General features: G+C 41.9%; 68 protein-coding genes and 1 pseudogene (1 of these 69 only partly in view). 60 read left to right on the top strand and 9 right to left on the bottom strand.

Going from position 1 to position 56,604, the window contains the following annotated elements; translation table 11 throughout:
* From LJE11_RS07945 to LJE11_RS07920, 6 genes are all read left to right on the top strand, one after another.
* Positions 1–1,277: the 3' portion of a bifunctional folylpolyglutamate synthase/dihydrofolate synthase gene (locus LJE11_RS07945; RefSeq protein WP_008707224.1), read on the top strand. It extends 22 nt beyond the left edge of the window; 1,277 of the gene's 1,299 nt are visible here — the last part of the coding sequence; its start codon lies off the left edge, out of view; it ends in the stop codon at positions 1,275–1,277.
* Entirely contained in the window at positions 1,274–1,426 is a 153-nt protein-coding gene (locus LJE11_RS07940) for a hypothetical protein (RefSeq protein ID WP_008707227.1), read from the top strand. The genes LJE11_RS07945 and LJE11_RS07940 overlap by 4 nt, the downstream gene beginning before the upstream one ends.
* A gap of 10 nt (positions 1,427–1,436) precedes the next feature.
* Positions 1,437–2,774 carry a tetratricopeptide repeat protein gene (locus tag LJE11_RS07935; protein WP_173698621.1) on the top strand — a complete coding sequence of 446 codons (1,338 nt, stop codon included), beginning with the start codon at positions 1,437–1,439 and terminating at the stop codon, positions 2,772–2,774.
* 208 nt (positions 2,775–2,982) lie between these two features.
* Positions 2,983–3,297 (top strand): STAS domain-containing protein, encoded by a 315-nt coding sequence (locus LJE11_RS07930; protein WP_020994122.1) that lies wholly within the window; start codon positions 2,983–2,985, stop codon positions 3,295–3,297.
* Positions 3,298–3,319: 22 nt separating this feature from the next.
* Entirely contained in the window at positions 3,320–3,745 is a 426-nt protein-coding gene (gene spoIIAB / locus LJE11_RS07925) for an anti-sigma F factor (RefSeq protein WP_055060207.1), read from the top strand.
* 2 nt (positions 3,746–3,747) lie between these two features.
* Positions 3,748–4,461 (top strand): SigF/SigG family RNA polymerase sporulation sigma factor, encoded by a 714-nt coding sequence (locus tag LJE11_RS07920; RefSeq protein WP_008707232.1) that lies wholly within the window; start codon positions 3,748–3,750, stop codon positions 4,459–4,461.
* 171 nt (positions 4,462–4,632) lie between these two features.
* On the opposite strand, the gene LJE11_RS07915 is transcribed toward LJE11_RS07920, so the two are convergent.
* From LJE11_RS07915 to LJE11_RS07890, 6 genes are all read right to left on the bottom strand, one after another.
* Positions 4,633–5,130, bottom strand: coding sequence for a QueT transporter family protein (locus LJE11_RS07915; RefSeq protein ID WP_008707233.1), 498 nt, complete (start codon positions 5,128–5,130; stop codon positions 4,633–4,635).
* Between the two features lie 68 nt (positions 5,131–5,198).
* Positions 5,199–5,813 carry a stage V sporulation protein AA gene (locus tag LJE11_RS07910; protein ID WP_055052571.1) on the bottom strand — a complete coding sequence of 205 codons (615 nt, stop codon included), beginning with the start codon at positions 5,811–5,813 and terminating at the stop codon, positions 5,199–5,201.
* Between the two features lie 6 nt (positions 5,814–5,819).
* Positions 5,820–6,176, bottom strand: a complete 357-nt coding sequence (locus LJE11_RS07905; protein ID WP_008707235.1) for a SpoVA/SpoVAEb family sporulation membrane protein — start codon at positions 6,174–6,176, stop codon at positions 5,820–5,822.
* A 30-nt stretch (positions 6,177–6,206) separates the two neighbouring features.
* Positions 6,207–7,289 (bottom strand): stage V sporulation protein AD, encoded by a 1,083-nt coding sequence (locus LJE11_RS07900; RefSeq protein ID WP_020994117.1) that lies wholly within the window; start codon positions 7,287–7,289, stop codon positions 6,207–6,209.
* 69 nt (positions 7,290–7,358) lie between these two features.
* Positions 7,359–7,823 carry a SpoVA/SpoVAEb family sporulation membrane protein gene (locus LJE11_RS07895; protein WP_022381085.1) on the bottom strand — a complete coding sequence of 155 codons (465 nt, stop codon included), beginning with the start codon at positions 7,821–7,823 and terminating at the stop codon, positions 7,359–7,361.
* Positions 7,824–7,925: 102 nt separating this feature from the next.
* The gene (locus tag LJE11_RS07890) at positions 7,926–8,345 is read right to left on the bottom strand and encodes a stage V sporulation protein AB (protein WP_008707239.1); all 420 of its coding nucleotides are present in this window, start codon (positions 8,343–8,345) and stop codon (positions 7,926–7,928) included.
* Between the two features lie 649 nt (positions 8,346–8,994).
* Between LJE11_RS07890 and murB the strand changes: the two genes are divergently transcribed.
* The 41 genes from murB (at position 8,995) to LJE11_RS07685 (ending at position 36,899) form a co-directional block, all read left to right on the top strand.
* The gene (murB, locus tag LJE11_RS07885) at positions 8,995–9,915 is read left to right on the top strand and encodes a UDP-N-acetylmuramate dehydrogenase (RefSeq protein WP_055052568.1); all 921 of its coding nucleotides are present in this window, start codon (positions 8,995–8,997) and stop codon (positions 9,913–9,915) included.
* Positions 9,916–10,007: 92 nt separating this feature from the next.
* The gene (gene rapZ / locus LJE11_RS07880) at positions 10,008–10,895 is read left to right on the top strand and encodes an RNase adapter RapZ (RefSeq protein WP_008707241.1); all 888 of its coding nucleotides are present in this window, start codon (positions 10,008–10,010) and stop codon (positions 10,893–10,895) included.
* Between the two features lie 10 nt (positions 10,896–10,905).
* Positions 10,906–11,865, top strand: a complete 960-nt coding sequence (gene whiA, locus LJE11_RS07875) for a DNA-binding protein WhiA (RefSeq protein ID WP_025579631.1) — start codon at positions 10,906–10,908, stop codon at positions 11,863–11,865.
* The gene (locus LJE11_RS07870) at positions 11,862–12,116 is read left to right on the top strand and encodes an HPr family phosphocarrier protein (protein ID WP_008707243.1); all 255 of its coding nucleotides are present in this window, start codon (positions 11,862–11,864) and stop codon (positions 12,114–12,116) included. The genes whiA and LJE11_RS07870 overlap by 4 nt, the downstream gene beginning before the upstream one ends.
* A 207-nt stretch (positions 12,117–12,323) precedes the next feature.
* Entirely contained in the window at positions 12,324–13,469 is a 1,146-nt protein-coding gene (locus LJE11_RS07865) for a hypothetical protein (protein ID WP_008707244.1), read from the top strand.
* A 651-nt stretch (positions 13,470–14,120) separates the two neighbouring features.
* Positions 14,121–14,438: a 30S ribosomal protein S10 gene (rpsJ, locus tag LJE11_RS07860; protein WP_008707245.1), complete on the top strand. Its 318-nt coding sequence runs from the start codon at positions 14,121–14,123 to the stop codon at positions 14,436–14,438.
* Positions 14,439–14,534: 96 nt separating this feature from the next.
* Positions 14,535–15,167 carry a 50S ribosomal protein L3 gene (rplC, locus tag LJE11_RS07855; protein ID WP_008707247.1) on the top strand — a complete coding sequence of 211 codons (633 nt, stop codon included), beginning with the start codon at positions 14,535–14,537 and terminating at the stop codon, positions 15,165–15,167.
* Positions 15,168–15,188: 21 nt separating this feature from the next.
* Positions 15,189–15,809, top strand: a complete 621-nt coding sequence (rplD, locus tag LJE11_RS07850) for a 50S ribosomal protein L4 (protein ID WP_008707249.1) — start codon at positions 15,189–15,191, stop codon at positions 15,807–15,809.
* Positions 15,809–16,108 carry a 50S ribosomal protein L23 gene (gene rplW, locus LJE11_RS07845; RefSeq protein ID WP_008707251.1) on the top strand — a complete coding sequence of 100 codons (300 nt, stop codon included), beginning with the start codon at positions 15,809–15,811 and terminating at the stop codon, positions 16,106–16,108. The genes rplD and rplW overlap by 1 nt, the downstream gene beginning before the upstream one ends.
* A 194-nt stretch (positions 16,109–16,302) precedes the next feature.
* Entirely contained in the window at positions 16,303–17,148 is an 846-nt protein-coding gene (gene rplB, locus LJE11_RS07840) for a 50S ribosomal protein L2 (protein ID WP_008707253.1), read from the top strand.
* A gap of 15 nt (positions 17,149–17,163) precedes the next feature.
* Complete coding sequence (gene rpsS / locus LJE11_RS07835; RefSeq protein ID WP_008707255.1) at positions 17,164–17,445, top strand: 30S ribosomal protein S19; 282 nt, start codon at positions 17,164–17,166, stop codon at positions 17,443–17,445.
* Between the two features lie 88 nt (positions 17,446–17,533).
* Positions 17,534–17,923 carry a 50S ribosomal protein L22 gene (gene rplV, locus LJE11_RS07830; protein WP_008707257.1) on the top strand — a complete coding sequence of 130 codons (390 nt, stop codon included), beginning with the start codon at positions 17,534–17,536 and terminating at the stop codon, positions 17,921–17,923.
* A gap of 11 nt (positions 17,924–17,934) precedes the next feature.
* Entirely contained in the window at positions 17,935–18,591 is a 657-nt protein-coding gene (gene rpsC / locus LJE11_RS07825; protein ID WP_008707259.1) for a 30S ribosomal protein S3, read from the top strand.
* On the top strand, positions 18,591–19,028 hold the full coding sequence (gene rplP / locus LJE11_RS07820) for a 50S ribosomal protein L16 (protein ID WP_008707261.1): 438 nt from the start codon (positions 18,591–18,593) through the stop codon (positions 19,026–19,028). The genes rpsC and rplP overlap by 1 nt, the downstream gene beginning before the upstream one ends.
* Entirely contained in the window at positions 19,018–19,227 is a 210-nt protein-coding gene (gene rpmC / locus LJE11_RS07815; RefSeq protein WP_020994114.1) for a 50S ribosomal protein L29, read from the top strand. Before rplP ends, rpmC begins: the two co-directional genes overlap by 11 nt.
* 15 nt (positions 19,228–19,242) lie before the next feature.
* Complete coding sequence (gene rpsQ, locus LJE11_RS07810) at positions 19,243–19,497, top strand: 30S ribosomal protein S17 (RefSeq protein WP_008707264.1); 255 nt, start codon at positions 19,243–19,245, stop codon at positions 19,495–19,497.
* Positions 19,498–19,510: 13 nt separating this feature from the next.
* A complete protein-coding gene (rplN, locus tag LJE11_RS07805; RefSeq protein ID WP_161276173.1) occupies positions 19,511–19,879 on the top strand; it encodes a 50S ribosomal protein L14 in 369 nt (122 codons plus the stop codon).
* Positions 19,880–19,890: 11 nt separating this feature from the next.
* Positions 19,891–20,202, top strand: a complete 312-nt coding sequence (rplX, locus tag LJE11_RS07800) for a 50S ribosomal protein L24 (RefSeq protein WP_008707266.1) — start codon at positions 19,891–19,893, stop codon at positions 20,200–20,202.
* A 21-nt stretch (positions 20,203–20,223) separates the two neighbouring features.
* Complete coding sequence (gene rplE / locus LJE11_RS07795) at positions 20,224–20,763, top strand: 50S ribosomal protein L5 (RefSeq protein ID WP_008707267.1); 540 nt, start codon at positions 20,224–20,226, stop codon at positions 20,761–20,763.
* A 15-nt stretch (positions 20,764–20,778) separates the two neighbouring features.
* Positions 20,779–20,964 carry a type Z 30S ribosomal protein S14 gene (locus LJE11_RS07790; RefSeq protein WP_008707268.1) on the top strand — a complete coding sequence of 62 codons (186 nt, stop codon included), beginning with the start codon at positions 20,779–20,781 and terminating at the stop codon, positions 20,962–20,964.
* A gap of 143 nt (positions 20,965–21,107) precedes the next feature.
* Positions 21,108–21,509 carry a 30S ribosomal protein S8 gene (gene rpsH, locus LJE11_RS07785; RefSeq protein WP_008707269.1) on the top strand — a complete coding sequence of 134 codons (402 nt, stop codon included), beginning with the start codon at positions 21,108–21,110 and terminating at the stop codon, positions 21,507–21,509.
* Positions 21,510–21,597: 88 nt separating this feature from the next.
* Positions 21,598–22,137 (top strand): 50S ribosomal protein L6, encoded by a 540-nt coding sequence (gene rplF / locus LJE11_RS07780; RefSeq protein ID WP_025579624.1) that lies wholly within the window; start codon positions 21,598–21,600, stop codon positions 22,135–22,137.
* Positions 22,138–22,154: 17 nt separating this feature from the next.
* Positions 22,155–22,523, top strand: coding sequence for a 50S ribosomal protein L18 (rplR, locus tag LJE11_RS07775; protein ID WP_008707271.1), 369 nt, complete (start codon positions 22,155–22,157; stop codon positions 22,521–22,523).
* 18 nt (positions 22,524–22,541) lie between these two features.
* Positions 22,542–23,051 (top strand): 30S ribosomal protein S5, encoded by a 510-nt coding sequence (rpsE, locus tag LJE11_RS07770; protein WP_008707272.1) that lies wholly within the window; start codon positions 22,542–22,544, stop codon positions 23,049–23,051.
* 15 nt (positions 23,052–23,066) lie between these two features.
* Entirely contained in the window at positions 23,067–23,249 is a 183-nt protein-coding gene (rpmD, locus tag LJE11_RS07765) for a 50S ribosomal protein L30 (RefSeq protein ID WP_008707273.1), read from the top strand.
* A 143-nt stretch (positions 23,250–23,392) separates the two neighbouring features.
* The gene (gene rplO / locus LJE11_RS07760) at positions 23,393–23,833 is read left to right on the top strand and encodes a 50S ribosomal protein L15 (protein WP_008707274.1); all 441 of its coding nucleotides are present in this window, start codon (positions 23,393–23,395) and stop codon (positions 23,831–23,833) included.
* Positions 23,833–25,149: a preprotein translocase subunit SecY gene (gene secY / locus LJE11_RS07755; protein WP_008707275.1), complete on the top strand. Its 1,317-nt coding sequence runs from the start codon at positions 23,833–23,835 to the stop codon at positions 25,147–25,149. The genes rplO and secY overlap by 1 nt, the downstream gene beginning before the upstream one ends.
* Positions 25,150–25,218: 69 nt before the next feature.
* Positions 25,219–25,863: an adenylate kinase gene (locus LJE11_RS07750; RefSeq protein ID WP_008707277.1), complete on the top strand. Its 645-nt coding sequence runs from the start codon at positions 25,219–25,221 to the stop codon at positions 25,861–25,863.
* Between the two features lie 32 nt (positions 25,864–25,895).
* Positions 25,896–26,651 (top strand): type I methionyl aminopeptidase, encoded by a 756-nt coding sequence (map, locus tag LJE11_RS07745; RefSeq protein WP_008707279.1) that lies wholly within the window; start codon positions 25,896–25,898, stop codon positions 26,649–26,651.
* 25 nt (positions 26,652–26,676) lie between these two features.
* A complete protein-coding gene (infA, locus tag LJE11_RS07740; RefSeq protein ID WP_005428560.1) occupies positions 26,677–26,895 on the top strand; it encodes a translation initiation factor IF-1 in 219 nt (72 codons plus the stop codon).
* Between the two features lie 475 nt (positions 26,896–27,370).
* Entirely contained in the window at positions 27,371–27,484 is a 114-nt protein-coding gene (gene rpmJ / locus LJE11_RS07735; RefSeq protein ID WP_003497809.1) for a 50S ribosomal protein L36, read from the top strand.
* Positions 27,485–27,805: 321 nt separating this feature from the next.
* Positions 27,806–28,174 (top strand): 30S ribosomal protein S13, encoded by a 369-nt coding sequence (gene rpsM, locus LJE11_RS07730; RefSeq protein WP_008707282.1) that lies wholly within the window; start codon positions 27,806–27,808, stop codon positions 28,172–28,174.
* Between the two features lie 162 nt (positions 28,175–28,336).
* The gene (rpsK, locus tag LJE11_RS07725; protein WP_008707283.1) at positions 28,337–28,732 is read left to right on the top strand and encodes a 30S ribosomal protein S11; all 396 of its coding nucleotides are present in this window, start codon (positions 28,337–28,339) and stop codon (positions 28,730–28,732) included.
* Positions 28,733–28,763: 31 nt separating this feature from the next.
* The gene (rpsD, locus tag LJE11_RS07720; protein WP_008707284.1) at positions 28,764–29,357 is read left to right on the top strand and encodes a 30S ribosomal protein S4; all 594 of its coding nucleotides are present in this window, start codon (positions 28,764–28,766) and stop codon (positions 29,355–29,357) included.
* A gap of 146 nt (positions 29,358–29,503) precedes the next feature.
* Positions 29,504–30,463 carry a DNA-directed RNA polymerase subunit alpha gene (locus LJE11_RS07715; RefSeq protein WP_008707285.1) on the top strand — a complete coding sequence of 320 codons (960 nt, stop codon included), beginning with the start codon at positions 29,504–29,506 and terminating at the stop codon, positions 30,461–30,463.
* Positions 30,464–30,601: 138 nt separating this feature from the next.
* Complete coding sequence (locus LJE11_RS07710; RefSeq protein WP_008707287.1) at positions 30,602–31,138, top strand: bL17 family ribosomal protein; 537 nt, start codon at positions 30,602–30,604, stop codon at positions 31,136–31,138.
* 284 nt (positions 31,139–31,422) lie between these two features.
* Entirely contained in the window at positions 31,423–32,310 is an 888-nt protein-coding gene (locus tag LJE11_RS07705; protein ID WP_008707290.1) for a phosphatidylinositol-specific phospholipase C/glycerophosphodiester phosphodiesterase family protein, read from the top strand.
* 330 nt (positions 32,311–32,640) lie between these two features.
* Complete coding sequence (locus tag LJE11_RS07700; protein WP_227295791.1) at positions 32,641–33,975, top strand: MurT ligase domain-containing protein; 1,335 nt, start codon at positions 32,641–32,643, stop codon at positions 33,973–33,975.
* A complete protein-coding gene (locus tag LJE11_RS07695; protein ID WP_008707293.1) occupies positions 33,975–34,697 on the top strand; it encodes a type 1 glutamine amidotransferase in 723 nt (240 codons plus the stop codon). The genes LJE11_RS07700 and LJE11_RS07695 overlap by 1 nt, the downstream gene beginning before the upstream one ends.
* Positions 34,698–34,699: 2 nt before the next feature.
* Entirely contained in the window at positions 34,700–35,341 is a 642-nt protein-coding gene (locus LJE11_RS07690; protein ID WP_118520913.1) for a hypothetical protein, read from the top strand.
* 25 nt (positions 35,342–35,366) lie between these two features.
* The gene (locus LJE11_RS07685) at positions 35,367–36,899 is read left to right on the top strand and encodes a substrate-binding domain-containing protein (RefSeq protein ID WP_227295789.1); all 1,533 of its coding nucleotides are present in this window, start codon (positions 35,367–35,369) and stop codon (positions 36,897–36,899) included.
* Positions 36,900–36,946: 47 nt separating this feature from the next.
* Here the strand turns inward: LJE11_RS07685 and LJE11_RS07680 are convergent, their stop codons facing one another.
* Positions 36,947–37,519: a xanthine phosphoribosyltransferase gene (locus tag LJE11_RS07680; RefSeq protein WP_022380651.1), complete on the bottom strand. Its 573-nt coding sequence runs from the start codon at positions 37,517–37,519 to the stop codon at positions 36,947–36,949.
* Positions 37,520–37,871: 352 nt separating this feature from the next.
* Between LJE11_RS07680 and LJE11_RS07675 the strand changes: the two genes are divergently transcribed.
* The 3 genes from LJE11_RS07675 to LJE11_RS07665 all read left to right on the top strand — a co-directional run bounded on the left by LJE11_RS07675 (position 37,872) and on the right by LJE11_RS07665 (position 39,635).
* Positions 37,872–38,099 (top strand): hypothetical protein, encoded by a 228-nt coding sequence (locus LJE11_RS07675; RefSeq protein WP_019162473.1) that lies wholly within the window; start codon positions 37,872–37,874, stop codon positions 38,097–38,099.
* 130 nt (positions 38,100–38,229) lie between these two features.
* Positions 38,230–38,577: a metal-sensing transcriptional repressor gene (locus tag LJE11_RS07670; protein WP_008707305.1), complete on the top strand. Its 348-nt coding sequence runs from the start codon at positions 38,230–38,232 to the stop codon at positions 38,575–38,577.
* Positions 38,578–38,804: 227 nt separating this feature from the next.
* A complete protein-coding gene (locus LJE11_RS07665; RefSeq protein WP_008707307.1) occupies positions 38,805–39,635 on the top strand; it encodes an Mrp/NBP35 family ATP-binding protein in 831 nt (276 codons plus the stop codon).
* 76 nt (positions 39,636–39,711) lie between these two features.
* On the opposite strand, the gene LJE11_RS07660 is transcribed toward LJE11_RS07665, so the two are convergent.
* Positions 39,712–40,590, bottom strand: a complete 879-nt coding sequence (locus tag LJE11_RS07660) for a LysR family transcriptional regulator (protein WP_008707308.1) — start codon at positions 40,588–40,590, stop codon at positions 39,712–39,714.
* Between the two features lie 258 nt (positions 40,591–40,848).
* On the opposite strand from LJE11_RS07660, the gene LJE11_RS07655 reads away from it, so the two are divergent.
* The gene (locus tag LJE11_RS07655) at positions 40,849–44,613 is read left to right on the top strand and encodes a phosphoribosylformylglycinamidine synthase (protein ID WP_008707311.1); all 3,765 of its coding nucleotides are present in this window, start codon (positions 40,849–40,851) and stop codon (positions 44,611–44,613) included.
* Between the two features lie 566 nt (positions 44,614–45,179).
* Here LJE11_RS07655 and LJE11_RS07650 read toward each other — a convergent pair.
* Positions 45,180–45,887: a hypothetical protein gene (locus tag LJE11_RS07650; protein WP_227295787.1), complete on the bottom strand. Its 708-nt coding sequence runs from the start codon at positions 45,885–45,887 to the stop codon at positions 45,180–45,182.
* A gap of 466 nt (positions 45,888–46,353) precedes the next feature.
* Here LJE11_RS07650 and LJE11_RS07645 point away from each other — a divergent pair, with 466 nt between their 5' ends.
* From LJE11_RS07645 to LJE11_RS07610, 9 genes and pseudogenes are all read left to right on the top strand, one after another.
* Positions 46,354–46,530 (top strand): hypothetical protein, encoded by a 177-nt coding sequence (locus LJE11_RS07645; protein WP_008707318.1) that lies wholly within the window; start codon positions 46,354–46,356, stop codon positions 46,528–46,530.
* Positions 46,524–46,796 carry a hypothetical protein gene (locus tag LJE11_RS07640; protein ID WP_020994112.1) on the top strand — a complete coding sequence of 91 codons (273 nt, stop codon included), beginning with the start codon at positions 46,524–46,526 and terminating at the stop codon, positions 46,794–46,796. The genes LJE11_RS07645 and LJE11_RS07640 overlap by 7 nt, the downstream gene beginning before the upstream one ends.
* Before the next feature lie 18 nt (positions 46,797–46,814).
* Positions 46,815–47,024 (top strand): annotated as a pseudogene (locus tag LJE11_RS20780) (transglutaminase domain-containing protein); the annotation flags it as partial.
* Between the two features lie 531 nt (positions 47,025–47,555).
* Positions 47,556–48,611 carry a methionine ABC transporter ATP-binding protein gene (locus LJE11_RS07635; protein WP_055058984.1) on the top strand — a complete coding sequence of 352 codons (1,056 nt, stop codon included), beginning with the start codon at positions 47,556–47,558 and terminating at the stop codon, positions 48,609–48,611.
* Positions 48,598–49,257 carry a methionine ABC transporter permease gene (locus LJE11_RS07630; RefSeq protein WP_008707324.1) on the top strand — a complete coding sequence of 220 codons (660 nt, stop codon included), beginning with the start codon at positions 48,598–48,600 and terminating at the stop codon, positions 49,255–49,257. The genes LJE11_RS07635 and LJE11_RS07630 overlap by 14 nt, the downstream gene beginning before the upstream one ends.
* Positions 49,258–49,328: 71 nt before the next feature.
* Entirely contained in the window at positions 49,329–50,273 is a 945-nt protein-coding gene (locus tag LJE11_RS07625; protein WP_025580557.1) for a MetQ/NlpA family ABC transporter substrate-binding protein, read from the top strand.
* 232 nt (positions 50,274–50,505) lie between these two features.
* The gene (locus LJE11_RS07620; RefSeq protein WP_025580555.1) at positions 50,506–52,431 is read left to right on the top strand and encodes a protein kinase domain-containing protein; all 1,926 of its coding nucleotides are present in this window, start codon (positions 50,506–50,508) and stop codon (positions 52,429–52,431) included.
* 175 nt (positions 52,432–52,606) lie between these two features.
* A complete protein-coding gene (locus tag LJE11_RS07615) occupies positions 52,607–53,014 on the top strand; it encodes a hypothetical protein (RefSeq protein WP_025580554.1) in 408 nt (135 codons plus the stop codon).
* Between the two features lie 178 nt (positions 53,015–53,192).
* Positions 53,193–56,168, top strand: coding sequence for a leucine-rich repeat domain-containing protein (locus tag LJE11_RS07610; protein WP_227295786.1), 2,976 nt, complete (start codon positions 53,193–53,195; stop codon positions 56,166–56,168).
* Positions 56,169–56,604: the final 436 nt, after the last annotated feature.

Raw genomic sequence — 56,604 nt, 5'->3', positions numbered from 1 at the left:
CTTATATTGATGAAACTCCGAAATTTACAAAGAAGAACAGTCTGGATCACACAAAGGAATGTCTGAGAAGACTTGGTAATCCTCAGGATAAGTTTAAGGTGATCCATGTGGCAGGAACTAATGGAAAGGGAAGTACATGTGCGTTTCTGACCTCTGTTCTGAGAGAGGCGGGATATTCCTGCGGATTATTTACTTCTCCTCATCTGGTGGAGATCAATGAACGCTTCCAGATCAATGAGGTGAATATTGATAATGATACTTTCCTGAAGGCCTTTGAGAAAGTAAAGGTACTTGCGGATGAACTGGTTGCAGAAGGAAGCTATCATCCGACTTATTTTGAGATGCTTTTTCTGATGGGGATGGTGATCTTTGCAGAGGCAGGTGTTGATTATGTGACTCTGGAAACAGGACTGGGCGGAAGAATGGATGCGACTACTGCTGTGGAGAATCCTGTTGCCTGTGTGATCACATCGATCAGTCTGGATCATATGCAGTATCTGGGAGATACAGTTGCCAAAATCGCAGGAGAAAAGGCCGGGATCATTGTGCCGGGGGTACCGGTAATCTATGACGGAAACGACCCGGATGCAGCAGAAGTGATCCGTGCCAGAGCAGAAGAACTGGGAAGCCCTGCTTATGAAGTGAAGAGATCAGATACAGAAGTGCTCAGAAATACTTCGGCGGGAATTGATTTTGCATTTCGGAATGAGTATTATAAGGATATGGTTTTCTCCATTCCGTTTATTGCAAAGTATCAGGTGATGAACAGTGCACTTGCATTAAAGACGATTGAGGTTCTGCAGAATGTGATTTCTGTATCTATGGATCAGATCCATGTGGGAATTGCCGGAACGCGCTGGCAGGGAAGAATGGAAACAGTGCTTCCGGGTGTGATCGTGGACGGTGCTCACAATGAGGACGGGGTAGAGAAATTTGTAGAGACAGCAGAACATTTTCAGAAAGAATGTCCGCTGACTTTGCTTTTTTCAGCAGTAGATGACAAAGATTATACAGATATGATACATACGATCTGCAGCAGGATCACGTTCCGTCAAGTGGTAGTAACCTCTGTTGGCGGATATCGCCAGGTTCCTGCTGAGAGATTTGCAAAGCTTTTTACAGAAGCAGGTGCTTCTTCTGTGGAAGTAGTGGAGGATGTTGAGAAAGCCTTTGGTAGAGCACTGGAAGTAAAGGGGGATGACGGAATGCTCTTCTGCGTGGGTTCCCTGTATCTTGTCGGTGAGATTAAAGATGTGATCAGGAGAAATAAGAAATGATAGATTATGAAGAGGAACTGAAGAAATTTGAACCCTGTCTGGATGTGGCAGATGCGGAGGGCGCGATTTATGAGAGAGAACTGACGGATATCCTGGATATTCTTCAGGAAGTTCTCCGCGAAGCCAAGAGTGGCAGACGGGTAAAATAAGGAGATACACATGAATTGTATGAATTGTGGCGCATTTCTGGTGGACAAAGATCTGGATTACTGCCCGAAATGTGGATGTAATGTGCTGATCCAGAAAAAGGTAGATTACCTTTCCAGACAGTATTACAACCGGGGGCTTGAGAAAGCCAGTGTCCGCGATCTTTCAGGGGCGATTGACTGTCTGAAGCAGAGTCTTATTTATAATAAGCATAACATTCAGGCGAGAAATCTTCTTGGACTGGTATATTTTGAGACAGGGGAGGTGGTTGCCGCACTCAGTGAATGGGTGATCAGTAAGAATCTTCAGCCATCCAGAAATCTGGCATCAGAATATATTAACAAGCTGCAGGCGAACTCCAATAAGCTTGAGGCGATCAATGAAACGATCAGAAAGTATAATGATGCCTTAAATCTGTGCAGGGAAGGTCATGAGGATATGGCTGCGATCAGGCTGAAGAAGATTCTCATACAGAATCCAAAACTGATCAAAGGTTACCATCTTCTGGCACTTGTGCAGATGAAAGAGGGGGAATATAACAAGGCAAGAAAGACGTTAAGGAAAGCCGCGCGGATTGATAAAACAAATACAACAACCCTTCGTTTTTTGAGAGAGATTGACGAACAGACAGGAGTATCTACACGTCTGGAACGTCAGAATAAAAGAAACAGGAAAGCTGTGGACAGCAGTGAGAATGATATGGCAATCCAGATTCCTCAGTATAAAGAAAAAGGAAGGATTCCGCTGTTTTTTACACTGGTTGCCGGATTTTGTGCAGGATTGCTGGCGTTTTATCTTCTGGCTGTTCCTGCCATACGTCAGGGAATCTACAGGGAAGCGAATCAGCAGATTGTGAAATACAGTGATGCAGTGTCCAGCCAGGGAGCTGAGCTGACCAAGGCACAGAGCCAGGCTCAGGAATCAGGGGACACAGTTGAGGCTGCTTCCAAACAGATAGAGGAAGAGAAGAAAAAGAACAGCAGTTATGAAGCTCTGATCGAAGCATATGCAGCATTACAGCAGCAGAATGCAGATGAGGCTGCATTGAAGATACAGAATGTTTATGCGGATCTGCTGCCTGCGGATCTGAAGGGAATTTACAATACGATCTGTAACACTACAGGGACAACCGGGATTGAAGGAACTACAGATGCGACAGCAGCAGACGGCACGGACAGTGGTGACAGCGCAGATGGAGATGCTTCTTCGGATTCATCGGACGATGGAAGTTATGACGATGGTTCCTATGACAGTGGGGAATATGATGATGGTTCTTACGATAATTCTGATGGTGATTCGGCAGATGATGGAAGTTACGACACCGGTGATTATGACGATTCCGGATACTGATACCGGGTTTTCATTTTGATGTGGCAGAAGACATGAAGTATTATAAGAAGATGTAAAGATACAAAAGAGATGCATGGAAGTCATGTGTCTCTTTTTTTACCGAATCAAGTAGGAGGCTGCGAAAAGCAATAAACAGTTATTTGATGTAGAGCTACACTGCAAAGTGGATTGCGAACATTCGCCTGACAAAAAAGTGAGGAGGGATATGATGGAGAACAGATTTGAAATACAGGGAAATTCCCTGATCATTCATTTACCGAAAGAGGTAGATCATATGGTGACAGACGAGATACGCAGAGATTCAGATGATATTATACGGAAAAAATATATACGAACGATCACATTTGATTTTTCAGGAACAGCGTTTATGGACAGTTCAGGGATAGGGCTGATCATGGGGAGATACCGGATGATGGGGATGCGCGGTGACTGTATACAGGCTACAGGAGTAAATTCCTATATTGAAAAGCTGCTGCATCTGTCAGGGGTATATAAATTTGTCGAAATCTGTGGGGAAGTCTAAAGAGAGGGGGAAGAAAACTATTATGGAAAATACCAATGAAATGAAAATTATTTTTGACAGCAGACCTGAGAATGAGGGGCTGGCAAGAGTTGCGGCGGCAGCTTTCTGCACACAGCTGAATCCTACTCTGGAGGAAGTGGCAGATCTGAAAACTGCTGTGTCAGAGGCTGTGACGAACTGTATTATTCATGCTTATGAAGGCCAGGTGAAGAAGATAGAGATTTTCTGCAGAAGGGAAGGGCAGAAATTATGGGTTGATGTGATCGATAAGGGAGTGGGGATCAGAGACGTTGCAAAAGCTATGGAGCCTCTTTTTACAACAAAGCCGGAGAAAGATCGTTCCGGGATGGGATTTACATTTATGGAAGCGTTTATGGATGAGGTAACAGTAGAATCACAGGTGGGATATGGAACAGTTGTCCATATGAAAAAGACGATCGGGAGGTAGGAATGGACCATACTCTTGCTCTGATCATGAAGTCACAACAGGGGGATAAAGAAGCAAGAGATACTGTATTTAAAGAAAACGCAGGACTTGTGTACAGCATGGCGAAAAGATTTGCCGGGCGCAGTGTGGAAATGGAAGATATCGTGCAGATAGGAAGCATTGGGCTGTTGAAAGCCATAGATCGTTTTGATATTTCGTACGATGTGAAGTTTTCAACTTATGCTGTTCCCATGATCATAGGTGAAATCAGACGCTATCTGAGGGATGACGGGATGCTTAAGGTGAGCAGAAACCTGAAAGAGAACTGTGCCAGAATTTATTCTGCGAGAGAAGCACTGGAAAAAGAACTGGGACGTGAACCGATACTGGAGGAAGTTGCGAAAGCGACAGAACTTTCAGTAGATGAAGTGGTGATGTCGATGGAATCAGGAGCTGAAGTGGAATCTTTGCACAAAATTATCTATCAGGGAGATGGAAATGATATTTCGCTTATGGACAGGCTCCAGGAAAAAGAAAATGGACAGGATGCAGCACTGAACAGGATTTTTCTGGATGAAATCCTGAAAAAACTGGATGCAAGAGAACGTCAGCTGATCGGTATGAGATATTTTAAGGATATGACGCAGACGGAGATTGCGGCAGAGATGGGAATTTCCCAGGTCCAAGTGTCCAGGATGGAAAAGCGGATTCTGAAGGAACTTAAAAAGCAGGTATAAGCAGATGGGAGTAATTAACTCACCGCTTGTAGAAGGTGGAGTATTCTCTGAAGAGGTAAATAAAAAAGAGGTTACTGTGAACGGAGTGAACAGTAACAAAAAGAGTGTGCGGATTACTATAATATTGCACACTCTTTTTGCTATAATATCTTTATTGTTATATATCGTAAGTTATACAGTTCTCTGTGATCTGAAGATCACATTTTTGTATTTCAGAAGGGCTGTCTGAAGAATCAGTCCTACTACACCACAGGAAACTACTTCTCCGATACCTACGGTAAGCATCATAAGCGGAATCGGAAGATTTACTCCGTATCCGAAGTGAAGTACGAATGGCACGATGACTGCATTGGAAACAATCGGCGGGATCGGCGCAAGAAAACGGTTGCAGCTGCGGAGTCTGTAAGTAAATACTGCTCCGATCAGTGTTGCGATGCTTCCGAAAATAATGTCTACAGGAATGGCACCGCCAAAGAGATTGGCAATGATACATCCCACAAATAACCCCGGAATCGCAGCCGGTGTAAAGAATGGCAGGATGGTCAGTGCTTCCGAAAAGCGAATCTGAATTTCGCCATAGCTGAGTGGTGCGAATAAAAGAGTCAGAACCACATAAATAGCTCCGATCACTGCTGCTTCTGTCAGAAACTGAGTACCTTTGTTTTTCATATTTGATTATCTCCTTTAGTATTTGTTTTACGAGTGGAAGGTTTCGAACACTCGGCTATCGAAGTATATCACTTTTCGGAAGTACGGTCAATGTCTTTGATAAGAGTTTTATTAACATTTTCCTCGTACAGACGCATCTGTATCTGCATAGGTGTTGGATCATCTGTTATTTTCATATGACCGAAATGATTGAAGAAGAAAAGTACCCCAAGTCCGATTCCTATGGAATAAGTGATTTCAAGAACAGTAAAATGACCGGAAGTCTGTCCTGTGACCTGGGTATAGATCTGCGAGAAGAGACCACCGACATCTACATCGTTATTAAATGTCATGATAGAGAAACCTGCACCGAAAAAGGCGGCAAGACCGACGAAAATAATCTTGCACCACTGCCAGACAAGCCCGGAACCGGGTTTGTTTTTAAAAGTGATGATAAAGTCGGCTTCTCCAATATTATTGATTTCAAGGTCCGGTTCTTTTTTTTTGATTTCGGAGATCAGATCCATGACAGACATTACATAACGTCCTGGTTTATTCGGGTCAAGATTTATAACCGGCATCACCCGGAGCCGATTCAGGATTTTACTGTTGCTGCAGGAAAGTTTTGCAATGTCCTGAAGATAAATGTGTGGATGGTTTATCTGGATATTCTGATCTAACTGTAAATAGAGAGTATCACTCATGGTATGTTATCCTTTCATTTTGGGCTTGAAAATCAGGCTTGCAAGATAAGAGAAGATCAAAGCTGCGGAGACTCCCACCGCGCAGGCGGTAAAGCCTCCCATAAAGAGTCCGATCAGTCCGTTTTTGTCAATGGATTCTTTCATTCCTTTCCACAGGATATTGCCAAAACCAAGCAGGGGAACAGAAGCGCCTGCTCCGGCAAATTCTGCAAATGGCTGATAGATTCCGACAGCGCTTAAAACAGAGCCTGTACATACCAGAAGTACCATGATCCGTCCGGGCATAAGCTTTGTCCTGTCCAGAAGAATCTGTACCAGGGCACAGATCAGTCCGCCTGTCCAGAATGCATTAAAATAGTCCATGTATTTTTCCTCCTGAAAAAATTTCTGTATCTACATCATATCCGGAACCCTGTACTGTTCTATTACAACAGCGTGTGCGATACCGGGAATTGGATCCCCCTCGTTGAAGCTTACCTTTGACAGAAGGGCACCTGTGGGAACAAAGAGAATCCTTTTCCATTTTTTCTGTATAATACCCGGAAGAATATAGCCTGCCAGAACAGAGGCGGCACATCCACATCCACTGCCGCCGGAATGTGTATCCTGAGTCTGAGGATCATAGATCAGCATACCGCAGTCCTGATGGACAGATGAGATATCAAATCCTTTTTCTGTGAGAAGGTCGAACAGGATTGTCTGTCCTACCATGCCCAGGTCACCGGTGAAGATGGCATCATAATCGGATGGTTTTCGGTGAAAATCCTGAAGATTTCGGGCTATGGTGTCGCAGGCAGCAGGAGCCATGCAAGCTCCCATATTGAGGGAATCCCTGAACCCAAAGTCAATCAGTCTTCCGGTGGTGATTCCTGTTATAACTGCACAGATATTGCGGTTACGGAGTGTGTTTAGTGTTTTGTTGTCCGGGCGTGGTGGCGGTTCATATCCAAGTATACAGGCTCCGGCACCGGTGACTGTCCAGGTAGCAGATAAGGGCCTTTGATTTCCATATCCCAGGGGAAAACGAAATTCTTTTTCTGCGCTGGCAAAGTGGCTGGAAGTTGCGCAGAGGATATATTTTCCGTACCCGCCGTCGATACACATTGAACCAAGGGAAAGAGATTCTCCCATAGTGGAGCATGCTCCGAAAAGACCGTAAAAAGGAATTTTCAGATCAGCGGTTCCGAAAGAAGAGGCTGATGTCTGAGCCAGCAGGTCGCCTGCAAAAAGAAGCTGTATATCAGAACAGGTGAGGCCGTTTTTTTTGATTGCCAGCAGAGCGGCCTGTTTTTGCAGAGTGCTTTCTGCAGCTTCCCAGGTATCTGTTCCAAACATGGGATCTTCACATATGGTATCAAAGTATGCGCCCAATGGCCCTTCCCCTTCTTTCCGGCTGACAACAGAAGCACAGCTCTGAACAAAGACAGGATTCTGAAATGAAATGCTGGATGTACCGCAGGTCATTTGTCTGTTCATAGAAAACCTCCTTGTATAATTGTATGATTCTTATGCAAAAACACCTCTCAGGATATGGATGCTGAATAGTTACGGGATCATTGTAAAAAGATAATAAATCACACCGAGAATCCATGAACTCAGGATTCCATAAAGAATTACGGGTCCTGCAATCGTAAATATTTTGCATCCGATGCCGAATACCTGTCCTTCTGCTTTATATTCGATCGCAGAGGAAGCTACGGAATTGGCAAAACCGGTGATCGGGACAAGGCTTCCGGCACCGCCGAATCTGCCGATTTTGGAATAAAGATTACATCCTGTGAGGATCACACTGAAAAGGATCAGGATAAGGGAACACCAGGAGCCGGCGGTATCTTTGTCCAGCCCAAGGTTATCTGCGTAATTTAAGATGACCTGTCCAACAACACAGATGACTCCGCCTGTGAAAAAGGCTTTGCACATATTCAGTGGCAGGCTGTGGACAGGAGTGACTGCTTTTACGTATTCTTCATATTGTTTCTGCTTTTTCTGACTGAGATTATTGTCTGACATAATATAAAACCTTTCTGATTGAAAATCCGGAATTTTGGCACACTGAGTAAAGAGTAATCGATTGCTGCTTTTTTGGCACTGATGTTAAAGATTAGCTGGAAATTATGGCAGCCATCCGTTATAATAGTAAATCAGTGCCCCGACAGTTTTGCCGGCGGCTATGCACAGGATTGTAAAAGAAAGACCTCTCTGGAATCTGCTTCTTCTGGCAAAGATAGGGAAAATATCTGCCATCTCTGCCAGGGCCATGATCCATCCACCAAGGAAAATCCCTGAAAAGAGCCCGTACAGAATCAGAAACGGGGTGCCGAACCGGATATTCCAGTGAAAAAGAAAGAACAGGTTTCCAAGTTCTGTTCCCCAGAATGTGATGTCTTCGTACAGCAATATATGATCTGCTGTGTGGGTAATTCCTGCATATCTGGGAATAATAGAAAGGCCGATCATAAGACCGGTTAGTCCTCCGGCAATAATAAAACCGGAACATAGTCCTGTAAATCCGAGAAAAATCTGCTCTAACATAAGTGCCTCCGATCCTGCCGACAACAAAAGAAGTTTTCGGGTAACTGTCCGGCAGTCTGTTATTGTGAAGCACCGGACAGATATATCTGTGATATGTATTATGGCAGAAATATAAAAATATATACACTGTCATTCATTTGTTACTGAGAACAGAGTGAACAGTAACCCTGGTAATATATCCGGCAGCAAAAGAGTGTATGAATAACTGTACTTTTGGAGAGAGAGATAGTATAATGTTACTGTTCACACACCGCTATCCCGCGAGGTATTTTTGCATGAATGTGCCAAAATTCTGAGACATACAAGCCAAAATTCTATTGCCGCAGGCAATCTGGAATGAATTTTGGCTAAGTTACTGAGAACGGAGTGAACAGTAACAGTATAATGACTGTATTATCTGACACTCTAGTACATCGTTTTCGAAATAACTATACCACTCACTTGTCTGCGAATCCGATTGCACAGGTCTAAAAGCCTCAGCGTAGCCCGCTACGCCTGCGTTTTTATACCAGCACACTCGAATCCGCATCCTACGCGATTGGTATAGTTATTTACGAAACGATGTACTAGGAACTGATCGGAAAATTCGACAGAATGAAAACGTCAAAAGAAACATAACAAATCATAATAAATATAGAAAGATTGAGGAATGAAATCTGTGAATCAGAATATAATAGAGAAATTTAATGATCTGCTGGGAGAAGAGAAAGTGAAAGTGGATGAACCCATGAAACGTCATACCACATTTCGGATTGGCGGTCCGGCAGATTACTTTTTGCTTCCGTCTTCTGAGGAAGAACTGAGCGGGATTCTGAAGATATGCAAAAATGAAGAACTGCCATATTTCATTCTTGGAAATGGAAGTAATCTTCTGGTAAGCGATGAAGGATACAGGGGTGTCATTATTCAGCTTTACAGAAATTATGGTGATATTACAGTAAAAGGAAATGAAATCCATGCAACAGCAGGAGCTCTGCTGTCACAGATCGCGGCGGCAGCCAAAAATGCGTCGCTGACAGGATTTGAGTTCGCCGGAGGAATTCCCGGCACATTAGGCGGTGCAGTTGTCATGAATGCAGGTGCCTATGGCGGTGAAATGAAAGATGTGCTGAAAGAAGTCACTGTTATGACAGCTGCAGGAGAAATTCTCGTACTTCCGGCAGAGAAGCTGGAAATGGGATATCGCACAAGTCTTGTGAAAACAAAAGGATATCTGGTGTTGAGCGCAGTGATCGTTCTTGAACAGGGGAATCAGGAAGCCATAAAAGCAAGAATGAAAGAACTGACAGAACAGAGAGTAAGCAAACAGCCTCTTGAATTTCCAAGTGCGGGAAGCACATTCAAACGTCCTGAAGGGTATTTTGCCGGAAAGCTGATCATGGATGCAGGGCTGAGAGGATACCAGACAGGCGGTGCACAGGTTTCCGAGAAGCACTGTGGGTTTGTGATCAATAAAGATAATGCAACTGCAGCAGATGTGTGCAGACTGCTCAGAGATGTACAGGATAAAGTAAAAGAACAGTTTGGCGTAACTCTTGAACCGGAAGTGAAATTTCTTGGGAAATTTTGATCTGACTGAATCGAAAAAGTACTGTGAACAGAGTGCAAAGACCAAAGACCAATGAGCAACAGATGAGATTAAGAAGTGACGGGAGATAGAAAATGCGTTTTGTAATAGTTACAGGAGTATCGGGAGCAGGAAAAACATCTGCATTGAAAATGTTGGAGGATGCGAAGTATTTTTGTGTAGACAATCTGCCGATCCCTTTACTGGAGAAATTTGCATCACTGATGCCTGAGATACATGGAGAAGATGTGCAGAATGTTGCACTGGGGATCGATGCAAGAAGCGGGCGTTCTCTGGATGAGCTGGAGATTGTACTGGACAGAATGAAAAAGGCAGGGTATGATTTTGAAATCCTGTTTCTGGATGCGCAGGACAGTGTTCTGGTCAAACGTTATAAAGAAACCCGCAGAAGTCATCCTCTTGCAATGGGGGGAAGAGTAGATGATGGAATCCGGATGGAAAGAGAGAAGATGCGTTTTCTGAAAGAGCGTGCGGATTATATCATTGATACCAGCAATCTTCTGACAAGAGAACTGAAACAGGAGATCGACAGGATATTTGTAGATAATCAGGATTTCTGCAATATGATGATTTCTGTACTGTCATTTGGATTTAAATATGGAATACCGGCAGATGCGGATCTCGTGTTTGACGTGCGTTTCCTGCCGAATCCATACTATGTGGACGAACTCAGACCGCTGACAGGGCTGGATGACAGGGTTTTTAATTATGTAATGGATTGTGATATAGCCAGGACATTTGCGGATAAACTGGAAGATATGATCAATTTCCTTATTCCGAATTATGTGAAAGAGGGAAAGACAAATCTGGTGATCGCAATTGGATGTACAGGCGGCAAGCATCGTTCCGTCACGCTGGCAAGAGAACTTTATTCCAGATTGTCTGGAAATACAAAATACGGATTCAGGCTGGAACACAGAGATGCACAGAAAGACCGACTGGTCAGAAAACAGGAAGGATGATAAAGGAGAGATGTCTTTTTCAGGGATGGTGAAGGAAGAACTTTCCAGACAGATTGGATTGGCCAGACATTGCAAAATGGCAGAACTGGCTGCGATTTTATGTTCCTGTGGGAAAATGGAATGTTTTTCAGGGGACAGTAAACTGAAAATCCAGACGGAAAATGAAGCAGTTGCAAGAAAGTGCTTTACATTATTGCAAAAAACATTTAATATAGAAACAAAGATATTTGTACGTGAGAACAGTCACTTGAAACGGGTGAAGGTATATACAATAGAAATAACTGATCCCGAAGAAATCCAGGTAATTTTTCAGGCACTGCGGCTTGTCACGAACAGTATCGACCAGGGTACGCTTGTATTGTCGGATATGCTGGTGGTACAGCAGAATTGCTGCAAACGGGCGTTTATCAGGGGAGCTTTTTTAGCATCCGGTTCAATCAGTGATCCTGAGAAGGGGTATCATTTTGAGATTGTATGTTCTGATGCAAAAAGAGCAGAGCAGCTACAGACGATCATCCGCAGTTTTTCGGTAGATGCCAAAATCGTACAGCGTAAGAAATCACATGTGGTCTATGTGAAAGAAGGTGCGCAGATTGTTGACATGCTTGCTGTTATGGAAGCTAATGTGGCATTGATGGACCTGGAGAACATCCGTATACTGAAGGAAATGAGAAATTCAGTAAACAGAAAAGTAAACTGTGAAACTGCGAATATTAATAAAACCGTAAATGCAGCCGTCAAGCAGATGGAGGATATTAAGCTGGTCCGGCAGAAAATAGGATTTGAGCAGCTTAATGAAGGACTTGCACAGGTTGCTGAACTTCGGATGCAGTATCCGGAAGCTACACTAAAAGAATTAGGAATGATGTTAAGCCCGCAGGTGGGCAAATCGGGAGTCAATCACAGACTGAGAAAGCTGAGTGCAATGGCTGACGAACTGCGGGAGAAACAAGGAGGAGAATTATTATGATCAAAAAACCAATCACCATCAATTTATCCACAGGTCTGGAAGCGCGTCCGGTGGCACAGCTGGTACAGGTGGCTAGTCAGTTCAACAGTGAGATTTATGTAGAGATTGGAAAGAAGCGCGTGAATGCAAAGAGCATTATGGGTATGATGACGCTTGGGCTTGATGCAGGGGAAGAAATTACTTTATCTGCAAATGGTGAGGATGAGGAAGCTGCTATGGCAGGTATTGAGCAGTACTTAAGTAATCAGTGATCAAATAGTATTCAGGATAGAACACATCCGGAAGGGAAGACCGCTTTTCGGATGTGTTTTGTCGTGTATACGACAGCAATGTTACTGTGAACAAAGTGAACAGTAACACAGCAATCAATTTCATTGCCATAACAATAACATTAGATTGACCATAAAGATAAAACAGGGTATAATGAGCGAAAAGAGTAGAAATGAGGAGCGTAACAAATGTCAAAATTTCTGAAATTTATTGTACATTTTATAGTGATATGCACCATTGTCTGTGTTGTCGGGCTGGCAGTTCCGCCGTTTTTGGGAATTACGACAGAGATTATGGATGATTCCGGCAAAGAAACGAATCTGCCCATGGGATCGGTTACTTATGCAATTCCGGTAAAGATCAAAGAGGCAGCGGTTGGTGATTCTATTCTGTATCAGACTGATTCTAAAGCATACCGTTATATGATTACGGAAATGGATAAAAAGAATCATATTTTTAAGGTGATAGATTCCAGTGACAAAGATGCAGAACCTGTTGCCGTTGAGGTGAAGGATTACATACCGAAGGTTGTGATCACAGTAGGATATGCAGGATATCTCCTTCTTGCAACAGAAAGCATTGAGGGACTTATTATTCTCGGACTTGCCGTCCTTTTCCTGGTAATTCTGTATATAGTTGCGGAACTTCTGAAAAAAGAACCGCAGGATGATTATGATGAAACAGATACAGAACCCGGATATGTTAAGAGCAAGAAGGAACTTAAGAGAGAAGAGAAGGCAAGAGAGAAGCGTTATAAAGAAGAGGAACGCCAGATTAAGAAAGAGGAAAGGGCACGCAGGAAAGGAAAGGCTCCGGAACGAAAGAAAATTAAAACAGGCGGTTTTGTGGATGAAATCTATGAAGATGAATTGGAACCTGTGAAGCCTGCGCAGCCGGAAACAATTCAGACTGCGACAAGCGAAGCCCATGAACTTCTCAGAAAAGAGATTGCAGCAGCTACGGCGGATGTACCGGTAAAGCAGGAAGAATCTGTACAGACGAAACCGGATGCAGGTGATATACATATGGAGCCTGTTTCCGGAAAGACAGAAGTAATCGTGCCTCAGGTAAAAGAGCAGCTGAAACAGATGATGAATGCTTCGGATAGAAAACCGGTAGAAGCAGAGGAAACAGAAGGAAACGCACAGGAAGAAATCAGGCGTATGGTAATTCCGACATGGTCGGCAGCACAGATTGCCGAGACAGCCAGAAGTCAGGGCGATGCGCCGGATATTGTGAGAGACGATGTTACAAAGGTTACATTATTTGATTATTCCGATATCATTGCGGATGAGAAGCCGGTCTATCCGCAGAAACAGACTGCTGAAGAATAAAATAAGAGATTGAAAAAATATGACGATGAAAAGAACGTGTTTCTTCCTATATATAATATAGAAGGAACACGTTCTTTTTACTGCAGACAATCCGATCTCCATCATATCGTGAAGTCCTGCGTCAGCAGACCTGCAGATATCGGCCTTGCCGTTCACTATTCCGTAATGTTTCTATATAATAAAGCCACTAGTACAGCAAAAATTAAGTTTCTGCTATATTGACGCAGGATGATTTCTTCAGCTGCAAGGCGGAGGAATGAGGCGTAGCGGTGGCTACGGCGCTTGACGACAAGTTGATTCTTTTTTGTTTCGACATACAAGCCCAAATTCAATAAAAAAATTGTACGGAATCAAGTACAAAAAAATATCAAAAAAAGTGAAAAAAACACTTGCATTTTTCTGAGAGGTCGTGTATACTCTCAATTGTTGTGACATTGATAGCAATGAAGCGCGAGGTTGCTGCCGCAGAGATGGCAGGTTTTCCGTGGAGCGAATGTCAAGTTTGAAAACTGACGACAAGTCACTGTACAAGTTCAGAAGACCATCCAGGGATGGCGTGTGTGGTAAAAAATCGAAAGACACACACGGAGATGTGTACAGTCGCCGCTTGTCGTACTGCTTGAAAAGTACGAATAGGAGGAGACTTTTTTTATGGCAAATCAGGTAATGAGAATCACATTAAAGGCTTATGATCATCAGTTAGTAGATGCATCAGCAGCAAAAATCATCGAGACTGTTAAAAAGAACGGAGCAATGGTAAGCGGACCGGTTCCACTTCCAACTAAGAAAGAGGTTGTTACAATCTTAAGAGCCGTTCATAAATACAAAGATTCCAGAGAACAGTTCGAACAGAGAACTCATAAGAGACTGATCGATATCCTTACACCAACACAGAAGACAGTAGATGCTCTGTCAAGACTGGAAATGCCAGCAGGTGTTAACATCGATATCAAGATGAAGACTAAATAATTAGTCATCAACCCCAATTTGATAATGCTATAAGCATTAAGCTATTTACTATATGATTGCCGGTAATCGGTAATCCGCTATAAGGAGGAAGAAAGAATGAAGAAAGCTATTTTAGCTACTAAAGTCGGAATGACTCAGATCTTCAATGAAGACGGCCAGTTGATTCCGGTAACAGTTTTACAGGCTGGTCCTTGTGTCGTAACTCAGGTTAAGACAGAAGAGAACGATGGATACGAAGCAGTTCAGGTTGGATTCGGAGACATCAGAGAAAGCCTTGTTAACAAACCGGAAAAAGGACACTTTGACAAAGCTGGCGTTGCAGTAAAGAGATTCGTTAAAGAGTTCAGATTTGATAACGCTGCTGAATATACAGTAGGACAGGAAATTAAAGCTGATATCTTTGCAGACGGCGATCACATTGATGCAACAGCTGTTTCCAAAGGTAAAGGTTTCCAGGGTGCGATCAAGAGACATGGTCAGTCAAGAGGACCTATGGCTCACGGTTCCAAATATCACCGTCATGCAGGTTCCAATGGTGCTTGTTCTGATCCGAGCAAGGTATTCAAAGGAAAACACATGCCAGGTCATATGGGAAATGTTCAGGTTACTGTACAGAACCTTGAGATTGTACGCGTAGATACAGAAAATAACTTACTGTTAGTTAAAGGTGCTGTTCCAGGACCTAAGAAATCTTTGGTTACTATCAAAGAGACAGTAAAGTCCTTATAATAAGAAAGGAGGAGCACACAAATGGCAAACGTAACTGTTTATAATATGGAAGGCAACGAAGTTGGAACAATGGAACTGAATGATGCAGTATTCGGCGTAGAAGTCAATGAGCATCTTGTTCACCTTGCTGTTGTTCGTCAGCTTGCAAATAATCGCCAGGGTACTCAGAAAGCTAAAACACGTTCTGAAGTAAGCGGCGGCGGAAGAAAACCGTGGAGACAGAAAGGAACAGGTCATGCTAGACAGGGTTCCATCCGTGCACCACAGTGGACTGGCGGCGGTGTTGTATTCGCTCCGGTACCAAGAGATTATGAAGTAAAAATGAACAAGAAAGAAAGAAGAGCTGCTTTAAAATCTGCTCTGACTTCCAAAGTTCAGGACAATAAATTAGTAGTTGTTGATGCTCTTACATTAGCAGATGTTAAGACAAAGGAAATGCAGAAAGTTCTTACAAACCTGAAAGCTGAGAAAGCTCTGGTTATCACAGCAACAGATGACAAGAACGTAATCCTTTCCGCAAGAAACATCACTGATGTTCAGACTGCAACTCCAAGTACTATCAACGTATACGATGTTATGAACCACAACACCGTAATCGTAACCAAAGATGCTGTAGCATCCATCGAGGAGGTATATGCATAATGGCTGATATCAAGTACTATGACGTAATCAAGAAACCAGTGATTACAGAAAAATCTATGAATGCAATGGCTGAAAAGAAATACACTTTCTTAGTTCATCCGGAAGCAAACAAATCTCAGATCAAAGAAGCTGTAGAGAAAATGTTCGAAGGAACAAAAGTAAAGAGCGTTAACACCATGAATATGGATGGAAAGAAAAAACGCCGTGGTATGACAGTTGGAACAACTGCTAAAACCAAAAAAGCTATCGTAGCTCTGACAGAAGACAGCAAAGATATCGAAATCTTCGAAGGACTTTAATTGATAGCCCATGCGGTATGAGTGCCACTTCGGAAGCTTTGCTTCCTCAGCCGCGTTACACGCTTATGAGTCTTCACAAGAATCCGACCTTACATGCAAGCATGACGGTCTGCTTCTTATGAATCCTCGGCACTCTGATTATCGCGAGTATACGCATTCAAAAGCGTGAGGACAAATTTGAAAGGAGAACAAAAATGGGAATCAAAAGTTATAACCCATATACACCGTCTAGAAGACATATGACTGGTTCCGATTTCTCAGAGATCACAAAATCTACACCAGAGAAATCTCTTACCGTGTCTTTAAAGAAAAACGCTGGACGTAACAACCAGGGTAAGATTACAGTTAGACACCGCGGAGGCGGAAGCAGAAGAAAATACAGAATCATCGACTTCAAGAGAAGAAAAGATGGAATCCCTGCAACAGTAGTTTCCATCGAGTATGATCCAAACAGAACAGCAAACATCGCTTTAATCTCTTATGTAGATGGCGAGAAAGCATATATCCTTGCACCGGAAGGCTTAAAAGTAGGTCAGAAAGTTATGAACGGAGCTGATGCAGAAGTTCGTGTTGGTAACTGCTTACCATTAGAGCTTATCCCGGTTGGTACTATGGTACACAACATTGAGCTTCATCCTGGAAAGGGCGGACAGATGGTTCGTTCTGCTGGAAACGGCGCTCAGTTAATGGCTAAAGAAGGCAAATACGCAACACTGCGTCTGCCATCTGGTGAAATGAGAATGGTTCCGATCGTATGCCGCGCATCTGTAGGCGTTGTCGGAAACGGAGATCACAACCTGATTAACATCGGTAAAGCCGGACGTAAACGTAACATGGGTATCAGACCTACTGTTCGTGGTTCCGTAATGAACCCGAATGACCATCCACATGGTGGTGGTGAAGGAAAGACCGGTATCGGTCGTCCAGGTCCATGTACTCCATGGGGAAAACCTGCTCTTGGTCTGAAGACAAGAAAGAAAAACAAACCGTCCAACAAGCTCATCGTAAGAAGACGCGATGGAAAAGCATTATCGAAATAATAAGGAGGATTAAGCATGTCTCGTTCACTGAAAAAAGGACCTTTTGCAGATGCCAGCTTACTTAAAAAAGTAGACGCATTAAACGCTGCAAATGACAAATCCGTTATCAAAACCTGGTCACGCCGTTCTACAATCTTCCCGTCCTTCGTAGGACACACAATCGCTGTCCATGACGGAAGAAAACACGTGCCGGTATATGTAACAGAAGATATGGTTGGCCACAAACTCGGTGAGTTCGTTGCAACCAGAACTTACAGAGGACACGGAAAAGACGAAAAGAAATCCGGTGTTCGCTAGTATTTGACTTTATATTCTGTCTGCTGCCCACAAGACAGCGGACAGGTTAACCTGATATTGAGAGAAAGAGGAAAGGAGGCACTTTAAAATGGCAAAGGGACATAGAAGCCAGATAAAAAGAGCCAGAAATGAGAGTAATAGAGAGACAAGACCGTCTGCAAAATTATCTTATGCAAGAATTTCTGTTCAGAAAGCCTGCTACGTGTTAGATGTAATCCGCGGTAAAGATGTGCAGACAGCACTTGGTATCTTAACATACAACCCAAGATACGCTTCCAGCGTTATCAAGAAACTTCTTGAGTCAGCAATTGCAAATGCTGAAAACAACAACGGAATGAATGCAGACAACCTCTACGTTGCAGCCTGCTATGCAGATAAAGGACCTACAATGAAGAGAATTCAGCCAAGAGCACAGGGTAGAGCTTACAGAATCGAGAAGAGAACAAGCCATATCACCATCGTGCTGGATGAAAGATAAGGAGGAAAAGCATGGGACAGAAAGTTAACCCACATGGCCTTAGAGTCGGTGTTATCAAGGATTGGGATTCAAGATGGTATGCTGATGCAGACTTCGCTGATTACCTGGTAGAAGACTACAACATCAGAACATTCCTTAAAAAGAAATTATACAGCGCAGGTGTTTCCAAGATCGAGATCGAGAGAGCATCTGACAGAGTTAAGATCATCATCTACACAGCTAAACCTGGTATCGTAATCGGTAAAGGCGGAGCTGAGATTGAAAAAGTTAAAGCTGAATTAAAGAAATTCACAGACAAGAAACTTATCGTAGATATCAAAGAAGTAAAGAGACCAGACAAAGACGCTCAGTTAGTAGCAGAGAATATCGCACTTCAGCTTGAGAACCGTATCTCTTTCAGACGTGCTATGAAATCTACAATGCAGAGAACAATGAAGGCCGGAGCTAAAGGTATCAAAACATCCGTATCCGGACGTCTTGGCGGTGCTGATATGGCTCGTACAGAGTTCTACAGCGAAGGAACTATCCCGCTTCAGACACTTCGTGCAGATATTGACTATGGATTCGCAGAAGCAGACACAACATACGGCAAAGTTGGCGTAAAAGCTTGGGTCTACAATGGCGAAGTACTTCCAACAAAAGGAACTAAGGAAGGGAGCGATAAATAATGTTAATGCCAAAAAGAGTAAAACGTCGTAAACAATTCCGTGGCTCCATGAGAGGAAAAGCCCTTAGAGGTAATAAGATCAATTATGGTGAATTCGGACTTGTTGCAACCGAACCGTGTTGGATCCGTTCCAACCAGATCGAAGCAGCCCGTGTTGCTATGACTCGTTATATCAAACGTGGTGGTCAGGTTTGGATCAAGATTTTCCCAGATAAACCAGTAACAGCGAAACCAGCAGAAACACGAATGGGTTCCGGAAAAGGTGCTCTCGAATACTGGGTAGCAGTTGTTAAGCCAGGACGTGTAATGTTCGAAATCGCAGGCGTTTCCGAGGAAATCGCTCGTGAAGCATTACGTCTTGCGATGCACAAGTTACCATGTAAATGTAAAATCGTTTCTCGTGCAGACTTAGAAGGCGGTGATAACAGTGAAAATTAATAAATTCGTGGAAGATTTAAAGGCAAAATCAGCTGCAGAATTAAATGAAGAATTAGTAGCTGCTAAAAAAGAACTTTTCAATCTGAGATTTCAGAATGCAACTAATCAATTAGAGAATACAAGCCGCATTAAAGAGGTTCGCAAGAACATTGCAAGAATCCAGACAGTAATTACTGAGCAGGCTAACGCTTCCAAATAATAGGAGGAAACTATCGTGGAAAGAAATCTGAGAAAAACCCGCGTGGGTAAGGTTGTCAGCAATAAGATGGACAAGACCATTGTAGTTGCTATTGAAGACCATGTAAAACATCCTCTTTACAAAAAGATCGTGAAGAGAACATATAAATTAAAAGCTCATGACGAAAACAATGAGTGCAATATCGGTGATACCGTAAAAGTTATGGAAACCAGACCGTTATCCAAGGATAAAAGATGGAGACTGGTTGAAATCGTAGAGAAAGTTAAATAAGGAGGAAACCAGTATGATCCAGCAGGAAACTAGACTGAAAGTTGCCGACAACACTGGTGCAAAAGAAATCCTTTGTATTCGTGTTATGGGCGGCTCTACAAGAAGATATGCAAGCATTGGCGATACAATCATTGCTACTGTTAAAGATGCAACACCAGGCGGCGTTGTTAAAAAAGGTGACGTTGTAAAAGCTGTTGTAGTTAGAACTAAAAAAGGCGCTCGTCGTAAAGACGGATCTTACATCCGTTTCGATGAAAATGCTGCCGTAATCATTAAAGACGACTTAACTCCGAGAGGAACACGTATCTTTGGACCAGTTGCCAGAGAGCTTCGTGAAAAGAAATTCATGAAGATCGTTTCCTTAGCTCCGGAAGTATTATAGGAGGGTGCCTAATGTCAGCTATGAAAATTAAAAAAGGTGATACTGTAAAAGTTATCGCTGGTAAAGATAATGGCAAAGAGGGTAAAGTCCTTGCAGTTAACGCAAAAGACAATACCGTTGTTGTTGAGAATATCAACAAAGTTACAAAACACAGCAAACCATCTGCTGCAAATCAGCAGGGCGGAATCATTACAAAAGAAGCTCCACTGCACATCTCCAACGTTATGCTGGTTGTTGATGGACAGGCTACAAGAGTAGGATTCCAGATGGACGGCGACAAAAAAGTCCGCGTTGCTAAAAAGACCGGTAAGGTTATCGATTAATTAAGAGAGGAGGCATGACAAGTGAGTAGATTAAAAGAAATGTACAAAAATGAGATCATGGATGCCATGACCAAAAAATTTGGATACAAAAATGTTATGGAAGTGCCAAAACTCGACAAGATCGTAATCAATATGGGTGTTGGTGAAGCCAAAGAAAACGCTAAGCTTCTTGATGCTGCAATCGCAGATATGGAACTTATCACAGGACAGAAAGCAATCGCTACTAAAGCTAAAAAATCTGTCGCTAACTTTAAAATCAGAGAGGGTATGCCGATCGGTTGTAAAGTTACATTAAGAGGAGAAAAAATGTACGAGTTCGCTGATCGTCTGATCAACCTTGCACTTCCTCGTGTACGTGACTTCCGTGGTGTTAACCCGAACGCATTCGATGGTCGTGGAAACTACGCTCTGGGTATCAAAGAGCAGCTGATCTTCCCGGAAGTTGAATATGACAAAGTTGACAAAGTAAGAGGTATGGACATCATCTTCGTTACTACAGCTAAGACTGATGAAGAAGCTCGTGAATTACTGACATTATTCAATATGCCGTTTGCAAAATAATAGGAGGAACGATTCATGGCTAAAACAGCAATGAAAATCAAACAGCAGCGTAAACAGAAATTCTCCACAAGAGAATATACACGTTGCAATATTTGTGGACGTCCACATTCTGTTTTAAGAAAGTACGGAATCTGCAGAATCTGCTTCCGTGAATTAGCTTACAAGGGACAGATCCCGGGTGTTAAGAAGGCTTCCTGGTAGGAACCGGATTTAAATAAAATAAACGATCGGCTGATTTATCAGTCCGATCATATGTCCAAACGAGATTTATGATAAAACAGGTAACAATGTAAACAATTAATATATATGCACATGTAAAGTCTGAATAACAGGAGGAAACTAACATGACAATGAGCGATCCAATCGCAGATATGCTTACAAGAATCCGTAACGCAAACACTGCAAAACATGACACAGTAGATGTTCCGGCATCCAAAATGAAAACTGCAATTGCTAACATCCTTGTTGATGAAGGATATATTGCAAAATATGATTTAGTTGAAGATGGAGTTGTTAAAACTCTTCATATCACACTGAAATACGGTGAAGACAAAAACGAAAAAATCATCACTGGTTTAAAGAGAATTTCCAAACCTGGTCTTCGTATCTACGCAGGTAAGGATCAGCTTCCAAAAGTTCTTGGTGGACTTGGAATCGCAATTCTTTCTACAAACAAAGGTGTTATTACTGATAAAGAAGCTCGTAAACTTCAGGTTGGCGGCGAAGTATTAGCATTCGTTTGGTAATTTGAACCAAGATTTTTTATAGAGAACAAACTGAAAACAGAGAGGATGAAACATCCTCTCCGATAATCTAAGTAAGGAGGACAAACATATGTCACGAATTGGTAGACTTCCGGTTGCTATTCCTGCAGGCGTAGAAGTAACTGTCGCTGAAGGCAACGTAGTAACTGTAAAAGGACCAAAAGGAACTCTCGAAAGAGCACTTCCTACAGAAATGGAAATCAAAGTCGAAGATGGTCATGTAGTAGTATCCAGACCAAACGACTTAAAGAAAATGAAATCTCTTCACGGTTTAACAAGAAGCTTGATCCACAACATGGTTGTTGGTGTAAGCGAAGGCTATACAAAAGAGCTTGAAGTTAACGGTGTAGGTTATAAAGCAGCAAAACAGGGCAAAAAGCTTGTGCTTAGCCTTGGATATTCTCATCCGGTAGAAATGGAAGATCCAGACGGAATCGAAACCAAAGTAGATGGTAACAAGATTATCGTATCCGGTATCAGCAAAGAAAAAGTCGGCCAGTTTGCAGCTGAGATCAGAGACAAGAGAAGACCTGAGCCATACAAAGGTAAAGGTATTAAGTATGTTGATGAAGTTATCAGACGTAAAGTTGGTAAGACTGGTAAGAAATAATTCAGGAGGGTGAGAAAATGGTAAATAAGGCATCTAGAGCGAAAATTCGTGAGAATAAGCATAGAAGATTACGTCATCATTTAAACGGAACTGCAACAACACCACGTTTAGCAGTATTTCGTTCCAACAAGCATATTTATGCTCAGATCATTGATGACACTGTAGGAAAAACTTTAGTATCTGCTTCTACTCTTCAGAAAGAAGTAAGAGCTGAGTTAGAGAACACTGATGATGTAGCAGCAGCTGCACATTTAGGAACCGTTATTGGTAAGAAAGCTGTTGAAGCTGGCATCGAAAGCGTTGTTTTCGACAGAGGAGGCTATATCTACCACGGTAAAGTTAAAGCACTGGCAGACGCAGCAAGAGAAGCTGGGCTGAAATTCTAATAAGGAGGAGCGAAACACATGAAACGTAATCTTATTGATGCTAGTCAGTTAGAATTAGAAGATAAAGTAGTATCAATCAAGCGTGTTACCAAGGTTGTTAAAGGTGGTCGTAACTTCCGTTTCACAGCTTTAGTTGTTGTAGGTGACGGCAACGGACACGTTGGTGCAGGTTTAGGTAAAGCAGCCGAAATTCCTGAAGCGATCCGCAAAGGAAAAGAGGATGCTATTAAGAAATTAGTAACAGTAGCAAGAGACGAAAACAACTCTATTACACATGACTTCGTTGGAAAATACGGAAGCGCTGAAATGCTTCTGAAGAGAGCTCCGGAAGGTACTGGAGTTATCGCCGGCGGTCCTGCCCGTGCGGTAATCGAGTTAGCTGGTATCAAAAACATCCGTACAAAATGTATGGGATCCAGAAACAAACAGAACGTTGTTCTTGCAACAATCGAAGGCTTAAGACAGTTAAAAACTCCGGAAGAAGTTGCTAGACTTCGCGGAAAATCTGTTGATGAGATTCTGGCTTAAGGAGGAAATACAAAAATGGCAAACACATTAAAAGTTACATTAGTAAAATCTCCTATTGGTGCAGTTCCGAAACACAAAAAAACTGTTGCAGCTATGGGTCTTACAAAAATGCACAAAACAGTTGAAATGCCGGATAATGCAGCAACAAGAGGAATGATTCAGCAGGTACAGCACCTGGTAAAGGTTGAAGAAGCTTAATTGCGATTTAACCAGAGAGAATTCTGATATGGATCTGATATGAACCTGTTATTCGCAGAGAATGGCAGGAGCATACAGAAACATATTCAGACACAATACAATCTGAACTTATAGATTTGAAATAATAATAAGGAGGTGCCAACATGGAATTATCAAACTTAAGACCAGCAGAAGGTTCTAAGCACAGCGATAACTTCAGAAGAGGCCGTGGACATGGTTCTGGAAACGGTAAAACAGCCGGTAAAGGACACAAAGGACAGTTAGCTCGTTCCGGTCACAAGAAACCGGGATTTGAAGGTGGTCAGATGCCTTTATACAGACGTCTGCCTAAGAGAGGATTCAAAAACAGAAATACAAAAGAGATTATTGCAATCAACGTTGACGTACTGAACCGTTTTGAAGATGGTGCAGAAGTTACAGCAGAAAGCTTACTTGCAAGCGGTGCAATCTCCAAGATCGCTGATGGCGTTAAAATTCTTGGAAACGGTGAGCTGACAAAGAAACTTAATGTCAAAGTAAATGCTGTCAGCGAGACTGCAAAATCAAAAATTGAAGCTGCTGGTGGTACAGTAGAGGTGATCTAATGTTTGAAACTCTTAAAAATGTTTTTAGAGTGAAAGAAATGAGACGCAAGCTGTTGTATCTGATATGGATGATTTTTATCATCCGTATCGGCTGCCAGATTCCGGTACCGGGAGTTGACAGTGATTTCTTCAAACAGTGGTTCAGCAGCAATGCCGGTGATGCATTCAATTTCTTTGATGCATTTACCGGTGGTTCATTTGAAAGAATGTCAATTTTCGCATTAAACATCACACCATATATTACATCTTCCATTATCATTCAGCTTCTTACCATTGCAATTCCGGCACTGGAAGAAATGCAGAGAGATGGTGAAGAGGGAAGAAAGAAGATGACTGCGATCACACGTTATGTGACCGTAGGTCTTGCTTTATTTGAGTCAATCGCAATGGCAATCGGATTCGGACGTCAGGGTATGATTCCGAATCTGGACTTCTTTAAAGGTGTTGTAGTTGTTGCCTGCCTTACAGCCGGTTCAGCTATGCTGATGTGGCTCGGTGAGCGTATTACGGAAAAAGGCGTTGGAAATGGTATTTCCATCGTACTTACCATTAATATCATTTCCAGAGTACCAAGCGACCTGACATTACTGTATGAGAACTTTATTAAAGGAAAAACGATTGCAAAGGGTACTCTTGCAGGACTGATCATTGCAGCCGTTATTCTTCTGGTAGTAGTTCTGGTACTTATCCTTAACGGAGCAGAGAGAAGAATTCCGGTTCAGTATTCCAAGAAAATGGTTGGAAGAAAGCTGATGGGCGGTCAGTCCACCAATATTCCGCTGAAGGTTAACACCGCCGGTGTTATCCCGGTAATCTTTGCATCCTCCATTATGTCTTTCCCGGCTGTCATTGCGCAGTTAACAGGAAAAGGTAATGGTACAGGAATCGGAAGTGAGATTATTCGTGGTCTTTCTTCCAATAACTGGTGTAATCCGAAACAGCTCCAGTATACATGGGGATTGGTTCTTTACATCGTACTTTGTGTTTTCTTTGCATATTTCTACACTTCCATTACATTCAATCCTCTGGAAGTTGCAGATAATATCAAAAAGCAGGGTGGATTTATTCCGGGTATTCGTCCTGGAAAACCTACGTCAGACTATTTGACTAATATCTTAAATTATATTATATTTATAGGTGCAGTAGGTCTTATCATTGTGTGCGTGATTCCGTTCATCTTTAATGGTGTATTCGGAGCGAATGTTTCATTCGGTGGTACATCTATCATCATTATTGTTGGTGTTATCCTCGAAACTGTGAAACAGATTGAGTCACAGCTTCTCGTACGTAATTACAAAGGCTTTCTGAACAATTAAAAATGAGAGGTTGTGGTGCATGGCATCACAGCCTTGATTTGCTAAAAAAGAAAACGGAGGGTATAACTTATGAAAATCATTATGTTGGGTGCACCGGGGGCAGGAAAAGGAACTCAGGCGAAGAAAATTGCTGCGAAATATCAGATTCCGCATATTTCTACCGGAGATATTTTCCGCGCAAACATTAAAAATGGAACAGAACTGGGTAAAAAAGCAAAAACTTATATGGATCAGGGACTTCTCGTACCTGATGAACTGACCTGTGATCTGGTTGTGGACAGAATACAACAGCCGGATGCAGCAAATGGTTATGTGCTGGATGGTTTTCCAAGAACAATTCCTCAGGCAGAGTGCTTAACAGAGGCTCTGAACAAACTGGGAAGTAAAGTTGATTATGCAATCGATGTGGATGTTCCGGATTCCAATATTGTAAACCGTATGTCCGGAAGACGTGCCTGCCTGAAATGTGGTGCTACTTATCATGTTGTACATGCAGCACCGAAGGTTGAGGGCGTTTGTGATACCTGTGGAGAGAAACTGGTGCTTCGTGATGATGACCAGCCTGAAACAGTTCAGAAACGTCTTAACGTATATCATGAGCAGACACAGCCGCTGATCGATTATTATACTAAAGAGGGAATTTTAAAATCAGTGGATGGTACAAAAGATCTTGAAGAAGTATTTGCAGATATTGTTGCCATCCTGGGAGAGTAATTGGGTGTTTTTAAACACCATCTGGAGGTAAAATGTCGGTTTCTATCAAGACAGAACATGAAATTGAACTTATGAGGGAGGCAGGTCATCTGCTTGAAAAAGTGCATGATGGTCTGATCCCTTACATTAAACCGGGAGTGAGCACAAAGGAGATTGACCGTATCGGAGAACAGATGATACGTGATCTGGGATGCATCCCGAATTTCCTGAACTACGGAGGGTTTCCGGCGTCATTCTGTATCAGTCTGAATGATGAGGTAGTTCATGGGATCCCGTCTGAAGAGAAGATCATTCAGGAGGGAGATCTTGTAAAGATTGATGCCGGTCTTATTTATAAGGGGTATCATTCTGATGCAGCGAGGACTTATGCTGTCGGTGAAGTTTCACCGCAGGCACGTAAGCTGATGGATGTGACCAGAGAGTGTTTCTTTGAGGGACTCAAGGCCGCACGTGCGGGAAATCATCTGAATGATATTTCCAAGGCAATCGGTGCTCATGCTGCCAAATATCATTATGGGATTGTCCGCGACCTGGTTGGACATGGAATCGGCACTCACCTTCATGAGGATCCGCAGATCCCGAATTTTCCGCAGAAGCGAAGAGGAGTTCGTCTGATGCCGGGTATGACACTTGCTGTAGAGCCTATGATCAATCTGGGACGTGCAGATGTGGCATGGTTGGATGATGAGTGGACTGTTGTAACTATGGATGGTTCTCTTTCTGCTCATTATGAGAATACGATTCTTATTACAGACGGAGATCCGGAGATTCTGACTCTTACGAAATAATTGGACGACATACAGGAGGTTTAAAATGTCAAAAGCAGATGTAATCGAAGTGGAAGGCACTGTTCTGGAAAAGCTGCCTAATGCGATGTTTAAAGTGGAACTGGAGAACAAACATGTGGTGCTTGCACATATCAGTGGAAAGTTACGTATGAATTTTATTCGTATTCTTCCCGGAGATAAAGTTACGATTGAACTGTCTCCGTATGATCTGTCTAAGGGCAGGATTATCTGGAGAGATAAGTAAGAAATATTGGACTGCAGTTGGTGCAGTGATGAGAAAGAGAGCTGGAGGGATCTGGTTCTCTTTTTTTGTGCTGTAAAGGGGGACGCGTAGAAAAATAATTCATTTCATGTGCGGTTTCGGCATCTAAGATATTCTAAGCTTTCATAAATCTGCTAAAAGCATGAGGAAATCAGGTCAAACTCGCTTCGCTCAGACAGTGACCTGATTTTCTCATAACGCAGATTTCTGAGAGCTAAGAATATCTAAGATGCCTGCAAATGCACATGAAATGAATTATTTTTCTACGCTGTATGTTGGCAGTGGGAAGTATAAATGGATGATTGGGGGAGAAAATGAAAAAATGTGATTTTATTCAAAAAAATGCTTGCATTTTATATTTTGCTGTGATAATATATAAGCCGAACGCGTGAGTATATTGTATTTGTGCGCTCAAAAAACTGCAGATTTTAATGAATTTACGGAAGGAGGATTTCCAGTGAAAGTAAGATCATCTGTAAAGCCGATCTGCGAAAAATGCAAGATCATTAAAAGAAAAGGATCTATCAGAGTAATCTGTGAGAATCCAAAACACAAACAGCGTCAGGGTTGATTGACGGTTTAAAGTTTGTATAACGTGCGGCTGCAGTGTGAGACGCCCGGAAGGGTTGTTCAGACTGTTAAGATAGTTTTAGCATGTATTGCCTAATACCGAGAGGCAACGTTGGCCCGTTGGCCGCAGTAATTCGGAAAGGCTGCTTTTCGCCAATTGCAGCTGGGTGTTTTACCGAGGCACCCCAATTAGGAACTGAGAAATAAGGAAGTGATGTGTCCGATACATCCCATTTCACCTTACTTGAGTGAGAGAATTTGCGAGGGTAAGTGATGTACAGGCATTAAGGACTTTCAAAGTAGAAGATGGAGGAAACAGTACATGGCTCGTATAGCTGGTGTAGACTTACCAAGAGAAAAACGTATTGAAATCGGTCTTACCTACATTTATGGTATTGGTAGACCAAGCGCAGACAAGATCCTTGCAAAGGCAGAAGTTAATCCTGACACACGTGTCAGAGATCTGACTGATGACGAAGTAAAGAGACTCAGCGCAGTTATTGATGAAACAATGACAGTAGAAGGTGACCTTCGTAGAGAAATCGCCCTCAACATTAAGAGACTGCAGGAAATCGGATGCTACAGAGGTATCCGTCATCGTAAAGGACTTCCGGTTCGTGGTCAGAAGACTAAGACCAACGCCAGAACACGTAAAGGTCCTAAGAGAACAGTAGCTAATAAGAAGAAATAAATAAAGCTTTAAACATCTGATAAGCGTAGGCTGATCTTATGAGGAAGCTTGCATGGACACTTGATGAATGACGAGCGAAGCGAGGAAATGAATTTAGTGGACATGGTGTTTCTTGTAACATATATTTGATTGATAAATAGGAAAGTGTAGGTTAGTTTTAAAATGGCTAAAGTGACTAAAAAAGCGACTGCAAAACGTCGTGTCAAGAAAAACGTTGAACACGGACAGGCACATATTCAGTCTTCTTTCAACAATACAATTGTTACTCTGACTGACAATGAAGGAAATGCTCTTTCATGGGCAAGTGCTGGTGGTCTTGGATTTAGAGGTTCAAGAAAATCTACTCCTTATGCAGCACAGATGGCAGCTGAGACTGCAACAAAAGCTGCACTTATTCATGGTTTGAAAACTGTAGATGTTATGGTAAAAGGACCAGGTTCTGGACGTGAAGCTGCAATCCGTGCCCTTCAGGCTTGCGGACTGGAAGTAACAAGCATCCGCGACGTAACTCCGGTACCACACAACGGTTGCCGCCCACCAAAACGCAGAAGAGTCTAATTGATTTAGAATATTAGGAGGTATTTGAGAAATGGCAGTAAATAGAGTGCCTGTTCTGAAAAGATGCAGATCCCTTGGCCTGGATCCGATTTATTTAGGAATTGATAAAAAATCCACAAGACAGTTAAAACGTGCAAATCGTAAAATGTCTGAGTATGGTTTACAGTTAAGAGAAAAACAGAAAGCAAAATTCATCTACGGAGTTCTGGAAAAACCTTTCCACAATTACTACGACAAAGCTGACAGAATGCCTGGACAGACTGGTGCAAACCTTATGATCCTTCTTGAGAGCAGACTTGACAATGTAGTATTCCGTATGGGATTTGCAAGAACAAGAAAAGAAGCTCGTCAGATTGTTGACCACAAGCATGTACTTGTAAACGGAAAATGTGTAAACATTCCTTCCTACCTTGTAAAAGCCGGTGATCAGATCGAGATCAGAGAAAAATCCAAAGGTTCTGAAAGATACAAAGGTATCCTTGAAGTAACTGGCGGACGTCTTGTTCCGGAATGGATCGATGTAGATCAGGAGAACTTAAAAGGAACTGTAAAAGAACTTCCTAACAGAGAAGCAATTGATGTTCCTGTAAACGAGATGCTTATCGTCGAGTTGTACTCCAAATAATCCATAGGATTATATCATAGAAAATTACCTGGTAATATTTCTATTATTTATACGATTCAGTGGTTGATTATTATCTTCCGCTGAATTGTAGTATTTGAATGAATACCCCTCAAACTTTTATTAACCCAGAAGGAGGGAACCCTATAGTGTTTGATTTTAATAAACCTAAGATCGAGATTACCGAATTATCTGAAGATAAAAAATTTGGCAGATTCGTAGTTGAGCCTCTGGAAAGAGGATATGGAACTACACTTGGAAATTCTTTAAGAAGAATTATGCTGTCTTCCCTGCCGGGTGCAGCTGTAAGCCAGGTTAAAATTGATGGTGTGCTTCACGAATTCAGCTCCATTCCGGGCGTAAAAGAAGACGTGAGCGATATTATCATGAATCTGAAGAGCCTTGCTATTAAGAACCACAGCACAGACAATGAGCCGAAAACAGCATACATCGAATGTGAAGGAAAAGGTGTTGTAACTGCAGCTGATATCCAGGCTGATCAGGATATCGAGATTATGAATCCGGATCAGGTGATTGCTACTTTAAACGGTGGCAAGGACTGCAGACTTGCTATGGAGCTTACTATTACAAAAGGCCGCGGATATATCAGTGCTGATAAAGGTAAATCTGATGATATGCCGATCGGTGTACTTGCAGTTGATGCTATCTATACACCGGTAGACAGAGTCAACATGACTGTAGAGAATACACGTGTTGGTCAGGTAACCGATTATGATAAGCTGACACTGGATGTGTATACAAACGGTACACTTGATCCGGATGAGGCGGTAAGCCTTGCAGCAAAAGTATTAAGCGAGCACTTGAGCCTTTTCATTGACCTTTCCGAGAATGCAAAGACCGCTGAGGTTATGATCGAGAAAGAAGACAATGAGAAAGAAAAAGTCCTGGAAATGAGCATTGATGAACTTGAGTTATCTGTTCGTTCCTATAACTGCTTGAAGAGAGCCGGAATTAATACAGTTGAAGAATTATGTAACAAGACTTCTGATGATATGATGAAGGTTCGTAACCTTGGACGTAAATCATTAGAAGAAGTTCTTGCGAAACTGAAAGAGCTGGGCTTACAGCTTCAGCCTGCAGAAGAGTAAGAATTGATCAGGTTATTGGTTCTCTAAGGGAACAATAACCAGTTAACAAAGAGATATTATACGGTGGGGATGCCTAAGCAGTCGGACAGTAAGACCGAACAAGCGTGCCCGGCTGTCCCACAGATGGAGGAAAATTAAATGGCAAAATATAGAAAATTAAGCAGAACTTCTGACCAGAGAAAAGCATTACTGAGAAGCCAGGTAACAAGCCTTTTATATCATGGAAAAATTGTTACTACAGAAGCTAAAGCAAAAGAAATCCGTAAAATCGCAGAAGGCCTTGTAGCTATGGCTGTTCGTGAAAAAGATAACTTCGAAACTGTTACTGTAACTGCTAAAGTTGCTCGTAAAGATGCTGAAGGCAAGAGAGTAAAAGAAGTTGTTGACGGAAAGAAGAAAACTGTATACGATGAAGTACAGAAAGAGATTAAGAAAGATGCTCCTTCCAGACTTCACGCTCGTCGTCAGATGATGAAAGTTTTCTACCCGGTTAAAGAAGTACCTGCAAAGGGTGCCGGAAGAAAGAAAAACACTAAAGACGTAGATATGGTTGCTAAGATGTTCGATGAGATCGCTCCAAAATACGCTGACCGTAACGGTGGTTACACAAGAATCGTTAAGATCGGACCGCGTAAAGGCGATGCTGCAATGGAAGTACTGATCGAATTAGTATAATCCAGCCAGATTTTCGATTTTATATTTGTCCAGACGATGATAAGACTGCATATGTATGGTGTTCATGCCGTATATATGCAGTTTTTTTTGTTATGCTATAGGAAATCACTTCCTTGTAACATAACCGTTTATTACCCTTGATTATTTGAGCCAGATAGCGTAAAATCGTAGAGTATATAAAAACCATATTGATGAAGAAGTGTTAAATAAGACATTGGACTGTTACAAAATACGAGAGCAAAAGATAAGCGAGGAATACAAATGACCGGCAGGAGATTGAAAAATTGAGGCAGAATACGAAAAAGAAACGATCAGGATTTGGTTATTTCATCAGGATGTTTTTGTTGTTGGTGGAATTACTGGCTGTTACACTGTTTCTGTGGGGAAATGATGCTTATTCCATATCTGCCACCACACCTGAATTTAAGTGGGAAAATTATAAAACGATCGCACATGCACTGGGAGGGATTGGTGATAAAACCTATCTGAATTCAAAAGAGAGTTTTCTGGCAGGCTATCAGATGGGGTGCAGGTTGTTTGAAGTTGATCTTGTGAAGACATCTGACAATGTATGGGTGTGCCGCCATAGCTGGTATCAGTCTCTTGGACAATGGGAAGGCGATGAAAAGAAAGTTCTGTCCTCAGAGGAATTCTTATCCCGGCCCATTTATGGAAAATATACTCCTATAACATTTGAAGATCTGCTGGTTCTGCTGAGCGATTATCCGGACGCTTTTGTGATGCTGGATTCCAAACAGTATTCTCTCCGTAATTATCAGAAAACAGTGGAAGATTATGCAGACTATATTGAACTGGCAGAGGCTGCCGGTGTCCCGGATGTGATGCGGCAGGTCATACCGGAAATTTATAACCAGGCAATGTTTGCCGGAACAGCACTGCTGTACGATTTTCCAGGATATATTTATTCTTTATGGCAGGAATACTCTATTAAAGAACTGACTGAAATTGCGGCATTTTGCAGAGAAAAGAATATTCAGGCAGCTACAGTCTATTATAAATACTGGTCAGAGGATGTGCAGGAGATTTTTGACAAAAAAGGGATCAGGTTATATATTTATACTGTGAATGACCTGAAGGAAGCACAATATTATATGCAAGAGGGTGCGGCAGGTGTATGCTCAGACTATCTGCAGGATACTATGTTTAACTGATCTGTCCTGTCGGCATTATGAAATGGTCGTAGAGGATTATTATAGCTGTAGCTGTTCCGGAATGAATAAGGGTAAAGATATCAGGAGCAAAAAGAATTTTAACAGGATATAGCAAGAATTCTCCCTCCTCTATAGGTGGTAGATGAATTGCAAATAAGAAAATGAACGGCAGTGGCGGGCGGAGAGAAATCGGTATCTCCCACTGACATGAGGCAAACCACAGTCAGTATGTTGTTGACACGTCAGACTCTGTGAAATTACCGACTGTGAGTTGAAACAAATAAGCGGCAATAACAAAGATTATATTTATAAAGGAAATTATCATACACAATGAAAATAAGAGTAATGATTGCTGTCTGTGCAGCAAAATTTGTAGGATACGTATGTAAGAAAATGGGAAGACAGGGTGTGACCTGGGCAGGAAAAGTGGCGATTAAGATCTGTCCGGACATTCTGGAACAGCTTTCCTCACAGGTACGAAAGGCTATTTTTGCAACCTGCGGTACAAATGGAAAGACAACTACCAACAATATGCTCTGTGCGGCACTGGAAGCGGAAGGACAGAAAGTAATCTGTAACCATACAGGTTCCAATATGCTCAATGGAGTTGTTGCCGCATTTGTGCTGGCTTCGAAATGGAATGGTAAGATTGATGCGGACTATGCATGCATTGAGGCCGATGAAGCATCCACCAGACATATTTTTCCGAGAATCAAACCGGACTATATGCTTCTGACAAATCTTTTCCGCGACCAGCTTGACAGATACGGAGAGATTGATATCACTATGAACATTCTGGAAGAAATGATGCGCAAGGTTCCGAAGATGCAGATTATTGTAAACGGTGATGATGCATTATCCGCATATCTTGCCATGGATTCCGGGAATCCATATGTAACTTATGGTATCAGTAAACCGGTGATCAAATCTGCGGCAAATGAAATCAGGGAAGGACGTTTCTGTAAGCGATGCGGTGAAAAACTGGAATATCGTTTCTATCATTACAGCCAGCTGGGAGATTATTATTGTCCAAAATGCGGATTTGCAAGACCGAAGCCGGATTTTGATGCGGAGGATGTAAAAGTAGGCGACCAGCTCAGCTTTTGTGTAGAAGGAAAACACATTGTAGCAAATTATAAGGGATTTTATAATGTGTATAATATACTGGCAGCTTATGCGGGAGTGAGGACTGCGGGATTTGCGGGAGAGCATTTCGGGGATATGCTCCGCAGATTTAATCCGGAAAACGGACGTATGGAGCAGTTTCGCATTAAGGGAACAGGAGTAACCTTAAATCTTGCCAAGAATCCGGCGGGATTTAATCAGAATATTTCCTCAGTGATGCAGGATCAGGCACCGAAGGACATCATTATTGCGATCAATGATAATGCTCAGGATGGAACAGATATTTCCTGGCTCTGGGATGTTGACTTTGATCTTCTCGGAAATGATTCAGTGAAATCTATTACTGTAAGCGGTATCCGCTGTCAGGATATGCGTCTGCGGCTGAAATATGTGGATATCCCGTCTGTCCTCGAGGGCGATGTTGAGAAAGCAATCCGCGACAGAGTAGAGGACGGAGTGGGGAATCTGTATGTGCTGGTAAACTATACAGCATTATTCAGTACCAGAAATATTCTGAAGAGACTGGAGGGCGAGAAATAATGAAAATTACAATAGGACATTTATATCCGGATCTTCTGAATCTTTACGGTGACAGAGGTAATATCCAGTGTCTGATGAAGAGATGCCAGTGGCGTGGGATTGAGGCTGAGACCATACCGTTTGAGCTGGATGATAAAATAGATTTCTCGAAGCTTGATATCGTACTTCTGGGTGGCGGTTCGGACAGAGAACAGATGATCGTATGTGAGAAGCTACAGAAAATCCAACCGGATTTTAAGGCTTATGTGGAAGATAACGGCGTTGTCATTGCAATCTGCGGTGGCTATCAGTTACTTGGGAAGTATTACAAAACAGATCAGGGAAACATGAAAGGACTGGACCTGGTAGACTTGTATACAGAGCAGGGCGAAGGCCGTCTGATCCAGAATATCGTTCTGCAGAGTGAGCTGTTTGATATGCCGATCGTTGGATTTGAGAATCATGGAGGAAGAACCTGCATTAATAATAACAAACCACTGGGAAAAGTACTTTACGGTGCAGGAAATGACGGTAAGTCAGGCTATGAAGGCGTAGTATATAAGAATGTGATAGGGACTTATCTGCATGGACCGTTACTTCCGAAGAATCCGCAGCTTGCAGACTGGCTCATTCAACATGCGCTGGAAAGAAAGTATGGAAAAGAAACAGAACTTACACCGTTAGATGACAGTCAGGAAAAAGAAGCAAATGACTATATATACCACAGATTTGTAAGAGGATAATTATGGCGAAATCATGTAATCAAAAAGGAAAAATACTGTATCTGCAGAAAATGCTGTCTGAGACAACCAGCCAAAAGCCTGTCACCATGCAGGAGATTCTGGCAAAATTGGAAGAACAGGGGATTCGAGCTGAGCGAAAGAGTATTTATGATGATATGGAAACCCTGCGTGATTTTGGAATGGATATACATTACAGAAGAGGACGGGAAGGCGGATATTATGAGGAAAAATCCGCTTCAGATAAAACAGAAGCGGATAATACGATAATACATCAGCCGGATGGCGAAACAGGAGAGAAATCTGAAAATGTGCAGGAACAGATTGGAAAAGAATCTGAAGCACCTGCAAAGATCAGTGCTCCGACACCCTCCCAAACAGGAGAGAATTTAAAAGAAATCAGGCTTGTATGTCAGAATTCTACAAAGAAAAAAATCCAGCGTACCTTTGGTTCGGAGATTTTCTGCAAAATAAAGGGGGAGGATAATTTTATTGTAACTGTTGAGGTTGTGGTTGATAAGGCATTTTTTGGATGGTTGACTTCTATGGGAAGAAATGTACATATTCTGAAACCAAAGAAAGCAGCCGTTGCCTATCGGGATTATCTGAAGAACATTGCAAAAGATTATAAGGGAATTGATAAATAAATATGATATCAGAAAGGATCGTATTATGAAAAGAAGAGCAACAGCTATTCTGCTTGGAATAATGGTATCCTCCATGTTCCTGTCTGCCTGCGGGAAGAATGAGGCAAAAGAAGCAGCAAATGAAAGCGCCCAGGTAGAAGAAGAGGGCGTAGGCGAAGTAACTGAGGAAGGTGAAAAAGTAGAGGCAGAAAATAAAAATGCTTCTGATGCCGATGACAGCAGCAAGGCAGGAGACAGTGCAAAATCAGACGAAGACAATAAAGAGACATCAGTGAAGGAGGAAGAAGACGGAGATTCTTCAGGAAAAGATTCAGATGATGAATCAGAGGAAGATGCTGAGGTAACGGAAGCTTCTGCCGGAAAGATAGGTGTGCTTCTTTCTGATGACGATGAGGATGCAAAAATTGACAGCGAAGAGATGACTTCGCAGATTGAAGATGGAGGATATGAGGCAGATGTGAAGAATGCCGGCGGCGATCCTGCGCTTCAGATTTCCCAGATTCAGGAATTTATTGATGAGAAGGTTTCTGCCCTGATCATTGATCCGGTAGATTCCTATGGTCTGACAGATATCCTGAAAACTGCCAAAGAGCAGGAAATACCGGTTATTTCCTATGACAGTCTGATCCGGGATACTGCGGATATCAATTATTATGCAACTTATGATACCAGAGCAATAGGAAAGGATATTGCCAAAGAAATTATCAAAAAAATGGATCTGGATAAAGCCAGAGAGGATAAGAAGTCTTATACAATAGAATTTCTCATGGGATCTCCGGATGACAATGCTGCACTGTTTCTGTGTAATGGAATCCAGGAAGGGCTTCAGGAATATCTGGATGATGGAACACTTGTATGTAAATCCGGAAATACGTCATTTGATGATACAGGAATCATGAGATGGAGCGAGACATCTGCAAAGACAAAACTTGATTCGATTATAAGTGAGTTTTATGCAGAGGAGAAGGCTCCGGATATTATCTGTACTGCATATGACGGATTTGCTTATGCTGCAGAGGAAATTTTAAGTGACAGTGGTCTGGAACCGGGAAGTGATGAATGGCCGATGATCACAGGATATGGCAGTGAGGCACAGGCAGTAAAGGATATTGCAGCAGGTAAAATGTCATTTACCATGTTTATGGACCGTAAGGAACTGGCTAAGGGCGGAGCACAGATGGCCATTGACTATCTGACAGGAGAGAAAGTTGACGTAAAAGATTATTCACAGTATGATAACGGAGTAAAGATTGTGGGAACTTTTACATGTGGAGCACAGATGATCGACAAGGATAATTATCAGATTCTTGTGGATAACGGAACTTATACGGAAGATGAGATCGCTCCTGATCCCACACCGACACCGGAGGTGACACCTGCGCCAGAGGCAACACCTGTGCCGAAAGTGACATTAAAGACAGCCTCAGAGGAAGATTCAAAAGAAGTGACACCAACTCCCGAAACAGAAGATAAATCAGAGGGTGAAACGAGAGAAAATCTGATCTATGATTCCGAAGATAACTCAAAAGTGGAGAAAACATCAGATCAGAAAAAATAAAGAATTCATAGAACAAAAAAAGGATGGATTTTCCCATCCTTTTATAGTTAATCTCTGAAGGTTAAGGAATCATCTGTCATGGAATCAACAATGGCAAGAGATTCAAGACGGATTCCCATATCGCGGATCTCCTGACCGCCATGCTGGAATCCTTTCTCAATAACAATACCGGCTCCTTCAAGAGTTGCCCCTGATTTCTTAACAATATCGATCAGGCCGAGAAGTGCACATCCGTTAGCAAGGAAATCATCAATCAGAAGTACATGATCTTCAGGTCCGAGAAACTTCCTGGAAAGGATCACATCATATACTTTCTTATGAGTGAAAGATTCTACTTTAGTTGTATACATTTCGCCATCCAGATTCACGCTCTGTGCTTTCTTGGCAAAAACTACAGGTACATCAAAGTACTGTGCAGCAATACAGGCGATACCGATACCGGATGCTTCAATTGTAAGGATTTTAGTGATTGGACAGTCGGAGAAGCGGCGTTTGAATTCTTTGCCGATTTCATTGATGAGGGTAATATCCATCTGATGATTTAAGAAACTGTCTACTTTTAAAATATTTCCCGGTTTTACAACTCCATCCTTAAGAATTCGGTCTTTTAAAAGCTTCATAGATTTCTCTCCTTTATATATGTAATTAGTTTGTAGCTGTCGGTAACTATCCGGTACACTGCTTCCCGAAAGTACTGAATAGTTACAGTTACTGTGAATATGCAGAATTCAAAAAAACATCAGGCTGCAAAATGAACAGTAACATTGCTGTTTTGATAATTATAGACTATGATACGCTATAATTCGTCTTCATGCAATTATTTTTGACAAAAAATCTAAAAATAATTATAATAGTCTCAGACTGGTTGGGAAAAACCGCAGGACAATCTGTGTAGATTGCCGTAAATCAGCCGAAGAGGGCTAAATAGTGAAACGGATTGTGAATATCCGTCTTACGGACTGGAGATGGAATATGAAAGAATATGAACTGATATGGGAAATTTTTAATAAATGTCCGCGGAATCAGATGCGTGATGTTTTTGTGGAAGAGCTGGAACTTGAGGATCCGGAAGAATATATCAGAAATAAATTCAAAGGAAAAGAAGTTTCCTATGAAAAAACTGTCCTGGAGGATGGAACCATTATTTTTGATATTACGACTTCACAAATAAAACAGCGTTGCTCCTTTACAGAAATTTGACAAATGTGGTATAATATCATTTACGCTGTACAAAAGTGCTGTAAGCAGGAAAGCCACAGACAGTGTGTGAGGATATAAAGACAGATAAGCGGTAAAGAATCGGATATTCTGAAAGAGAAAGGGGAATGTTATGGCCGAGGAACAAAAGACACATACGCATGTACTGGAGGATGGGACGGTAGTTGAACATTCTCATGGGGAGCATGGGCATCATCACAGTCATGCGCATACAAAGGCAGTGCTGAATCGTATGTCCAGAGCAATCGGACATATGGAATCTATCAAACGTATGATAGAGGACGGAAGAGACTGTGCGGAAGTTCTGATACAGCTTTCAGCAGTGAAATCTGCTATCAATAATACAGGTAAGATTATTCTGCAGGATCATATCGAACACTGTATCGTAGATGCAGTGGAACATGGTGATAAAGAGGCAATTAAAGAACTTGAGGTAGCAATTGACAGATTTGTAAAGTAATATGCGTACTCCAGACTGGCAATAGAGAATATTTTGTTATTGTTCACACATCACTATCCCGCGAGGTGTTTTGGCATGAATATGCCAAAATCCCGAGACATACAAGCCAAAATTCCATTGCCGTAGGCAATCTGGAATGAATTTTGGCTACGTTACTGTGAACGGAGTGAATAGTAACAATATTTTGTCAGTACAGCAGTGCGTAAATATAAAGGAGAAGATTAATTATGGCAAAAGAATGTAACAACACTTCATGCGACAAAGCAAGCTGCGAAGGTTGTTCAAGCAGCAAGAAACAGCAGAGCTTTCAGGCAGAAATGAATGCTCAGTCAAATGTAAAACATGTGATCGGGGTTGTCAGCGGAAAGGGTGGAGTTGGTAAATCCTTCGTAACAGGCTCTCTGGCAAACATGATGGCAGCACAGGGATACAAAGTCGGTATCCTGGATGCGGATATCACAGGACCGTCCATTCCGAAAATGTATGGATTAAAGGGTGCAGCAATGGCAAATGATGAAGGTATCTATCCGATGATCACAAAAAACGGGATCAAGGTAATGTCCATCAACCTTCTGCTTCCTACAGAGGATACTCCTGTAATCTGGAGAGGTCCGGTTCTTGCAAATATGGTAAAACAGTTCTGGACAGATGTTATCTGGGGCGACGTAGACTATCTGTTTGTGGATATGCCTCCTGGAACAGGTGATGTTCCGCTTACAGCATTCCAGTCTCTGCCGATCGAAGGAATCGTGATCGTAACATCACCTCAGGATCTGGTTAAGATGATCGTTAAGAAAGCCTTTAATATGGCTGAGATGATGAAGATACCGGTACTTGGAATCGTAGAGAACTACAGCTATGTGAAATGTCCGGACTGCGGAAAAGAGATCAAAGTCTTCGGTGAGAGCCATATTGATGAGATCGCAGCAGAGCTGAAGGTTCCTGTACTTGGAAAAATGCCGATTGATATGGATTATGCAACCAAGGCAGACGGCGGATTCTTTGCAGCAATCGATAATCAGTATATTACTGATGCACTGGCTGTAATGCCGAAATAAGAAAAAGAAGTTCTCATTCAGTAAGAAACGCGATTATAAAAATTGTTGTTTCAGTACTGAGTGAGGACTTCTTTTATTATATGGAAGTAAACATTTCAATAAAGCGTTCAGCAGCCTGAGAGACAGTAAGACTGTCATGCTGGGCAAGTATAAGCTGACGTCCGGGAAGCGGCTCTTTTAACATGAGCGGTGTCAGCTGATCATTTTCTTTTAACATATAATCAGGAACGCAGGCAATTCCCAGTCCGATCCGTGCCAGATCCAGAAGCAGGTCATTACTGTTTAACTCTACTTCAGGAAGAAGCTTGAGATTATGGGCTGTGAATGCCTCTCGCAGATATTCACTGGTGGTACTTTTGGGGGAAAGCATCAGGATTGGATAGTTCAGAAGCTCCTGCAGTTCGGTCTGAACAGTGTGTACAGGAAAGTAATCCGTATTGGCAACGAATACATCGTGGAATTCTTTTAGCACACGTGTCTGAAAATGACTGCCAAGCCTGGAATTGGGACAGTTGCATACAATAAGATCTGCCTGACCCTTTTCCAGAAGCTCTGCACAGCCGATGGAGGTACTGTTTGTGACTTTGATACGGACATCCGGGTAGGTTTGATGGAATTTCTGAAGATAATCAATGAGAAAATACCGGCAGATCGTATCGCTGGCAGCAATACGCAGCTGGCCTTTCAGCAGATTGTCTCCTGACAGGAGAGATTCTCCCTCGTCCAGAAGCTGGAGAGCCGGTTTTACATGCTGGAGCAGAAGTTCTCCTTCAGGAGTTAACAATACTTTCTTGGTACTGCGGATAAAAAGAGGATGATTCAGCTTTTTTTCCAGAGTCTTGATAGACTGGCTGACTGCTGACTGGGAGATAAAAAGCTGCCGGGAAGCTTCAGAAAAGCTGAGGGTGGTGGCAACATAGTAGAATACTTTGTATAGTTCAAGATTAATATCCATAGAAATAAATCCTTTCATAAAATAATGTGATGATACAAATTGTCGGCAGCAATGGAACTTTAGATTGTATGTCTCGGGATTTTGGCATATTCATTCCCCAATATCTCGTCGACAGTGGAGTGTGAACGGTGATTAATTAATTGTATTAATAAAAAATATAAGATATATTAATTTTACTAATGATATTTCCTATGATACTATAAAAGAAGCAATAGTCAAGCATTTTTAAAACAATGCATACATAAGAAAGGAGTTTCTATGAGTAACGTAAGACGTGTCTATGTAGAAAAGAAACCGGCCTTCGCTGTACAGGCAAAGGAATTAAAACATGAGGTCAGCAGCTATCTGGGAATTAAATCCGTAACAGCAGTACGTGTGCTGATCCGCTATGATGTAGAAAATATTTCTGATGAAGTTTTTGATAAAGCATGCAAAACTGTTTTTGCAGAGCCACCTGTAGATGATTTATATCTGGAGAATTTTGAGGCAGCAGAAGGCTCCCGCATCTTCTCTGTAGAATTTTTACCGGGACAGTTTGACCAGAGAGCAGATTCTGCTGTTCAGTGTGTACAGTTCCTGGATGAGAATGCACAGCCTATCATTCGTTCCGCAACTACTTATGTAATTGAAGGAACTATCACAGATGAAGAATTTGATGCTATCAAGCATCACTGCATCAACCCTGTAGATTCCCGTGAGACAGGTCTGCAGAAACCGGAAACACTGGTAACTGTATTCCCGGAACCGGAAGATGTAAAAATCTTTGACGGATTCAAGGAAATGCCGGAAGCAGAATTAAAGGAACTTTATGCTTCCTTAAATCTTGCCATGACATTCAAGGATTTCCAGCATATCCAGCATTATTTCAAGGAAGAAGAGAAACGTGATCCGTCCATGACAGAGATCCGTGTACTGGATACCTACTGGTCAGATCACTGCCGTCACACAACCTTCTCCACAGAACTGACAGATGTAAAATTTGACGAAGGTGATTACAAGGCACCGATCGTAGATACCTACAACAAATATCTTGCTGACAGAGAAGAACTTTACAAGGGCCGTAAGGACAAATTTGTCTGCCTGATGGATCTGGCTCTGATGGCTATGAAGAAACTGAAAGCAGAAGGAAAGCTTGCTGATCAGGAAGAATCTGATGAGATCAATGCCTGCAGTATTGTAGTTCCTGTAGATGTAGACGGTAAAGAAGAGGAATGGCTGATCAACTTCAAGAACGAGACACATAACCATCCTACTGAGATCGAACCATTCGGTGGTGCAGCTACCTGCCTTGGCGGTGCGATCCGTGACCCGCTTTCAGGACGTACCTATGTATATCAGGCAATGCGTGTAACAGGTGCGGCAGATCCTACTGTTTCTGTAAAAGAAACTCTCAAGGGTAAACTTCCGCAGAAGAAACTGGTAAGAAGCGCAGCTCATGGTTACAGCTCCTATGGAAACCAGATCGGTCTTGCAACAGGTTATGTAAAAGAAGTTTACCATCCTAACTATGTAGCGAAACGTATGGAGATCGGTGCTGTTATGGGTGCTGCTCCCAGACGCGCAGTAATCCGCGAGAATTCTGATCCGGGAGATATCATTATCTTACTTGGAGGACGTACAGGACGTGACGGTATCGGTGGCGCTACCGGTTCTTCCAAGGTTCATACAGAAGCTTCTATCGAAGTATGTGGCGCTGAGGTACAGAAAGGTAATGCTCCTACTGAGCGTAAGATCCAGCGTATGTTCCGCCGTGAAGAAGTCAGCCATATCATCAAGAAATGTAATGACTTTGGTGCAGGCGGTGTTTCCGTTGCTATCGGTGAGCTGGCAGCAGGTCTTAGAGTAGACCTTGACAAGGTTCCGAAGAAATATGCAGGTCTTGACGGAACTGAAATCGCAATCTCCGAATCTCAGGAACGTATGGCTGTAGTAGTTGATCCGAAGGATGTAGATACTTTCCTTGGCTATGCAAATGAAGAGAACCTGGAGGCAATTCCGGTTGCAGTTGTAACAGAGGATCCTCGTCTGGTACTTGTATGGAGAGGAAAAGAAATTGTAAATATTTCCCGTGCATTCCTGGATACTAACGGCGCACATCAGGAGACAACAGTAGAAGTAGAAATCCCGAACAAAGAAGGCAACCTCTTTGAAGAGCGCCCGGATGTAGCTGATGTAAAAGCTAAATGGATGGAAACTCTGGCAGACTTAAATGTATGCTCTCAGAAAGGACTTGTGGAAATGTTCGACGGTTCTATCGGAGCTGGCAGTGTATTTATGCCATACGGTGGTAAATATCAGCTCACAGAGACTCAGTCCATGGTAGCAAAGGTTCCGGTACAGAATGGCAAGACAGATACCGTAACCATGATGAGCTATGGTTTTGACCCGTACTTATCTTCCTGGAGCCCATATCACGGAGCTGCTTATGCAGTAACAGAATCCGTTGCAAGAATCGTGGCTACAGGCGGTGACTATAAGAAAATCCGTTTCACATTCCAGGAATACTTCCGTCGTATGACAGAAGATCCTAAGAGATGGAGCCAGCCTTTCGCAGCACTTCTCGGTGCTTATGCAGCACAGATGGGATTCGGACTTCCATCTATCGGTGGTAAGGACAGTATGTCCGGTACATTCAATGATATTGATGTACCTCCTACACTGGTATCTTTCGCAGTTGACGTTGCGAAAATCCAGGATGTGATCACACCGGAATTAAAGAAAGCAGGAAACAAACTGGTATGGCTTCGTGCACCGAAGGATCAGTATGATCTGCCGGATTATGCAGGAATCATGGATCAGTATGAAAAACTTCATAAAGATATGCAGGACGGCAAAGTTGTTTCTGCTTATGCACTTGACCGCCATGGTATTGCAGCTGCAGTTGCAAAGATGGCATTTGGTAATGGCATGGGCGTAAAGATTGAGCATAACCTTGATCCGAGAGATTTCTTTGCACCTGGATTTGGCGATATTATCCTGGAAGTTCCGGATGGTAAAGTTGGTGAGCTTTCCATCACTTATACAGTGATCGGTGAAGTAACTGCTGACGGTAACTTCTCCTATGGAAATACAGTGATCACTGTAGACGAAGCTGAAAACGCATGGAAAGGTACTCTGGAAAAAGTATTTAAGACAGTTTCTTCTGAGAATGACAAAGAGGCAGCTGACAGAGATGAGAAGCTTTATCGTGCAGACAGCATTTATGTATGCAAGAACAAAGTTGCGAAACCTCGCGTATTTATTCCTGTATTCCCTGGAACAAACTGCGAGTATGACAGTACACGTGCATTTGAGCGTGCTGGTGCAGAGGTGGATGTAAAAGTATTCAAGAACCTGACTGCTGAAGATATCCATGACTCTGTAGAGCTCTTTGAGAAAGCAATCGATCAGGCACAGATCATCATGTTCCCAGGCGGATTCTCCGCAGGTGACGAACCGGATGGTTCCGCGAAATTCTTTGCAACTGCATTCCAGAATGCGAAGATCAAAGAAGCTGTTATGAAGCTGATCAATGAGAGAGACGGTCTGGCACTTGGTATCTGTAACGGATTCCAGGCTCTGATCAAGCTTGGTCTTGTACCTTACGGTGAAATCTGCGGACAGAAAGCAGATTCTCCTACACTGACATTTAATACCATCGGACGCCATATCTCCAAGATGGTTTATACTAAGGTTGTTAGTAATAAATCTCCTTGGCTGCAGAAGGCACAGCTTGGCGGTGTTTACTGTAACCCGGCTTCACATGGTGAGGGACGTTTCGTTGCTAATGAAGAATGGCTGCAGAAGCTGTTTGCAAACGGACAGGTTGCAACTCAGTATGTAACTCCGGATGGACAGCTCAGTGTTGATGAGGAATGGAATGTCAATGGTTCTTATATGAACATTGAAGGTATTACCAGCCCGGATGGACGTATCCTTGGTAAGATGGCACATAGCGAACGTCGCGGGGATGGTGTTGCAATCAACATCTATGGCCAGCAGGATATTAAGATCTTTGAGTCTGGAGTGGAATATTTTAAATAAACTCTTTCCGGGACGGAAGGTTCCCAGAGGAAGGACAGAAAGCGCTGTCCCTCCTCTGGACTCCACCCTTGCGCTTCTTTTAAGGGCAGCGCCGGGATTGTGGTGTGGAGGAGTGTATTAACTTTGCGTATTCGCCTGGTTGGGCAGCGCCCTTTTTTGATGATGAAAATAATAAAAACTATTGCAATTTCGTGGCTTTTTGAATATACTATATGTAACAGAGTTGCCCGAAGCCTTTTTGGCATTGGGGACCAAGCTGAGACTTGTGCTCAGCTTTTTTACGTTAAGGAGTGATTTTATGGATTTGAAAAAGCCATTGACTTTTGATGAGCAATTGGATAAGTTAGCTGCCCATGGGATGATTATCAGAGACAGAGAAAAAGCAAAAGATATTTTGAATTTGTGACATAAACATATTTGCAGCAGTCAAAAGAAGAAGCAACATGTTTGAAAGAAAAATTAAGTCAAAAATGCCGCAGCCTTTGAAAATATTGGCTGCGGCATTTAAAATATATGATATGTTTGATGTAAAAAACATCAGGTTCTCAACCAGACATTTGGGTAAGTCAAGACGATGCTTCTGATATAAGATATGCAACATTAAAATCATCATATACTTGAGAATTTAAATGCATATCTTCATATAACTTGATATAGTCGCCGATTGTTTTGCCAAAAACAGAACTATTACAATTATTGCATGTGTTATCCTCTGCATATATATGAGTGTTTCCATCGTTGTCCTCAACAAATAAGAGAGTAACATCTATTTTATCTTCTGTTAACCAGAAAGAGATATATTTTGAAAGAGCCCCATCAATTTCTGTGGCACCATCCGGAATTTGCTCATCTGATTCCAGCTCATTAATATGTTCCCAAAAAATTTGAGGAGAGAACACAAGTAATTTTAAGTTTTTTTGAGAGTCTTCTGAGTACCATATATGTGCTTCTGTGTTGAGATAGTCGGTTATATTAATATCCGTATCTGCCGGTAACTCATAAGTTTCACCGACGTCGGAAGTCAGTAAAAAGGTTTTTGTATGATTAGAATAAGAAGTGACAATCCCCTTGACAAAATAGTAAGTTGTATCTGACTCACTGTCATAATAAGAGCCGGAACCATCTATATCATAAGATACATGTTGCCCCTCAGGCTCCTTAGGGGCGGAAAGGGTGATTAGATCTGAGGGGGCTTTGCCAAAAGCTTGTCCGGATAGCAATATACTACCGAGTACGATACTGCCTGCGATACATAGAATTTTTACATTATTCATGGTTAAATGGCCTCCTTGTTTAGTTGTTGAATATTATATCAATTAAAGTGTGAAAATTGTAATTTTGACTTATCGAAATATGTTTTAGAAATGAGTAGGATTTCGGTTATTTTTGAATATGATAAAGAATAAAGACACAAGTATTGTTCGGTTTATTAGTCGTGTTCCAATGGTTACTGGAAAATAATTGATGATTACAAATACAACGTAATATTATCAATAGCAAAGCTATAGGATTTCAAAAATGAAGTCTTATAGCTATTTTTGTGTAGCAGTAAAAATTGTGAAGGGTATGTTTGGGAAAAATATTTTTGATTACTTGATTTGAATCAAGCGGTGAAATTGCTATTTGTCAGACAATAAGATATAATTAGAGAAAATCTTGTTTGCAAAAGAACAGGATAAACAGTAACTTTAAGCAAGATGGTTTTGTCTGGTGATTTTGAGAGTGTAAAAAGGAAAAAGTATGAGTGATGAAAGAAAAAGGGAAAATGAAGAGGAAAAACTGAAAGATTTTTTTCATAATGTGATAGGAATAAAATCGGAAGCTGTGCTGGAGGTGTTGGCGGAGAACTCGGAAATCTGTAAGTTGAAAGCAAAAACTTTGCTGATGAAAGAGAACGAGAAGGTAAAGCTTTGGTAGGGATCATGAATTTGGACAAGCAGATAACCTCTTTCCTGACAGTGGAGTTGATAACGGATTGTGAAATTGTAAGGATATCAGCGGATGTTCTTCGAAAGCTGGCTATGGAGAATATAGAAATTGCTCTGGTCTGTAATCGAATGCAGAGTGTGGCATCTATGAGGGAATATGAATACAGAAAAATGATTCTTACCTGTAATCCGGTACAGAGATATGAATATTTCCTGGAAACCTATCCGGGGCTGGAAAAATATGATGGGGCTTGACAGAGCTGGAAAGTAACCTGGGCCAAGACAAAAGGTGCATCTGGTTATGAAGTATACAAACTGACTGGAAAGACATGGAAAAAAGTCAGTGACACAAGATCCACTTCTTTTACAGATAAGGGATTAAAAAAGAATACTACTTATCAGTATAAAATCCGCGCATATCAGACAGTGAAAGGAAAGAAAGTTTACAGTGCGTTCTCATCTGTGAAAAAAATTAAAAGATAAGGAGCTAAGAGGAAGAAAAAGTTCTCAGCGATTTTGACAGGTGTTTTTTGATACTGTTTTGTATGGTAATGTCAGTAACTGTAAATGCTGCGCAAAAAATACCTGGAAGAGTAAAAATGGTAAGTGCGTATTCTGGATCCGGATTGCGAATATCCGCTTGACTCAGGTTCATGTTACATGGGACAAAACGACAAATTATTCTCAGATGGATTATCCAAGTCAAAATGAATATAGCAGAGGATGACCTGTAATGGATGCAAAAGTGCAAATCCCAAAGAACCGGATGTGGATGATGGAATTTAATGAATATTACGTTTTCAAAGCAGTAGGATGAAAGGAATATGACCTTTCTCCTGCTGTTTTTCTTTCTGAATAAATCCAGGAGATATAGAATTTGATGTGGTAAAGCGATAAAAATATAGTTTTAAACTATAACTGGTGCTAGATATTATGAATTGGCATATTTGGAAGTGTAGTGGTATAGTATGTTCATGCTCAACGGAGCGGGGAATAAGAGAGAGGGAGAATGAGATGTCTGGGATTGTGATTGAGAAGGTCCGGAAGTCTTTTGACACGAAAGATGGCGTGGTCGAGGCTTTGAAGGATGTGAACCTGAATATCGATTCCGGTGATATATATGGGATTATCGGTATGTCGGGGGCAGGTAAGAGTACATTGGTACGATGTATGAATTTTCTGGAGGTTCCCACAGAGGGACAGGTTCTGATAGATGGGAAGGCTCTTGGAGATTTGACAGAGAAGGAATTGAGAAAACAGAGGGAAGAGATTGGTATGATCTTCCAGCATTTCAATCTGCTGATGCAGAAGTCAGTGATCGATAATGTCTGTTTTCCACTTTATATAAAAGGAAAGAAGAAGGCAGAGGCCAGAAAGAGGGCAGCAGAGCTTTTGGAGATCGTTGGTCTGGGGGACAGGCAGAATGCTTATCCTGCACAGCTCTCCGGTGGTCAGAAGCAGAGGGTTGCCATTGCAAGAGCACTTGCATCGGATCCGAAGATTTTACTTTGTGATGAGGCTACCAGTGCACTGGATCCGCAGACTACTTCTTCCATTCTGGAATTGCTGAAAAAGATTAATAAGCAGTTTGGAATCACCATAGTGATCATTACTCATCAGATGTCGGTTGTGCGTGAAATTTGTACACATGTGGCGATCATGTATGAGGGTGAAGTGGTTGAGAAAGGACTGGTTGCAGATATTTTTGCAAATCCTCAGTCAGAGGTTGCCAAAGAACTGATCCGAAAGGATACAGGCTCCGATATCGGCGCAGACAGCAGACCGGATGCCGGCAGAGAAAAGGGACAGGCAGAGATTAAAAGCGGTGAGAAGATACGAATCGTATTCTCCGAGAATTCAGCTTTTGAGCCTGTGATCGCAAATCTGATCCTTACCTTCGGAGAACCGGTAAATATCCTGAAGGCAGATACTAAGAATGTAGGTGGTGTAGCCAAGGGAGAGATGATACTGGAGTTTATGGAGGGCAGTACCAGGACAGAAATGATGAAGCAGTATCTGAAAGAAAAAGGTTTAGCAATCGGGGAGGTGACAGAATATGTGGGATCATGAAACAATAATGATGATTGTTCAGGGTGTGGGAGAAACACTTTACATGACAGTTCTTTCCACAGTTCTGGGATACCTGTTCGGACTTCCCATGGGAGTGCTGCTGGCAGTGTCTGATAAAGAGGGACTGAAACCAAATGCAGTGTTGTATAAGATACTGGATGCCATTGCAAATATTGTGAGAAGTATTCCGTTTCTGATCTTACTGATCCTGTTGATTCCTTTTACCAGAGCAGTGGTGGGAAAGAGCTATGGATCTACAGCAACGGTAGTGCCACTGGTAGTGGCAGCCATTCCTTTTATCGCACGAATGGTGGAATCTTCTATTAAAGAGGTGGATGCAGGTGTGATCGAGGCAGCCAGAGCTATGGGTGCTAGTAATATAAGAATCATCGTGAAGGTTCTTCTGGTAGAAGCAAGAACTTCACTGATCACAGGAGCGACTATTGCGATTGGAACGATTCTTGGCTATTCGGCCATGTCCGGTGCAGTAGGAGGAGGCGGACTTGGTGATATCGCCATCCGCTATGGATATTACAGATATCAGTCAGATATCATGATCGTCACAGTTATCCTGCTGGTGGTGCTGGTACAGATTTTCCAGTCAGTGGGAATGATGATCGCAAATAAGATTGACAGAAGAAAGTAGTTTTAAGAAATCGTTGATTATAAAATGGTTATGAAAAAAGTTAAAATATAAAATTCAGGAGGACAATTATTATGAAAAAATTAGTGGCAGCAGTTTTAACAGGAGTATTAGTAGCAGGAACTTTAAGCACAGGAGTTTACGCAAAGGATGATGACAAGACAATCACAGTTGCAGCGTCTGCAACACCCCACGCAGAAATCCTTGAAGAAGCAAAGCCAATTCTTGAGAAAGAAGGATATGACCTTGAAGTTACCGTATTTGATGACTATGTAAGACCAAACGAGGTAGTTGAGAGCGGAGAATTCGATGCGAACTACTTCCAGCATATCCCATATCTGGATCAGTTTAATGAAGAGAAAGGTACACACCTTGTAAATGCAGGTGGTATTCATTATGAGCCATTCGGAATTTATCCGGGAACAAAAGACAGCCTGGATGACCTGGAAGATGGAGATTCTATCGCAGTACCAAATGATACAACAAATGAAGCAAGAGCACTTCTTCTTCTCCAGGACAACGGAATCATCACACTGAAAGATGGCGCCGGATTAAATGCAACAGTTAAGGATATCGAAGAGAATCCTCATAATGTAGAAATCGTAGAACTGGAAGCTGCACAGGTTGCACGTGTAACAGGCGAGACAGCTTACGTAGTATTAAACGGAAACTATGCTCTGGAAGCAGGCTTCTCAGTTGGAAAAGATGCACTTGCATATGAGAAATCTGATTCTGAAGCAGCAAAGACATATGTAAACGTAATCGCAGTAAAAGAAGGCAATGAAGACAGCGAAAAGATTCAGGCACTTGTAGATGTACTGAAATCTGATGAGATTAAAGATTTTATCAATGAGAAATATGATGGTGCAGTAATTCCTTTTGAAGAAAGCTCAGATGCAGAAGAAGCAGATACAGAAGATGTAGATGATGCAGACAGCAAAGATGCAGAAAATGCAGATACAGCTGACACAGCAGAAGAAAATGCAGATACAGCTGACACAGCAGAAGACGCTGAATAAGTAAAGATAACAGGAGATTCCTTTTTCAGGTAAAACTGGGAAGGGAATCTTTTTTGTGCAAAAACATATAGGATTTCCATGAGTTTTCTGATACAATCTATAGTAATTCTATAAAAAACGACAGACAATCCGATTTATCGGGAAACTGATATAAAATTATCATGGCGATGCGAAAAAATGTGACCAATTTTTGATTGTCGGCGGTCGGTTATACCAAAGCAGGAGAGATTGTATGAAAGAGAACAAGATATGGAACGATTATTTGCCAGAAGACATGCAAGAACACTGGACTGTATATGAATGTCTGAAGGAAAGTGAAGATTCATCCACTTTCCTGGTGAAAGAGACAGTTACCGGAATCCTGTGCGTGCTTAAATGGGGGCGTAACAGGCAGGCAGAGTTTCTGCGCAATGAAATGGAAATCATGGAAAAAATGGCGGACAGGAAATTGTCCGGGATTCCAAAGACATACAGGATATTTGAAGAAAATGGCGAAGTGTATCTGGTAAGGGAATATATAGAGGGAATGTCTCTGGCTCAGATGGTTTTGCAAAAAGGTGGCATATCAGAAGCGGAAATCTGCAGGATCAGCAGGAAGATATGCCAGACAGCAGAGCAGTTTCAGAATCCGGATGAGCCTATGATACACCGGGATATAAAACCGGAGAATATAGTGGTCACACCTGGTGGTGAGGTGGTATTCATTGATTTCGGTACTATGCGCAGTTATAAAAAAGATGGGTCGCGTGATACTTTTGTGGTGGGTACCAGAGGAACTGCGGCGCCAGAGCAGTATGGCTATACACAGACAGACCAGCGTACAGATGTGTATGCAATCGGGCAGACAATGCTGTATATGGTTTCAGAGAGCTATGAAAAGAATCAGCTTTCTGAGTGTGCAGTGAGCCGGAGAATGAAAAAGATAATAGAGAAGGCCTGCTCTTTTGAGCCTGATAAAAGATATGGAGATGCTGCGCAATTAAGGAGAGCAGTTGAGAAATGTCAGGCGAACAATAGAAAAAAGGTTTATAAAAAAGCAGGCGCAGTCTTTGGACTGATTGCAGCAGGTTATATACTGGCAATTTTTTCCCCGGATGGCACAGTGATTGAAAACAAAAGGATTGAAACGGCAGAACAGAGTGCGGCAGAAGAACAGATACAGGCAGAGATAACCTTCAGAGAAGAACTGATAGAAGAAGCCGTGCGCAAGGAACTGGGGCTTTCAAAGACAGACAAAATAACTGCCTCTATGCTGGAGGATGTAAGGAAACTCCGCATTGTCGGAAAAGAAATTCTTGATGATGAGGACACATTCTGGGGTGAAGGCCACCATGTGGATGGAAAGGACAGCAGCTTCGGATCTGTGCGCGGAAATATTACAGATCTTTCGGATCTGGCACAAATGGTAAATCTGGAGGAACTTGCGCTGTGTAACCAGAAAATCGAAGATATTTCCGGGTTAAAAGAGTTGCCTTTGAAAAAACTTTATCTGAGCAAGAATATGATCACAGATTTCTCTGTGCTTTTGAATCTGATAGATCTGGATACCCTCTGTATTATGGAGAATCCGGCAGAGAATCTGTCAGTGATTGGAGAATGCACAGGCATTTTAAGATTAAATATACAGGGGATGAATCTGACAGATATAGACTTTCTGAAAAATCTGAGCCTGGATTACCTGGATATGAGTAATGTGGAAGTAGAAAACAATATATTTGAGCCATTGGCAGAGATGAAGAAACTGGATACTCTGTGCATGTGTGATGTAAATGAGGCGGCTGCCGAAACTCTTTCGCAGATGAGTACCTTAAAGGCGCTGTTCATGTGGGGGGATAGTACCATACTGGAGAATCTGAAACCATTGAAAGGGATGACACAGCTGGAGACACTTGCATTCACAACACAGATTTCCTCGTTGGAAGGAATCGAACAGTTTCCTTCATTAAATTTCCTGTCAGTGAGTTTCAGCCTGGTGAAAGATCTGTCTCCTGTCACAGGAGCAAAGAATCTGCAGGTAATAGATATTTCCAATGCAGATATTGAAAATTTTGAACCGCTGTTTGGACATTCGGGACTAACAGAGGTACACTGTACAGAGGGACAAAAAGAAAAAATCATGAAGATAGATTCTTCCCCTGATTTTGAAATTTATACATAAAAAGGGACAAAATTGTCCCGCTCTAAAATGGGCAGATATGGTACACTTAACAGTATCATATCTGCTTTTAAATTATGGATCAGTCATCAGATAACGGATAGTGGTAAAGATCAAAAAAAACAACCTCGGGTTTTGACAGAAGGGAGATATGAACAGGAAAGAGGTGTGAGAAGAAATGAAAGAAACAGAAGAAATCATGGGAATGATAAAAGAGGAAGGCGCCGCATATTTTGCAAGGGAACGAGGAAACAAGGTAGAGGTAGGGCTTTATCTTGAGCATATAATCGAAGAACGTGGAATGAAAAAGAAAGACATTGTGCGAAAGCTGAATCTGGAAGAATCCTATGCACGAAAACTGTTTGGCGGTCAGCGAATCCCCACAAGGAAAATACTACTGCAGTGTGCGTTTCTCCTTTCTCTTGATCTGTCGGATACACAAAGGCTTCTGGATATCGGTCAGAAGCCGAGACTTTATCCGCGCGTACGTTACGATGCAGCAATTATTTATGGACTGGAAGAGAAGATGACACTAGAAGAGATGAACAGCTTCCTGGATGAAATAGGGGAAGAGATTTTACTGTAAAATATTTTTGAAAGATATCCCTGAAGGGATTCTGAACGCTGTCAAAAATGAAGATGGCAGTGTATAAAATTACAGAGGTACTAAAAAAATCATTCTCGCAAATTGTGCAAGCTGCGATTACATCTTGCAGGGTGCTTTTTTTAATACACTCAAATCCAGAAAAAGGAGGGTTTTACGTATGAAGAAAAAACAAGTCGCATTATTGTTGGCAGCACTTATGTGCATAACACCTATGGCAGAAAGCGCAGCTGTTATGGGCGCAGAATTTTCTTCGGGGGAAGAAACTGTAGAGATGCAGGGCACGGAGGAAGAAGCCGAAGCAGAGGATACGGCAGAAATCTGGACATCCGGGGAAGAAGTATCAGATTTTGATACGGACGAAGCGCCGGAAGTGGACGGATTTACATCAGAAGAATCAGAGGCATCGACAGACGCAGCAGGTGCTAAACAGGTAAAAGGATCTTTTGAAGTGGCATATATAACAGAGGAACAGTACAATAATGCCCTGCAGAATGAAGAACGTCCGGAAGTGGACATGAAAACAGTAGAAGACACTACTTTTTCAAATGCGTTAAACAGTATCGAAGGAGAAAATACAGGATACTGTTTTGTAAGCGTCCAGGATCTGGAAGATGCAGCAGACTTTGTGGCTCCTGAAGGAATGACAGTACTGGTAGAGAATGCAAGAGTCAGAAGTATTACACCGAACGGAAACATCGCATTCTGGGGTATGGTAGATCCGCCAGAGACGATTGAAATCAAAGAAGGAAAAGGAACGACAACTTTCTTCTGTCAGGATATGAGAAGCGTATTAAAAGGAACTGGTTCCGATGATAAAGTGATCTTTTGTGGGCAGAATAATGCGATAGGTGGTATTTCCGGAGTGGAAAATATATATCTGAGAAATAACAGCCATGATCTGCAGGTATTTGGTGCCAGTGAATTTTTTAATATTTACAATGAAACGGATAATATCAAAAACAATCCACAGGATGAAAATGCTTTTTTTATACACATTGTAAACAGTAAGACTGCTCCGGTATTCCATAAAACATTTGACTGGGGTACTGGCGAGTTTGAAAATGAAAATGGAGATAAGTGGAGCAGTCCTTACGGAATTGGAATTATATATAATACATCAGATGAAAAAAATGAATGGGAAGATATTCCTGTTCCAGCAGGTACACAGGCAGTGAAATATGATATGCCTGACGAAGATATTGTGGAAATGCTTTCCAGAATTTGGGTCTATTCAGAAGATGGTACGACTCAGGACATGGATGGAAGAATCTGGAATCCGGATGAAGATAATGCAGTTGATCTTCAGGAATTCCAGGATTGTGAGGGAATGTCAGCACAGGAGATTTTCGAGGCATACGGAAGGGCAGAATTCCCTGATGGAGGATGTGTGTGGATTAACGTCGCACCGACAGCACAGGCGGAAAGATATATAAATGCATATCAGAAGAAGAACAATGCCAGTGGCTATTATCTGATGAATATGAAAGCTAACACCAAGATCAGTGGAACGCTTACTGTTCCAAGTGCTGCGAAAGCACTGAAGATAGAGGGACAGAATAATTATGACGAAAGCACAGATACAGATCATTTTGTTCCGACCTCAATTTCTTCTGTAAATGTTCCGGCAGGAAAGAAACTGTCACTGTCCAGGATTCTTGTAAAGGCGAATACTTTAACCTTTACAGGCTCTGGAGAAGTGGAACTTATGAATGCCAGATTAGATGCAAATGTAACAGCAGATAAAATTAAGATTGCGGATGCTGTAGTGAAGAGCCTGAACTGTAAAGAACTGACATCAGAAGAGGGTGTATGTCTGGTTGTATCTGAATATCTGAATTTTGAGAAAGCAGTGATTAATCCGGAAATAACCATTTATGGACAGCCGGGAGCTTATCTGAAATTTGGTGAAATTGACAGTGCAGAATACTCTCAGACAGCAATTCCGCAGATTTATCTTGGAACAAACGGAAAACAGACAGCGCAGCTGTATATAGGTGGAGCATTGAAACTTGGTACATATGAAACGGAAGGTGAGACATATTCAAGAAATCTGATCGTTCGACAGTTTGATACAAAAGAAGCGCAGGCAGCAGGCGTTCCTGTATCGAAAGACTGTTTTGATCCAACATATAGGTATGCATGGGATGAGACAGAGGATAATGACTGGTTTTACTTTACAAAAATATACAAGAATGAAGAAATAAATCTTGTTACGGTCAATGCTAGTCTGGATGAAGAATATTCTACAAACAGACTTCTGGCGCAGTTTAGATTTGATGTAAATGGTGAGAAAAAATATGGAGTAGTACTTCCTCGATACATTCATCTGGATGAATTCGAAGGTTTAACAGCCGGAATTGATGGAAATAAACATCGTTTATTTTATGTAGACTGGTGGACAAATGAAGAGAAAATAAAAGCTGTTGAGATTCCTGCATACTATGAGTTCTCAGGTCAATCTCTGAACAGCATCGCATCTGCACAAATTTCTACAATCAAGACTCAACTTTATACAGGTAAGGCGCTTAAACCGTCAGTAACAGTAACCTTAAACGGCAAGAAACTGAAAGCCGGAACAGACTACACCGTTTCCTATGCAAATAACACAAAAGCCGGCTCCACAGCATCTGTGATCATTACAGGTAAAGGCAATTATGTTGGCACAGCGATTCAGAATTTCGAAATTGCGGCGATTCCGGCAAAAGGAAAGGTATACACATCCGGAAACCTGAAATACAAGGTAACTAAATCCGCATACAAGAATGGAACAGTAAGCGTTTATGCTCCGGCAGAGAAAACTCTTACAAGTGCATCTGTTCCTGCAACAGTAAAAATTAATGGTTATACATTTAATGTAACAGCAATTGGTGATAAAGCATTTAATGGCTGCACAAAACTGAAAAAAGTCACGATAGGATCCAAAGTAACCACAATTGGAAAACAGGCGTTTAACGGATGTAAAGCGCTGACTTCCATTACAGTTAATTCTAAAGTGCTCAAAACAGTAGGAGCATCTGCATTAAAGGGAATTTCTGCTAAGGCAGTAATCAAAGTTCCGGCAGCAAAATTAAGTGCATACCAGAAGCTTTTCAAGGGCAAAGGACAGAAAAATTCTGTAAAGATTACAAAATAAGAAATAGAAACAAAGATTATATAGCTAAAACCATACAGTTAAAATTATATAGAGGCAGAATCAGTAAAAATTTCTGCTACACATAAAAAGATAGTTCTTGAAGAAGAAGCCCGGAATTAGTGTACCGACAAGATTGTTTCAAGAATCAACTTGTCGGTACATCAGAGTTGTTGTCATGAGCAATTCTGTTTCCGGGTTTCATTTACCTGTATTTCTTTGGAAAATTCAGGTGATAAGATGGATTTAAAATGTATGAACAATTAGAAAAATAAAAAAAATTAAAAAAGTTTCAAAAAAGGTGTTGACATCCGACAAAATCCATTATATAATAGCAAAGCAAGTTACGGAGCGGACAACAAATAAACCACCTGTAACAAGCACAATATGGAATCTTAGCTCAGCTGGGAGAGCATCTGCCTTACAAGCAGAGGGTCAT

The organism is Blautia sp. DFI.1.216 (assembly GCF_020594215.1).
GTDB classification, from domain to species: domain Bacteria; phylum Bacillota; class Clostridia; order Lachnospirales; family Lachnospiraceae; genus Blautia_A; species Blautia_A wexlerae.
The sequence above is the reverse complement of the archived record's forward strand: the minus strand, read 5'-3'. Positions and strand labels throughout refer to the sequence as shown.

Coding starts and splice junctions, on each gene's coding strand:
- LJE11_RS07695 (WP_008707293.1), top strand. CDS start 33,975: ATGAAAATTACAATAGGACATTTATATCCGGATCTTCTGAATCTTTAC.
- rplX (WP_008707266.1), top strand. CDS start 19,891: ATGTCAGCTATGAAAATTAAAAAAGGTGATACTGTAAAAGTTATCGCT.
- LJE11_RS07645 (WP_008707318.1), top strand. CDS start 46,354: ATGAGTGATGAAAGAAAAAGGGAAAATGAAGAGGAAAAACTGAAAGAT.
- LJE11_RS07895 (WP_022381085.1), bottom strand. CDS start 7,823: ATGTCAGACAATAATCTCAGTCAGAAAAAGCAGAAACAATATGAAGAA.
- LJE11_RS07870 (WP_008707243.1), top strand. CDS start 11,862: ATGATCAAAAAACCAATCACCATCAATTTATCCACAGGTCTGGAAGCG.
- rplN (WP_161276173.1), top strand. CDS start 19,511: ATGATCCAGCAGGAAACTAGACTGAAAGTTGCCGACAACACTGGTGCA.
- rpsM (WP_008707282.1), top strand. CDS start 27,806: ATGGCTCGTATAGCTGGTGTAGACTTACCAAGAGAAAAACGTATTGAA.
- rpsC (WP_008707259.1), top strand. CDS start 17,935: ATGGGACAGAAAGTTAACCCACATGGCCTTAGAGTCGGTGTTATCAAG.
- LJE11_RS07710 (WP_008707287.1), top strand. CDS start 30,602: ATGGCAAAATATAGAAAATTAAGCAGAACTTCTGACCAGAGAAAAGCA.
- LJE11_RS07920 (WP_008707232.1), top strand. CDS start 3,748: ATGGACCATACTCTTGCTCTGATCATGAAGTCACAACAGGGGGATAAA.
- rpsE (WP_008707272.1), top strand. CDS start 22,542: ATGAAACGTAATCTTATTGATGCTAGTCAGTTAGAATTAGAAGATAAA.
- secY (WP_008707275.1), top strand. CDS start 23,833: ATGTTTGAAACTCTTAAAAATGTTTTTAGAGTGAAAGAAATGAGACGC.
- rplB (WP_008707253.1), top strand. CDS start 16,303: ATGGGAATCAAAAGTTATAACCCATATACACCGTCTAGAAGACATATG.
- infA (WP_005428560.1), top strand. CDS start 26,677: ATGTCAAAAGCAGATGTAATCGAAGTGGAAGGCACTGTTCTGGAAAAG.
- LJE11_RS07900 (WP_020994117.1), bottom strand. CDS start 7,289: ATGAACAGACAAATGACCTGCGGTACATCCAGCATTTCATTTCAGAAT.
- LJE11_RS07630 (WP_008707324.1), top strand. CDS start 48,598: ATGTGGGATCATGAAACAATAATGATGATTGTTCAGGGTGTGGGAGAA.
- LJE11_RS07865 (WP_008707244.1), top strand. CDS start 12,324: ATGTCAAAATTTCTGAAATTTATTGTACATTTTATAGTGATATGCACC.
- rpsH (WP_008707269.1), top strand. CDS start 21,108: ATGACAATGAGCGATCCAATCGCAGATATGCTTACAAGAATCCGTAAC.
- rplP (WP_008707261.1), top strand. CDS start 18,591: ATGTTAATGCCAAAAAGAGTAAAACGTCGTAAACAATTCCGTGGCTCC.
- LJE11_RS07890 (WP_008707239.1), bottom strand. CDS start 8,345: ATGTTAGAGCAGATTTTTCTCGGATTTACAGGACTATGTTCCGGTTTT.
- LJE11_RS07650 (WP_227295787.1), bottom strand. CDS start 45,887: ATGAATAATGTAAAAATTCTATGTATCGCAGGCAGTATCGTACTCGGT.
- rplO (WP_008707274.1), top strand. CDS start 23,393: ATGGAATTATCAAACTTAAGACCAGCAGAAGGTTCTAAGCACAGCGAT.
- map (WP_008707279.1), top strand. CDS start 25,896: ATGTCGGTTTCTATCAAGACAGAACATGAAATTGAACTTATGAGGGAG.
- rpsD (WP_008707284.1), top strand. CDS start 28,764: ATGGCAGTAAATAGAGTGCCTGTTCTGAAAAGATGCAGATCCCTTGGC.
- LJE11_RS07700 (WP_227295791.1), top strand. CDS start 32,641: ATGAAAATAAGAGTAATGATTGCTGTCTGTGCAGCAAAATTTGTAGGA.
- LJE11_RS07930 (WP_020994122.1), top strand. CDS start 2,983: ATGGAGAACAGATTTGAAATACAGGGAAATTCCCTGATCATTCATTTA.
- LJE11_RS07935 (WP_173698621.1), top strand. CDS start 1,437: ATGAATTGTATGAATTGTGGCGCATTTCTGGTGGACAAAGATCTGGAT.
- LJE11_RS07690 (WP_118520913.1), top strand. CDS start 34,700: ATGGCGAAATCATGTAATCAAAAAGGAAAAATACTGTATCTGCAGAAA.
- LJE11_RS07790 (WP_008707268.1), top strand. CDS start 20,779: ATGGCTAAAACAGCAATGAAAATCAAACAGCAGCGTAAACAGAAATTC.
- LJE11_RS07910 (WP_055052571.1), bottom strand. CDS start 5,813: ATGAGTGATACTCTCTATTTACAGTTAGATCAGAATATCCAGATAAAC.
- LJE11_RS07680 (WP_022380651.1), bottom strand. CDS start 37,519: ATGAAGCTTTTAAAAGACCGAATTCTTAAGGATGGAGTTGTAAAACCG.
- LJE11_RS07660 (WP_008707308.1), bottom strand. CDS start 40,590: ATGGATATTAATCTTGAACTATACAAAGTATTCTACTATGTTGCCACC.
- rapZ (WP_008707241.1), top strand. CDS start 10,008: ATGCGTTTTGTAATAGTTACAGGAGTATCGGGAGCAGGAAAAACATCT.
- rplV (WP_008707257.1), top strand. CDS start 17,534: ATGGCAAAGGGACATAGAAGCCAGATAAAAAGAGCCAGAAATGAGAGT.
- rplF (WP_025579624.1), top strand. CDS start 21,598: ATGTCACGAATTGGTAGACTTCCGGTTGCTATTCCTGCAGGCGTAGAA.
- LJE11_RS07905 (WP_008707235.1), bottom strand. CDS start 6,176: ATGGACTATTTTAATGCATTCTGGACAGGCGGACTGATCTGTGCCCTG.
- rplR (WP_008707271.1), top strand. CDS start 22,155: ATGGTAAATAAGGCATCTAGAGCGAAAATTCGTGAGAATAAGCATAGA.
- rpsS (WP_008707255.1), top strand. CDS start 17,164: ATGTCTCGTTCACTGAAAAAAGGACCTTTTGCAGATGCCAGCTTACTT.
- LJE11_RS07615 (WP_025580554.1), top strand. CDS start 52,607: ATGAAAGAAACAGAAGAAATCATGGGAATGATAAAAGAGGAAGGCGCC.
- LJE11_RS07635 (WP_055058984.1), top strand. CDS start 47,556: ATGTCTGGGATTGTGATTGAGAAGGTCCGGAAGTCTTTTGACACGAAA.
- LJE11_RS07670 (WP_008707305.1), top strand. CDS start 38,230: ATGGCCGAGGAACAAAAGACACATACGCATGTACTGGAGGATGGGACG.
- LJE11_RS07750 (WP_008707277.1), top strand. CDS start 25,219: ATGAAAATCATTATGTTGGGTGCACCGGGGGCAGGAAAAGGAACTCAG.
- rpsK (WP_008707283.1), top strand. CDS start 28,337: ATGGCTAAAGTGACTAAAAAAGCGACTGCAAAACGTCGTGTCAAGAAA.
- LJE11_RS07610 (WP_227295786.1), top strand. CDS start 53,193: ATGAAGAAAAAACAAGTCGCATTATTGTTGGCAGCACTTATGTGCATA.
- rplC (WP_008707247.1), top strand. CDS start 14,535: ATGAAGAAAGCTATTTTAGCTACTAAAGTCGGAATGACTCAGATCTTC.
- LJE11_RS07940 (WP_008707227.1), top strand. CDS start 1,274: ATGATAGATTATGAAGAGGAACTGAAGAAATTTGAACCCTGTCTGGAT.
- rpsJ (WP_008707245.1), top strand. CDS start 14,121: ATGGCAAATCAGGTAATGAGAATCACATTAAAGGCTTATGATCATCAG.
- LJE11_RS07665 (WP_008707307.1), top strand. CDS start 38,805: ATGGCAAAAGAATGTAACAACACTTCATGCGACAAAGCAAGCTGCGAA.
- whiA (WP_025579631.1), top strand. CDS start 10,906: ATGTCTTTTTCAGGGATGGTGAAGGAAGAACTTTCCAGACAGATTGGA.
- murB (WP_055052568.1), top strand. CDS start 8,995: ATGAAATCTGTGAATCAGAATATAATAGAGAAATTTAATGATCTGCTG.
- LJE11_RS07675 (WP_019162473.1), top strand. CDS start 37,872: ATGAAAGAATATGAACTGATATGGGAAATTTTTAATAAATGTCCGCGG.
- LJE11_RS07915 (WP_008707233.1), bottom strand. CDS start 5,130: ATGAAAAACAAAGGTACTCAGTTTCTGACAGAAGCAGCAGTGATCGGA.
- rplD (WP_008707249.1), top strand. CDS start 15,189: ATGGCAAACGTAACTGTTTATAATATGGAAGGCAACGAAGTTGGAACA.
- spoIIAB (WP_055060207.1), top strand. CDS start 3,320: ATGGAAAATACCAATGAAATGAAAATTATTTTTGACAGCAGACCTGAG.
- LJE11_RS07625 (WP_025580557.1), top strand. CDS start 49,329: ATGAAAAAATTAGTGGCAGCAGTTTTAACAGGAGTATTAGTAGCAGGA.
- rplW (WP_008707251.1), top strand. CDS start 15,809: ATGGCTGATATCAAGTACTATGACGTAATCAAGAAACCAGTGATTACA.
- LJE11_RS07655 (WP_008707311.1), top strand. CDS start 40,849: ATGAGTAACGTAAGACGTGTCTATGTAGAAAAGAAACCGGCCTTCGCT.
- LJE11_RS07685 (WP_227295789.1), top strand. CDS start 35,367: ATGAAAAGAAGAGCAACAGCTATTCTGCTTGGAATAATGGTATCCTCC.
- rpmD (WP_008707273.1), top strand. CDS start 23,067: ATGGCAAACACATTAAAAGTTACATTAGTAAAATCTCCTATTGGTGCA.
- LJE11_RS07620 (WP_025580555.1), top strand. CDS start 50,506: ATGAAAGAGAACAAGATATGGAACGATTATTTGCCAGAAGACATGCAA.